Here is a 49093-nt window from a genome sequence, read left to right as displayed (position 1 = left end):
AGCTTTAGCGCATACTTGCTCCTAACGCCGTGAATCAGGCGGTCGGCAAACCATTCGGATCGGAGAATCCAATGATCACCACCCCACCTTCCACCTCGGCTCGCCCACCCAGATCGGCCCGCTCACGGTCTTCCCGGTCTGGACCGAAACCCCGGGCCGAAACGGCCGATCCGCACCTCGGTTCCACAGGGCGTCACCATCGTGTGTGAGGTCCCCGGCGGCCGCAGTGGTCGAACGGCTGACGATTGAACAACCCGACCGCAGACCTTCCTTCTCCCCGCCGGCGCCGTGTTCGAAGGGGGCCAACAGCACGGGCCCTGCTCCACAGCGTGGTGGTCGATGCCGAGAGCACCATCGCCATCGACGTCCCGCTGCGTCGAACAAGGGCCGGTGTGGTCGGGCGGGGTCGACAGCGCCTCCACCAGCGTCGAGCGCCCCTGGCCCGTTCGGGGGCGTTGAGCGGATCGTCGGCCCGCGAGACAACCCGCTCAATTACGACCTCCGCCACAGCGACCAGGGTCGGGTGTGGAGCCAGGTCAACCGCTACGAGCGGGTCGGCGGCAGTCGAGGACCAGTTCGCTGCTGGACTTCACCGACACCACGCGGGAGGAGATCCGCCGGGAGCTGGCCAACCTCAGGCCGTTGCTCACGTGGCGCGGCGTGCTGATCGGGATCGGTGGGCGCAGCCCTCCTTGGGTGTTCGGCCACCCAAGCTCTTCGCCGCCGAATGGGAACCGATCCTCACCGGGGTGGCCGACGCCGCCTTCACGGTGATCGACTCACCAGCGCCCGGCCCGCTTCTTCGCTCGCCACATCTCGGGGAGCGCGCCCTACAGCCATGGGCCCCGGCCGGGCCGGGGTGGCGGTCGGGGTCGTGACGGCCTGTCCGTGATCGACGGCGTGGTCGAGGGCGTGATCGACGGCCGCACCAGCGACCGGGAGGGCCAGCCATCCACATCACCGCCCTCAACGCCCGCCACGCACTGATGCGTCGTGAACTCGGAGTGACCGCCATCGAGAGTTGATATCGTTCATTCTCGTTCTTGATATCAAGGAGTGGACCATGACCGGACGGTCATCGACGTCGACGACGACAACCTGTCCACGCGGCGGCGGAGGTCTTGGGCACAACCGCAAAAGGTGGCCACGTTCAACCGAGCCCTTGCAGAAGTGGCAGCCCGTGCGGGTCGCCTGGCCTTCCTCGACCATCTCGACGACGTGGCCGGTGACCTGGCGGATCCGGCGGCTGATGGAGGATGCCTGGCGGTGACCGGGCTCCACCTCGAGCTGACAAGTCGGCTCCGAGCAGCGGCGACACAGCACGGCGGCGCGTGACCTGCTGGCCCTACTCCTTGTCGAGGGTGCCTTGGCTCCCTGCCACGTCACTGCCCTCGAAGTGCTCTATTCGGCACGAAACCGCCAGGACTATGAGACGTTGCGCTCCGGACATAGCCACGTTGCCGTGGCTACCCGCTGGCAGGGCAATGGATCGGCGTTGGAGGTTCAAGGACTTCTCGCCAGAAGGGGCCAGCATCGTGTTCCCTTACCAGACCTGATGATCGCCGCGACGGCCGAGGTCAACGACGCCGTGGTCCTCCACTACGACTGCGGCTTCGACGTGATCGCGGCGGTGACCGGCCAGCCGACCCGCTGGATCGTCAAGCGCGGAACGGGCGGCTGACGCTGGTCGCCGTCGGCCCCGGCTGGCAGTGGGAACGTGCCCGACGGCGTGGGTCACGGCTTCGGCGTACCATCCTCCGACGCCATCGAACGGGAGGGGTTGTGACGGCGGAAGCCCTGGATGATCGATCCTGAACTCGCCCTACGAGGCCCCCGGCCGTCACTTTGCTCCCTTGGCCCAACGGGCCTACGGCGGATCCTCGTAGGTCGCCGGCCGACGAGTCGTTCATTCCGATCCTCAACCCGCAAGGGCAAGGCCAAGACGTCCGGCAAGCCGGCGGCAAGGCAAACAGGTCGGGACCTCACTCGGCCCCGACCCCCCGACCTCGCTGGACTTCGACATCACCGGTGAGCGCCGGGAGCAGAACTCGCTGATCAACGACATCCGCCAGCGGGTGGGCTGTGGCGGGGTCGTAACTATCGGGCGTCACGCCAGTCTTGGAAGGCTAAGCGCTCTCGACGTGGGGCGTAGGGGTCGGGATTGTGGGCATCGACGATGCAACTCGAGACGGGCTGGTGGCTGCGCACTCCGACAGCCAATTGGTAGCCCGCCGAGCCAGATCGTGTGTGAATAGCAGCACACAACTTACGGAATCAGGGACGTGTGTTGATAACAACACACGGCTGGCGCTATCGGGCCCGCGGCCTCGATTCTGACTCCCAGGTCCGCCAGCTCGTCGAGGATCGGGGTGGCGCCCCAGACCTGGTTGCGTTTCCTGGTGGTCAGGGTCCTCAGTACGCCGGCCTCGGTCGGCCGATCGGCGCGGCGTAGATGCTCGATTCCGAGGCCGATGGCGTCGGCCCTTCCTCGGCTCCACAGCACCGGTTGTGACGCAAGCACTGCCAGCAATCTCGCGGTGGCGCTCCCCGCCGCGCCCCCACCCGACCATGGCCGCCATCTCCGCAGGCGCCTCGGCCGGACAGAGCGCCGTGCCCTGATGGTCGGCTGCGGCCCCGGCGGCGGCCGAGCAAATAAGTGACTATTGGACTGGCGTCACCAGCGATATGAGCCGAGCGCTTCCGAAATAGCGGTCCCGTCGTGCCACAAAGGCCGACGCCAGCGGGATCACCACGTGACGGGTGGCCTGGCGCCGACGCAGGATCGTGTTGACCCGCGCTCGGCCGATCCTGCCGTTGCCGTCGATGAAGGGGTGGATCCAGTTCGAACTGGGCGTGGGCGATCGCAGCCCTGGACGAGGGCCGGCATGTCGTCACGGTTGGCGTACTCAACCAGGTCGCCATGTATCCCTCCACCGTGTCGGCGGGCGGGGGGGCACGTAAAGGCACCACCTCAGGGTGAATGGTCGCTCCCCGATCCAGTTCTGCACGGAGGCCCGGAGGCGACCGGCCCCATCCGGCCCTCATTGGGGTCATCGACCATCAATGCTCGGTAAACGGATAAGCATCTCGAGGGTGACGGTTTCGGGTGCGACCCACGTCCTCGACCATCACTTCCAGCGCGTTGGTAGCCGCCACCATCGGCGCTGCCGACGTGTTCGCCTGCTTACCCGTGGAGAGCCTGTCGAAGTCGTCGATGTCTGCCTGTATCCGCTCGATCTTCGACGGCCACCGACTCCGTCCGCACGAGCATGGCACCAAGAGCACTGAGATCGCCGGCGTGCCGGTGGTCGAGCGAACTGATCTCCATCACGGCGCGCTCCACCTCCCGGCCAGACGTCCATCGATCTCAATGCGTCTCGCGGCACGATCATCGGGGGCAATGAGACGGTCACCGAGAAGTGATCGGTCCTCTTTCGTGCCGCCGCAGGATCGCCTGGGCCTGGTCTGACCTCGGACGCGTGCGGCGTCCAGGCCATCGGTGAAGCGCTTTCAAGTGAGTAATCGACCGGCAGTCGATCGACCTTGGGGGTTGCCATCACCTCCCTCCTTCCTCCGGACCAGCTCCGGCACTGTTCGAGTTATGACTCTATCTCGGACTACTGCCCAGTTGCTCCCGATCTCACGCGGATCGGCTGGGACCGTGGTTGGCGCATCCCGCACTGACCGAACCTCAGGGCCGTGCTCACCCAGAGCCCCAGGTTGAGACCGCCGTGAGCGCTGTATCACGCGTGATACGCTTTGGCCGTGTCGAGGTGTCGATTCGAGATCTCTCCAGAATCATCGGGCGAGGTCGTCGAGCGTGCCCAGCGTGGCGAGCGCTAACTATCACCGCGCTGGAACGCCCGCTGGCCCATTATTGCGTCCGGGCTCCCCGGGCCGCGACTCCGCTGGCTGAGCTGCGCCAGCGTTGGGCCCGCCTCCCAGGTTGACCCGGCGGCCCTTCGGCGCGATATCGACGACGTGTTCGATCAGGGGATCTGACGTGGCCAGGGGGTGTCCTCGATACCAGCGCGTCGATCCTTCTGGGCCGAATCCGAGAGCCGATGAGTTGCTCCCGACCGAGCCCCTCATCACCACCGTCACCCTCGCCGGGCTGTCTGTGGGTCCCTGGTCGCTGCCACCTTCCGATGGGCGCGCTGCCCGGCAGGCACACCTCCAACAAGCCGAGGACCGACTTCGACCCGCTGCCCTTCGATGCAATGGCGGCCCGAGCCTTCGACCGCGTCGCCGCATCACCTGTTTCGGCGAAAGGTCAGCCGCCCTTTGCACCGCACTTTAAGAGGTCAGCCCTTTGTGTGCCTACGGCGATGATCGCCGCCGTGTGCATGGCAAGCGCCTGCCGATCCACCTGCAACCCCGGCGACTTCTCAGGGTCGCCGGCCACGGAGCAATGGTGGCGGTACCTCACCCCGACCACTAACGCTGTTGATCGGCCGGTTCCTCCAGCGCCTCCGCCCGGCAGCCCCGCCCGGCCGGAGATCAGGCGAGGCCGAAGGTCTGCAGCCGAGAGGCGATCTCCTCCGGCGACAGATCGCTCGAGGCCACCTCGATCACAAGGTCGTAGACCTCGTCATTGCCGTGACGCCGACCGCCTTGCACGTTCAGTTTCAGAACGTGGCCGTTTGTAAGTCAGCCAAGCCGCTTGTTGCCGTCAACCAGCATGGTTGATGACGATGGACTGAACCAGAGCTGCGGCCTTCATCCAGATCGTCAGGAGAGCGTCCACCAAAGACCGTGGCCTGAGGCCGCCACCGCTGATGTCAGTAGTCCGGCGTCTCTGATCGGTGGGGGGTCGCCCAGGTGGCGCCTGTGGGGATATGGCACATCGTAGTCGTGAACTCGACGATGTGCTGTCACTCGTGCCCCAGGCGCTCAGAGCGGCGTCGGCATGAACGTCTGCAATCCGATCGCCGGCACCGCCACCCGGTCCCGATGACCCTGGCGTCTACATACTCACGGATCGCCCGACGGGCGGCATCTTACATCAAGGAAACACCCTCCGCCTCAGCCCGTAACCGAAGGACCGCTGCTCTTCTTCAGTCAACCGGAAACGTCATAGCCATCCGCCAACAGTACATCAGTCTGGTATCAGACTCCTGTTGTTCTGTTTGCGAACAACGGGATTCCCCGAGGATCGCCTGAGCCCACGGCCTGGTCTCGGCCGTGCGCCGCGGCTAGACCACCGATGAAGCGGGCCCAAGGGAGACATCGCCCGACTGTCGATCGGCTTGCGAGTCACCATCGCCTGCTCTCTCCCTGGAGCAGCCCGGTCACTATTTCCGAGGCAGAGTCCATCTCGGACTGCTAACACAGATACTCCGGATCTCCAGCGGACCGGCGGGGATCGTGGTTTGGCTCTTGGGTGACCGTAGCCGCTCATGTCCCGCAGGTGTCCCGATGACCGACGACAGATCCCCAGCTCCACCAGCCGGCCGCCGCCTACACTGACATCGCTCGCATCCTGCTCGGGGCGACGCTGACCTTCACCGGCGTCGGCCACCTGACGTTCCTCCGCCACGATTTCCAAGCGGAAGTGCGCGACTGGGTTCCGATCAACAAGGACCTCACCGTCGTGGGATCTGGCGTGGTCGAGATCGCTCTCGGTGCCGCCTTGATCGCACTTCCCCGACACCGCCAGACCACCGGCGCCCTGGCCCACGGCGTTCTTCGTGATCGTGTTTCCCAGCAGCATCGCCCGGTACCTCGAACACGCCGACGCGTTTCGGCACCGCCTCCGATCGGGCCCGCCTCGTACGCCTCTTCTTCCAGCCGCTGCTGGTGGCGTGAGCGCTGTGGGCCGGCGAGGTCTTCCGCCACGACCAGCGCCGAGACTGACCGAACCTCACGTACCTGGCCCCGAGCCGCCTACCACACGGGGTAGGTCTGGTTGGTGTCGCCCACGGCCACAGCCGGGGCCGGTTCAGAGGTTGAGAACCGTGCGCAGGAGTTCGTCGATCTGCGCCAGTCCGATCGCCCTGCGCGACCGATGCGATCTTGCAAGCGGTCGACCGAGACTGAGCGCACCTGCTCGGGCTGGAATGCCGTAAGTGCATCGAGACCGTTGTCTGCATCTGGCTCGAGAACCATGTGCAAGCTGATCCGTCGGATGGTGCTCGTGCCGGGAACCACGACGCATCCTCAGCCGCGGATCGTGGAGGCGATCGTCACTCACCGACCACGGGCCGCCAAACGCCTGCTCGGGGTCGGTTGGGTTGCTGCCGAGGTCCACCCGCCAGATGTCACCGCTTGATCTCGCTAGGCACTCAGGCCATCTCCGGCAGTTCCATCGAGCAGCGTCGTCTCCTCCGCCAGGGAGGCGGGTTGGGAATCGGTGAGCCCATCGAGTTCAGAGTGCAAGGTGCGCCACCACTCGTCCCGTCCGGTGGGCAGGGGCTCAGGGAGCAAGCCACCATCGACCTCGCGAATGCGGATCGTCCCGGGAACAGCGCCAAGTGTGTCTCGCATGGAGCGGGGCACGACAAGCCTGCCCTGCCGATCGATCGACAACTCCTCAGCGCGTGCCACGCGTGCCACGATATCCCCATTGACCAGGAAGTGGTCACCAGACGTATTGACTCACTCGAAACCTCCGCGTAGGGGGATTCGTTGCCTCATGTGGTTCCTCCGTTTGGGTGTGGCTCAGGTGTGGCCCGCAACGCCCGGCTGGTAAGCGTCTGGCGCCGATGCTCAAGACGCTGGTGCCGCTACTGCGCTGAGACGGCGAACTCGACCTAACCGACCTGGGGTCCGACCTGCGAAAAGCGGCATCGACGTCGACGATCGATCGGACCGAACATTCAACACCCAAAATTCCCCAACCAGCACTGGTCGAATAGCGTGTTAGGACTTAGCGAAGGATCGCAAGCCCTCAACTCCCAATTCAGAGACTATCTCGCCAGCTCTCTGAATCCATAGATTCTCATCATAAGCACTCCCAAAAGCCGCTAGTTGCGATACCCGTCCGCCTGGCGCCAAAAGATTAAGTCTGTAATCGGCCGAAACACTTCCGCCCCAGACAACCAGGTCAAGTATGCTGGAGATGAGTGTCGGCTCAACAACGTAGACCTGGTAGACATCTGTGGTTCCAGGGTCTTGCACCGTCAACGCCAGCTCGCCTCTCCTGGCCAGGCGGCTGGCCCTCACGTGAGCCCAACGAGCGACATGGCTCTATAGCGAACTGCAAGGGACGACTGCCTCAGATTTACCCAACGAAGCATGTGAACCTCGATCCCAGACTGCCGATCTTGGAGCTCCAACTATCACCCTTTAGAGCAATTGGCACTCCCTCTTCGCTGTACCGACAGAACCCTCCGAGGATCGAGCACGGAATTGGAGGAATGATTGGGGGTCGGCGGGTTCAAGGGGTGACGGCAACACCGTGAGGTGATGGGTCTCCACCGGTCAGAGCGTGATGGCGGCCATGATGGCCGCTGTCTACCAGGCACCCTGAACCGATGGAGAGTCCCAGCATGCCAGCTAACCCACTCACCGCGTCTGATCGTGAGCAAATCCGCGCTGGGATCGAACGCGGTGACTCCGACGCCTGTATCGCCCGCGGGCTGGGACGTCATCGCAGCACGATCGGACGCGAGATCGCCTGCAACGGTGGCCGAGCCGCGTCACCGCGACCAAAGCGCAGGTCCGAGCTGACAAGGCACGATTGCGACCAAAGCACCGATGCTGGTCGCTGAACCCGAACTGGCGTGGCAGGTGACCAAACGTCTCGTGGCCGGAGATTCGCCGATGACGATCTCGATCGAGTTGGCCCAAGGCCTCCACGGCTATACCGCCAACATCTCCCACGAAACGATCTACCAGGGCGTCTACGCCCCGAAACGTCACGGCCTGCCCACCAGGGTCTAAGATGTTGCACCGCCGTCGTCCACGACGCCGACACACCGGTCAACGCCATAGCCAGCAACGATCCAGCGTTCTCGGCCAGTTCAACATCATCCACAACCGCCCACCCGCCGCCGAGGCACGGGCAGAGGTCGGTCACCTCGAAGGCGACCAGATCATCGGCGCCCGCAACCAGTCCGCCATCACATCACCCTCGTCGACCGCAAAACCGGTACCTGTGGCTCGCCCGCCACGACACACCAACTGTGCCTACACCGCCTTGAGCACCCAACACGCCCTCACCGCCACCCCTCGAAACGATCCCACCCGAGCTGAGACGGACCCTCACCTGGGATCGCGGCAGCGAGATGGCCAACCACCCCGCCATCGCCCAAGCCACCGGAATCGACATCTACTTCTGCGACCCCCACAAACCATGGCAACGCCCAACCAACGAGAACACCAACGGCCTTATCCGACGCTGGCTCCCCAAAGGCACCGACCTCTCGATCTACACCCAAGCCGACCTCGACCGAATCGCCCACCGCATCAACACCATCCCCCGACGCTCACTCGGCTGGACCACCGCCGCCCACCACTACCATCACGCTGTCGCGATGACCGGTTGAACTCGCCGTCGAACCTTCAGGAAACCGCGAAAAGGAGATCTGACAATGTCCCGAATACCTCGAAGCCATTTGTAGAGCAGAGGAAGACGGTCAAGCAATTGGAGGGGTTCATTTCACGCTCATCTGTGTTCGTCGGCTGTGGCACGTCCTGGGGAGCTAGTGGATTACCGGTGATTAGACCCGAGCGGAGTTTCGCGATTGGGGCCATGCTTGCTGGAAGGTGGTCAGGGCCAAGCAGATTGGTAGCCAGCGTTCGAGTAGGTCGCGGCGTTGGTTTGGGACGGTGAGGCAGCGCCACTGCTTGAGGCGGCCGATGGAGTGTTCGACTCGCACTCGTTTCGACGCGAGGAGCGTGTTGAAGAAGCGGTCGACCATGGTGAGGGTCTTGGCCGTGCCGTGTCGACGTGTGGGCAGCCTGATCTCGGGCACGTCATTTTGAAGGCCTTGGAAGCCCGAGTCTGCGAGAACAGCGAGGTTCGACGCAGCGAGATGGTCGGGCAGGCTGGCATCACGCAACGCGGTCAGGTCGTGGGTGGCACCCGCGACGAGCGGCGTGACCCACATCAGGTTCGAGGAGGAATCGCACACGGCGATGGTCTTGGTGGTGTGAGTCTTGCGTTTGCCCGAGTAGAAGGGCCGCTGGAGGTCTTGATCGCCTGGTCTGGCAACGGTGAAGTCGGTTCCGTCGATGATCACCTTGCCCTCCTGGGCACACCATCGGATCACGTCGTCGAAGCTCTCGATCACGGTGCCGTCGGGCAGCACCGCTTCGAGCTGGTCGAACGCGGCCAGCACCGGGTTGATGTTGTCGCGCAGGGTCGTGTTGGGGATCGAGGTGATGCGGGCCAGGCCCCGAGTCGACACTCCTTCGCGCAGGTAGGCCAGCGCGAGCCGGACTCGTTCGGTGATCGCCATGCCCTTGGGACCACGTTTGGGTGGTGGCGGCAAGAACGGGTGATCGCTGCGATCAGATGCGCCAGCGCCTCCGCGGAGAAATGGGGCACTAGTAGAGGCCAGAGCCTCTGGAGTGGGCGGTACGTGGGAGGTCATAGACCCGATGTGCCCACCCAGAGGCTCGCCTACGCGGACCCCGCATCACCCCAACCCGAAACTTCGCGCAGGTTTATTCTCAACGGACTGTCGGAGGTGGGTTCGAGCATAAGATCATCGCGCATAGCATCCGGTGCGAACATGGCAATATCGTCGATGATTGAAATTGCAACTGGCATCATTCGCAAATGGGAATACCCAACTACGATTCCCGGGGGAATGGGCACCATTAGGTTTGCGTTTGAAACCACCCATACCCTCAGCGCATTTCGATCTTCCGCGACAACACACAATCCCCTAACTTCGGCCCAATCAAGACTAACTGCAACCCAGAGGTTGTACCGCACCCGAAGTCCATCAGTGTCCACCTCAGCTGACCTCGTGACACCAGTCATTATGAAGTGTGCCCCAACAATGACACTAGCACCCATTGCCCAAATGCCCGCGTCATATACCAGTGCCAACACCCCAAACAAGATGAGGGATGCGCCCCCGCCAATAGTCATGCACTGAAAACTGGACCGGACCACGAGGCGATCGGACCGCCGATTTTCGTGCGCCCACTTCACAACCTTTCACCGAACCGCTGATTGCGCCCATCAGGGTTCATTGACCAAAGCGCCTCCACGACTAATGGCCATTGCATGCCCACGGAAGTCAGGTTGAGGAAATAGCCACTCAAAGCAAACATCTCTACGCGTCTTGCGTTATACCCACTGCCAACGCCAAGGCTGGCCTCACAATGTCCACCAAGCTGCTCGGCGAACTTCAAATACGGACTAGTAGCGTGCGCCCATGGAATACTTCTATGGCGCAGCAGTCTATTGGTGATGATAAGACCATGCTCATCCGCTCCCACCAAATGGAGGCAAGGCAATAGACCGGAGGCAAGAATAACCACAAGACCAGTCGCAGTCTGCCAAATCGGCATCCCCAGGATGGCCATAGAGGTGATCGCGCCGGCAAGACATACTGTTCTAACCAGTATCCTACCGCGCGCTTTCCGTATTTTTACTCCCGCACACTGAAATTCGATCACGAAGGGCCGCATCAATTGCACCCACTGACCTGGTCGACTGGCGCCTCCACTTTCCGGGGTGGACCAAGGGCGTATTTACCAAAACCGTAGCTTGTAAGTGATACGGCCGCAGCTAGCGCACCATTTGCCGCCCAAAGTTGGCGAATTGCTCCAGCCGAGGGCTTTGAGTAATAAAACAGCGGGATAGAATACGCATTCACCATTGCATGAGGCTCCTTCGCCAAAGTTCCAACTCCCCGGATTGGGATCAGCGCAAGTACAACGTCAAACACCGTCCCAACAAAGAACTGCCAGGAGAATCCATAGTCATTGAACCGATTAAAAGCATTGAATGTTACAATCACCACATTGGCAGCGGCACAGGACCAGGCGGAAGCTGTGCAGGCAATTGCAACCACTGCCGCCTGAAACCAGGGATTTCGAAGAATCGACTGGTCTAACCGGAAGTCCGGAAAGGCTGAGCCAGGTACCCACGACCCTGAGAATCCCGTGCCCAAGTCGGATCCAATTGCCGATGGGTTTCCTCCTGCGAAGCTGTAGGGGTTGATTCCGATGCTTGCGAGTGGGTGGCTGGAGGTGTATTGGCCGCTTTGGGGGTCATAGTAGCGGGTTCCGGTGTGGATGTAGCCGGTTTCGGTGTCGTGTTGCATCGACGCAAACCCGACCAATGGCTGTTCGAGCCACCAGTTGCTGTTCGATCCGATCTGACCGTTGGTCTCATAACTGATGGTGTTACGGGTGGTGCCGTTGGCGTTCGTTGTGAGCCTGGTCGATCCTTGGTGGTCTTGGTGAAGGTATTGGACGTCGCCGGTGGTGTTGATCTGATAGATCGGCACTCCGCCGGGACCGTGGATCACAAGTGCTGTTTGGGACCCTTGGTGCTCGGCCAACAGCAAGGGCCGCCCTCCGACCATCATCCAACTGAACTCTTTGCGCGGAATCACCGCCACCTACCGGCTCCGCCGCTCCCACAGGGGGGGGGACGCGACAACGGCGAGGCCGCACACCAACAACGCCCACAAGATCCCAACACCAACGGACCGACGCACGTCACCACTATCCAAGGCACAAGGGCAAGAGCATGATCGTTCAGGATCGGCCAATCATCACCGGACTTGAGCAAAAGCTCCAGTTCTCCGGCATGAGCTGCGCAACAGAACGGCCTAGCGCCCCGGGCCCAACCCGGCAGGGACCCCAGCCACGCCCCGTTGACCGGATTCACCCTGCCTCCTCGGATGACGTCGGCCCTAGTCGCCTCTGCTCGGCGAGGTCGATCGGCGATCACGTGCTGGCTCTAAGACGTCGGCAACGACCCGTGGCCGTCCTGACGAGCGATCGGGTGGGGGTAGATGGAATCGGCCTTTGCTCGCTCGACCAAGCTCGCCATACGCCCTGGTGGATCTGTCGCCCAGGGGCTCGTTCCTCTAGCAGGGTTGGGCGGGGCGGGTATCGAAGGCTCTCAACGAGAGGGTTGTGGCCATGGCTGCATGCCACAGGGCGTGGGCCTGCACTCTGCTGTCGGGGCGACACAGCGGGCCGTCGGAACGGCCTAGGACGTGGCCCAAGGCTCCAGCTCCGGCCACGGCTGCCTCGGCTCGCCTTCGCCAGCGACCAACCCTCGAGGTGGGCGCCGACCCGGCCCGCAACGCTTCAGCGGTGGCCACCGCTACACCGGCCACCACCTGGGTGGGCATCGACCAACGAGGCAAGCCGCCCACGATCCCAGCCAGCGGCACCAACGCCAGGGTCACCGCCGGTGCAGACCGGCCCGACACCCGCGCCGCGTCGGCCAACACCACCGACGTCAACAGCGAGATGAGGCTGGCATCGTGCAGGTACCGGCCGGCGGCCGTTCCCGGGCCGTGGTAGGCGACGCTGCCCAGGCCGGCGGCCACCGCAGCCCAACCAACCGTCGACTCGGCCCGCCACGGCTCGAGCGGACCGCCCAGCCAGCGGCCGGCAGCGCCCCGGCCAGCACCAGCATCGACAGCACCAGCAACAGCACCATCGCGTGAGGTCACCGGAACCGGTCCGGTCGGGCGGGGCGTACCGGCCCCGGACCGCCGCGTGGATCGCGCCGAGCGTCTCGGCCGGTTCGAGCGCGAAGCCCGGGCCACCATCGCCACCCCAGCGACCACGAAGGCCAGGCTGGACACCGTGTTGACCGGTTGGGCCACCAGGCCCGGACGGCAGCGCTCGCAGTCGGCTTGGGCCACGTGGGTCGACGTCACCTCGGACCTTCCAGCAGTTCACGGGTGAGGGCCACCACCTCACTGCGGCGTTCACTGACCTCGTCCATCTGACCTCGACGGTCGAGCAAGGTCCGCCACCGCACGATGCTGGTGACCAGCGCCCGCGCCCGCTCCACGATCACCAGCGCGATCACCCCGAACACCGGGGCCGCCACCAGCACCACCACGTTGGCCAACGCCCCGGCCCGGTCGGCGGGGTTGGGTCCCACCACCGCCTCCACCGGGGCGGTCACGCTGCGGATCAGATCCGGCACCCAACCCGACCCGGCATCTCGCAGGGCCAGGTACAGCCACATGGCGGGAAAGGTCAGGGCCGCCACCAACACCCGGACCGTGCCCTTGGAAACCGGGGCCCGGGGAACCAGACCGGCGGCCAGCACCAACAGCGCCGGGATCAGGTTGGCGAACAGGCCGGCCAGAGCCAGCGGAGACAGGACCACCACCACCGCAGCCAGCACCGCGATGCGCCGAGCCAACCCGGCCAGGGTCACCCCGTGAACGACGTCCTCGTCGTCGACGGCCACGAACCCCAACAACATGCGGTAGCGGGCCACCAGGGCCACCAGTTCAGCCCGACGCGACGCCGGGGCCTGGGCCAGACGTCGAGCCCGGCCCGACACCGCCGCCAGTGGCACCACCAGGTTCTCCTCGTCGTCGTCGCGCAACGAGACGGTGGCCGCCGCCGAGAGGGCCAGGGACTCTTCGGTGGTGTCGAAGTGGGGGGTCAGCGACTCGATGTCGGCCTGGAGGCGAGCCGTCAGCTCCTGGACCCTGGCGTGGTCGGGGGCGCCGTCGGCTCCCAACAGCGCGGCATCGGCCTCCACCAAGATCGGCTTGCCGTAGCTGACCAGGGCCCGGCCCCGCACCGCCACCTTGTCCTCGTAGGTGACACCGACCGGCACGATCCTCACACCCTGCACCCCTTCGCCCGCAGCTTGGAGGGCGATGCGAGCCACGCCGGTGCGCAACGGTCGGATGGAAGGCTCGTCATGGGTGGTGCCCTCGGGGAACACCGCCACCATCGAGCCGCCCCGCAGAGCGCCGACCGCGTCGGCGAACATGGCGGAGTTGGACTCGGTGGAGCCGTCGGCTTGGCGGTGCACCGGGATGACCCGGGCGAAGTCGAGCAGCGGCCGCGCCGCCGCCGTCTTCCACAGGGTGGCCTTGGCCAGGTAACGGGGCAGGTGACCGAGCTCGGCCACCAACACCACCGGGTCTACGAACCCGTAGAGGTGGCTGGCGGCCAGGATCACCGGACCAGATGGCGGCTCGGGCCCCTCGGTCTCCACCGTGCGGAAGAAGGCCCACGTCAACATGCGGGCGATGGCGGTGATGATGCGGTCTCGCAGCAGGGGACGGCGTGCGGGATGAGGCGGGTTCGCCACCGACACCTCCTCTGGCGGGCGAAGCGGTCACCGTCGGGCTTGTCGGGCCAGAAGGCGGTGGCCGGAGCGTAACCCCGCCGGTAGAGAGGGCGGGGTCCTCCGATAATCATCGAGACCGCCAATCCCGAGGTTTGCTTGCCAGACTCGGGAACGTCCGCCTGACCCACGAGCACGTGTGCAGATATCTGTGTAGATTCGACGCATGGGTCGGTCGATAGCTCCAGACAACACCGTCTCGGTGACCGAGGCTTCGCAGCGGGGAGTAGCCGCACTGGTTCGTGAGGCTTCCAGCGGTCAGGATGTGATCGTGTCGCGGCGAGGTTCGCCCGTCGCCGCCGTCATCGGCGTGTCCCGACTCGCCGAGCTCGAAGAACTGGAGCGAGACCTGCGAAGTGCCGCGCTGGTTCTGAGCAGGTCCTTCGCAGATTCCGGAGGGCGCACGAGCCTCGACGAGGCCATCGCCTCGTTGGGGTTCGACCGGGCCACCCTCGAATCGGAACTCGCCGCAGACCTGGCTGCCGGACGCCTCTGACACCGGGTCCATCACATGACCGAGCCAGCGGGACCGAAGGCCTACGTCCGTCTCACCGACCCTGCCATCGATGACCTGAAGCGGCTCATGGCGGCAGACCCTCAACTTGTCCGCCTTTCTCTGAAGAAGATGATTCTCCTAGAACGGAACCCGCTGGCCGGCAAGCCGCTCCTCGGCGGCCTCATCGGCTGGCGGAAGCTCACCGTTGGCAACCGAGCCTGGCGAATCGTGTGGCGTGTCACCACAGACGAGGCGGGCAGCACGGTGATCGACATCGCCGAGATATGGGCTGTCGGGGCCCGGGCCGACGACGAGGTTTACCAGGAGATGCAGTCACGACTGGATGAGGCTGGCCCAAGCGCCCACACGACCGCGCTGGCCGAGGTTATCTCCCTCTTGGGGCGCGCCGCCGGAACGGTGTCGGCGAGCACTCAGCCCGCTCGCGTCGAACCAGTCCCGGAATGGCTGGCACGACGCCTGAGGACGAAACTCGGAATGGGCGAGGAGGAGATCGCCGCACTGACCGCCGAAGCAGCCATGGAGCGGTGGGAGACCTTCCTCACCGGCGGATAGAAGCGGGGCGTGATGCTCAGCTCCGACCCTGACCCCGCCGTTTTCTCCACCGGGCACCTGCCGCCGGCCGACGAGGTCGAGCGAGTCTTGTCCAAGGCCTTCGAGCTCGGCCGTGGCCACCGGGCTTGATCCCGGCCGTGCTGGGCAAGCGACGCCGGGCCCTCCACGACATCGCCGCTGGCTCCCGAGTCAGCGTGGACTGGGGGCCCCGGGATGTGTCCCTGCCCGAATCGTGGGCCCGCTGGACCGAGGTCGCCCCACAGTCTCGATGATGCCTAGCCGGCAACGATTCATGGCCTGGGAGTCATCGGTGACCCACGCTGCCGCATTCACGATCTGGGATGGATCAGATTGCGCGGACCACACCCCGTAACCCGAGCTTGGCTCGGGTGGGCCACCCCCGGTCGGTGGTGACGAGTAGATCTGCGTCGAGGTGAGCGGCGGTGGCGATCACCAGGGCATCGGGGAGTTTCACTGATCGGTGACGGGCCCGGAGAGCCGCAGCGGCAATGGCGATCTCCGAACCAACCGGCTCCACCTCGATGGGCAGACGATCCAGGAGCTCACGCACGGCACCAACCGCGGCCGTTCCTCGGCGAGATGGCCCTACGAGGATCTCGGCCAGAGCTGAGGCCGGAAGGACCAAACGGTCGTTGCCGGCATGGGCGTCGGTGAACACCTCGAGAGATGCAGGGTGGTGGGCATCATTGGAATCGAGGAAGCCGATCAACACACCGGAATCGAGGACCGTCAGTCCCATTCGTCACGTAGGTGAGCAAGTTCGTCTGGCTCGTAGACGCCGGTCAGAGCACCGGAGAACTGGCCCACGACGTCGATCTCCCGCTCGAACACGACCCGACCGGGACCGTCGGCACGAGCGACCAACCGATCTCCCGCCTCGATGCCCGAGGCCCGCAGCGCTTCGACCGGGATGGTGACCTGGTGCTTCGAACTGACCTGAGATGTGCCCCGTCGCCGGTTCTTTACATCAGCCACAGATGTAAAGAATACTGCGGTGAGGACAGAAGAGCAACGGCGTGGGGCCGGTAGGGTTTGCGGTCTTGTCTGATCTCACCTCCCCCACTCGGCCGATGTCGGCTTGGGTCGCCGACAGGGCGATCCCGTCGTCGACCATGATCGGCCGGGTGGATCGACGGTGAGCATCGACCTGGCCGCGGCGCGGCGGGCCTTCTCCACCTATCGAGGAGCATCGGCGGGGACCAGGGCCTTCGTTGCCGCCCGGTACGTGGTGGCACCGCTCGGGCCGATCGCCGAAGAGTTCCGGGGCCGATCGGGCCGGGTGCTGTCGTTGGGGAGCGGGCTGTGCATGTTGGAGCGCTACCTGGCCGAACTGGAGCCGGGCCTGCACTTCGATGGCCTCGACCTCGATCCCGCCAAGGTGGAGCTGATAGCCCGCACCCGTCACCTCAGTCCCCGGGTTGGACTGTCGATGGGCGACGCCACCCGCCTCGGCCGCGCCGCGCCACAGGTCGCGAACGCCACACTCCGCGAAACCGGGACTGGGAGCGATGGCGGAAGCCACGACTCCGGAGGCGCGGGCCCGGAAGATCCCGAGGACCGATACGACGTGGTGTTGATCTGTGACGCCATGCACCACTTCGCGGCCCGCGACCACGCCGAGGTGATCCGCTCGGTCACCGACCGGCTCCGCCCCGGCGGCACCCTGGTGATCAAGGACCTCGACTCCGGCCCGGCCTGGAAGTTCCACTGGAACCGGATACATGACCGCATCGTGGCGGGCCCCGACCCCATCTGGTGCCGCCCCCCTGCCGAGATGGCCGCCCTGGTCACCGATGCCGGCCTGACCGTGGAACGAGCCGACCGGATCGACCACACCCTCACCCCCTACGCCCACTACCTGGTCAGAGCCACCCGCCCAGCCAGCTAGTGTCGTGACCGGCAACCATTGCTGGGGTAGGGACTCACCTGCGCTGAACGCTGCCCGGTTCTCGTGGGCCGCCTTCGGCGGACGATTCCTGGTTCCGTCGAGCCTGGTCCTCACTTCGTTGCGGGGGCTCGACGGCGTTTGCTCAGTGGCTCGCAAGCTCGCAACAGCGCAAACGTTGTCTGTTGCAGCACTAGTTCGGCCCGACGGTCCTGGCCCCCATTTAGCGTCGGGCGAGTTGAGGGGCCTGGGCCGAGCTACGGGAGCACGACCGCCGAGGGTCGGAGACCTCAGCCTCCGATGGTGAAGGGCAGCTCTTCGGCGACCGGCGGCGGGTCCACCAGCGAGGTGACGGCGGTGCGGGCCGCGTCGGTGAGCGGGGCCGGAGCCAAGCCGAAGCCGATGGTGGCGGTGACGGCCAGCACCAGGGCGATCCGGGCACCGGCGGGCACCTTGTACGTGGCTGCACCCTCTTCGGGTTCCTCGCCGTACATGGCCAGGACGACCTTGAGGTAGGCGTAGGCCGAGATCACCGACGACAACATGGCGACCAACGCCAGCCAGAACGACCGGGCATCGACGGCGGATCCGATCACGTAGAACTTGGCCAGGAACCCCGAGGTGAAGGGCACGCCGGCCTGGGCCAGCAGGAACACCAAGAAGGCGAAGGCCAACAACGGAGCCCGCTTGCCCAGGCCCCGGTAGTGGGAGAGGTCGTGGGCGTTGTCTCCGCGGCGGCCGACCACCGTGGCCACGCCGAAGGAACCAGCCACGGTAAAGGTGTAGGTGGCCAGGTAGAAGGCCAGGGCCTGCACGCCCTTGGCGGTGCCAGCCTGGATGGCCAACAACATGAACCCGGCGTGGCTGATCGACGAGTAGGCGAGAAGACGCTTCACGTTGGTCTGTTGCACCGACAGGATCGATCCCACCAGCAAGGTGGCCACCGCCACCACGTAGACCACCGGCTGCCAGTCGGCCCGGTAGGAACCGAAGGCCACCACGAACACTCGGACCAGGGCTGCGAAGCCGGCCACCTTCACACCCGAGGCCATGTAGGCCACCACGGGGCTCGGAGACCCCTCATACACGTCGGGGGCCCAGGCGTGGAACGGGGCGGCACCAACCTTGAACCCGAGACCGACCAGGATCATCGCCATGCCGGCCAGCAGGAACAGGTTGTTGGTGAGCAGGTTGGTGGCCAGGAAGGCCTGGACCTCGGTGAGGTTGGTGGAGCCGGTGGCGCCGTAGACCAGGGCGATCCCGTACAACATCACCGCCGAGGCCATGGCTCCCAAGATCAGGTACTTGAAGGCGGCCTCGCCGGAACGGGCCCGGCGGACGTGGATGCCGGCCAAGACGTACACGGCGATGGAGAGGATCTCCAGGGCGATGAACAGCACCAGCAGGTCGTTGGCTCCCAGCATGAACTGGCCGCCGGCCGCCGACAACATGAGCAGCACGTAGGGCTCGGGACCCTCCAGCTTCTCCCGACGCAGGTAGCCGTGGGCCAACAGGGCGGTCAGCGCCACCCCGGCGCAAATGACGATGCCGAGGAAGACGGTGAGCCCGTCGACCCGGAAGGCATCGGCCACGATGCGCATGGCACCGTCGTCTCGGGCCCGGAACCACAACGGCCTCCACGCCGCAGCCGAAGCCAGAGCGGTAGCCACGGTGAAGGCGCTGTGCCACCACGTCCGGGCCCGGCGGGGAACCAGGGCGCCGATGACCATCAATAGGACGGCACCGCCCAACATGATCAGGATGGGAAGCAGAACTGAGTACTCGACAGCCGGGGTGTCGAGCTTGGTGACCTGGGCCAGCATCACTCGCCTCCCTCGTGACCGCTCGAGACGGTTTCTCCGGCCTCGGCGTGTTCGCCACTGCCACCTTCCTCACCGCGGCGCTCCGAAGCGGGGACGATCTCATCTCCCTTGGTGGCCACTGCCGGCTCGACGTAGTCGGAGTTGTCCTCGACGTGGCGAACCAGCTTGTCGACAGCCGGCTCGATGCGCTCGATGAACGGCTTGGGGTAGACGCCCATGATCACGATCAGGGCGATCAGGGGAGCCATGACCAAACCCTCGGAGAAGCGCAGGTCGGGGATCGACGCGTTCTCCTCGTCGGGTTCGCCGTGGAAGACCCGCTGGTAGGCCCACAACAGGTAGAGGGCAGCCAAGATGACGCCGGATACGGCCACCACCGTCCACCACCGGAAGGTGAGGAACGACCCCATGAGGATCAGGAACTCGCCTACGAAACCGTTGAGGCCGGGCAGGCCGATGCTGGAAAGCATGACCACCGTGAACACCGCGGCCAGGATCGGAGCCGGCTTCTGAAGACCCCGGAGCTTGGCGATCTCACGGGTGTGGCGCCGTTCGTAGATCATCCCGACCAAGAGGAACAGCGCCCCGGTGGAGATGCCGTGGTTGACCATCTGGAGCACCGAGCCCTGGAGGCCCTGGGTGGTGATGGAGAAGGTGCCCAGGGCGATGAAGCCCAGGTGGGCCACCGACGAGTAGGCCACCACCCGCTTGAGGTCCTTCTGCATGGTGGCGCAGATGGCGCCGTAGACGATGCCGATCACGCCGAGCGTGACCAGACCCGGAGCGGCCCACACCGCGGCCTCGGGGAAGAGGTAGAGACCGAAGCGCAAGAACCCGTAGGTACCCAGCTTCAACATGACGCCGGCGAGGATCACCGACCCGGCGGTGGGGGCCTGGGTGTGGGCGTCGGGCAGCCAGGTGTGCACGGGGAAGAGCGGCACCTTCACCGCGAAGGCGATGGCGAAGGACAAGAACAGCCAGCGCCCGGTGGTGAGGGCGATAACTCCCTGGTCTTCGGCCAGGGCCACCAGGTCGAAGGTGACCGGGCCGCCATCGGCGTGCAAGAAGGCGGTGGCCAGGATGCCCACCAGCATGAACGCCGAGCCGAACATGGTGTACAGGAAGAACTTGGTGGCGGCGTAGCGCCGGTCGTCGTAACCCCATCCGCTGATCAGGAAGTACATGGGGACGAGCACGATCTCGAACATCACGAAGAACAGGAACAGGTCCAGGGCCAAGAACGCCCCAGACAGCCGGCTTCGAGCACCAACAGCCAGGCGTAGAACGGCTTGCCGTCGTGGTGGGGAGGAGCCCCCAGCATGGCGATCGGGAACAAGATGCCGGTCAGCACCACCAGCCACAACGAGATGCCATCGACGCCCAGGGCCCAGGCGATGTCGGGATCTTTGATCCACTGGGTGCGGTCGACCAGCTGGAACCCGGCCTCAGCCGAGTCGAACACCACGGCCACCGCCACGGTCAGCGCTGCGGTGAACACCGCGAACAGCACTGCGGTCTGCTTGGCCAGCTCTGGGCGGCGACGAGACACCAGGGCGGTGATCACCGCCCCCAGCACCGGCGTGAGAACGACGGCGCTGAGCAGCGGGATCTCGGGAGCGTGGCTGGCGCCAGAGGCAGCCAGGACGGGGGCGAGCACTAGAAGACCGCCTTGGAGAGCAGGAGCCCGACCACGATCACCATTCCGAAGGTGAGGCCGAGGGCGTAGGTGCGGACGTAACCGGTCTGGAGGACCCGGGCCCGACTGGACCCTTCGGCCACCAGCGTGCCGACCCCGTTGACCGCTCCGTCGATGACGGCTTTGTCGAAGTCTGCGGTGGCCTGGAACGCCTTGCGCCCCGGTCCGCCCATGAAGGCGCTGATCGAGGAGTCGTAGTACCAGCCCTTGAGCATGGCGGGCAGTTCGATCTTGGGAGCCAACGCCCCCTTGCCCTTGAGATAGACGAGCACCGCGGCCAGCAGGCCGAGCAGGCTGGTGGTGGCCACACCGGCCAGCGCCACCTTCTCGATGGTGCTGGCATCGGGGTGGGCTTCACCGAAGTGGATGACCGGCTCGAGCCAGTGCTCCAAGAACTTGGTGGAGTCCAGCATCGGCAGGTTGAGGACGCCGCCGAAGATCGACAGCACGGCCAGAACCACCAGCGGCAAGGTCATCAACCACGGGGACTCATGGGGATGGATGACCCCGACCGGCCCGGCACCGTGACCTTCGTGGATGCCTTCGGCTTCACGTTCAGCGGCCAGCTCCGGTACCGCCTCGGCCAGGGGCCGATCCCAGCGGGCCTCACCGAAGAACACCATGAACACCTGGCGGCTCATGTAGAAGGCGGTGAGCACCGCGGTGACGAAGCCGACCGCCCACAGCACCGGGCTCTTCTCCCAGGCGAACAACAAGATCTCGTCCTTGGACCAGAAACCGGCGAAGGGCGGAACCCCGGCGATGGCCAACCAGCCGATGATGAACGTGACGGCGGTGACCGGCATGGCCTTGCGCAACGCCCCCATGCGACGCATGTCCTGTTCGCCGTGCATCCCGTGGATCACCGAGCCCGAACCGAGGAACAACAGCGCCTTGAAGAAGGCGTGGGTGACCATGTGGAAGATGGCGGCCACATAGGCCCCCGACCCGACGGCCAAGAACATGTAGCCGAGCTGGCTGACCGTGGAGAAGGCCAGCACCTTCTTGATGTCTCGCTGAGCGATGGCAACGGTGGCCGCGAACAGCGCAGTGGCGGCACCGACGGCGGCGACCATGGTGGGTACCCACGAGGCGGCCTCGAGGATCAGCGGGTTCATGCGGGTCATCACGTAGACGCCGGCGGTGACCATGGTGGCGGCGTGGATCAGGGCCGACACCGGGGTGGGGCCGGCCATGGCGTCGGGCAACCACACGAACAAGGGAAGCTGAGCCGACTTGCCGCACGCCCCCACGAACAGGGCCACGGCGATGGCGGTGGCGGTGGTGGTGGCCAGGCTGGGAGCGGCCGAGACGATCCCGGCGTAGTCGAGGGTTCCGAGGGCCTGGAAGGTGAACAGCATCGCCACGATGAAGCCGAAGTCGCCGATGCGGTTGGTGACGAAGGCTTTCTTGCCCGCCGAGGCGTTGGCTTCGCTCTCGTGCCAGAACGAGATGAGGAAGTACGAGCACGCCCCCACTCCTTCCCAGCCCAAGAACGTGACCAGCAGGTTGTCGCCCAGAACCAACATGAGCATCGAGAACACGAACAGGTTCAGGTAGACGAAGAACTTGGTGAACCGCTCGTCTCCGTGCATGTAGCCGATCGCGTACAGGTGGATGAGGGTGGCGATGCCGGTGACGAACAAGCACATGGTGATCGACAACGGGTCGGCCAGGAATCCCATGTTCACCGTCAACCCGCCGACAGGGAGCCACTCGAACAGCGTCTGGTGGAAGACGCGCTCCTCGTGGCCCTTGCCGAGAAGTGAGGCGAACACGGCGACGGTGGCCAGGAACGAACCGCCCACCGCGGCGGTGGCGATCCACCCGGCCCCAGGTTCGCCGATGCGGCGACCGGCGAACACGAGCAGGGCGAAGCCGGCTAGCGGCAGCGCAGGGATTAGCCAGATCAGGTCGGACATGGCGCCCTCAGCCCTTCATCAGCGAGAGGTCGTCGGCCGTGGCGCCCTGGCGACGGCGGAAGATCGAAACGATGATGCCCAGGCCGACCACGACCTCGGCCGCGGCCACCACCAGCACGAAGAACACGGCAACCTGACCACGCAGGTCGTCCATCTCTCGGGCCAGGGCCACGAACGAGAGGTTGACGGCGTTGAGCATGAGCTCCAGGCACATGAACATGACCAGCGGGTTGCGTCGGGTGAGCAGGCCCACCACACCGGCACTGAACAAGATGGCGCTGAGCACCATGTAGGGCATGGCCCCAAGGGCGGCGGTGATCATCAGGCCACCTCACCGGGTGATACGTCGCTGGCCAACGCGGCCGGGATCTCGTCGCCAGGGTTGTCGTCATCGACGAGGGCGGCGTGACGGTGCCGGGCCAGAGCCACCGCACCCACCACCGCTATCACCAGCAGGACCGAGGTGATCTCGAAGGCCAGCAGGTGGTCGGTGAACAGAACCCGGGCGATGGCCTCGGTGTTGGGCTCCGCCCCCGACACCGGGTCCGACGAGGCGGGATCGCCGGTGACGGCCCCGATGGACACCACACCGATCAGGCCGACGGCCAGGATCAGCCCGCCGATGGTGGCAGCCAGGCGCTGACCAGACAGGGGCTCGACGGTGATGTCCTCGGAGCTGTCCACGCCGATCAGCATGATCACGAACAAGAACAACACGACGATGGCGCCGGCGTAGACGATGACCTGCACCGCGGCCAGGAACTCTGCGTCCTGGGCGATGAACAGCACCGCCACGCCGATGAGCGTTCCCACCAGGCTGAGGGCGGAGTGCACCGGGTTCTCGGAGGTGATGACACCGATGGCGCCGAGGAGACAGATGATGGCCCCGGCGATGAAGACGGCGGTTTCCATCATCAGTGGTGACCTCCGTGAGAACCGTGAGAGTCGTGGGGGTCGTGGCCACCACCGCGCGCCGGCGTGGGAGCCGGGGCGGTCTGGCCCTGCTCGGGGGCCTTGACCCCGAAGCCGAGCTCACCGCTCCAGCCGACCCGGCCCACGAAATCGCGGTCACCGCCAGGAGCGGTAGCTCGTACCCACGCGGAGGAGTTGCCGGCGACCTTGTCTATGTCGGACCAGTCTTCCCACGGCAGTTGCTGGGGTAGACCCTGGTCGTCCACCACCAGTTCGGCCTTGGTGTAGATGGCGTCGGCCCGGTTGGTGAAGGAGAACTCGAACAGCTTGGACTCGGTGATGGCCTCGGTGGGGCACGCCTCTACGCATAGGTCGCAGTGGATGCAACGCAGGTAGTTGATCTCATAAACGAAGCCGTATCGCTCGCCGGGGGACACCGGGGCCGTCGGGGAGTTGTCGGCGCCGCGCACGTAGATGCACTTGGCCGGGCACACGCCAGCGCACAGCTCACAGCCGATGCACTTCTCCATGCCGTCCTCGTAGCGGTTGAGGACGTGGCGGCCATGCAGGCGCACCGGCTTCTCCCGCTTGCCACCCTCGTCCTTGGCGTACTCGAGGGTGTTGCGGTTCTTGCGGCCACGCTGCTTGAGCGTGACCAGGAAACCTCCGAGGTAACCCATCAGTCGATCACCCCTTCCAGCACGTCCAGTTCACGGTTGCGGCGAGAAGCGGCGAAGGCCAGCGACAACATGGCGTAGGCCAAGAGCAGGGCCAGTGCCCCGAGTGCGACCACGATGGCGGGGTTCCAGCCGGCGTCGTCGCCGACCCTGATGGCCACCAACAACAACAACCACCCCAACGACAGCGGGATCAGCGCCTTCCAGCCCAGATCCATGAGCTGGTCGTAGCGGACCCGAGGCACCGAGGCCCGTGTCCACACGAACACGTACAACACGGCCACCAACTTGAGCACGAACCACACCACACCCCAGACCCAGCCGGGTCCGATGGGCACCGGGCCGGTCGGACCGCCCAGGAACAAGGTGACGATGATGGCACCCATGGTGACGGCGTTGAGGAACTCGGCCAGGTAGAAGATGGCGAACCGGAAGCCCGAGTACTCGGTCTGGAACGAGCCGACCAGCTCCTGCTCGGCCTCGACCAGATCGAAGGGCGGACGGTTGAGCTCAGCGGTGGCGGCCAGGCAGAACACCACGAACGGGACCAGGCCGGTGACCCACAGGTTCCAACCAAAAGGTTCCTGGGACGAGACGATGCCGTTGGTGGTGAGGGTGCCGGCGGTGAGGACCACGGCCAGGACAGCCAAGCCGAGGGCGGCTTCGTAGGACACCATCTGGGCACTGGCCCGCACCGAACCCAACAGCGGGTACTTGGATCCCGACGACCAGCCCGCCAACATCACGCCGTAGACGGCGATGGAGGACATGGCCAAGATCACCAGCACGCCAGCGCCGGGGTTGGCGAGCTGCATCAGCGTCTTGTGACCGAAGATCTCGATGACGCCGCCGTTGCCGTCTCGGAAATCTCCACCCAACGGGATCAGCCCGAAGGTGATGAAGGCCGGGACCATGGTGAGCACTGGGGCCAGCCGGAAGACGATCCGGTCGGAACGATCCGGAACCAGGTCCTCCTTGAGGATGACCTTGAGCCCGTCGGCCAAGGTCTGGAGGATGCCGAAGGGGCCGGCCCGGTTGGGACCGATGCGGTTCTGGAGACCGGAGATGGCCTTGCGTTCGAACCAGATCATCAACATGGTGGCGAGCAGCACCACCCCGAGAGTGATGGCGGCCTTGACCAGGACGATGACGACCACGGCAAGGTCGACATCTCCGGCCAGGAGCGGGTCGTTGGCCAGCATCATGACGTGGTCTCCACGCGAACCTCGGTAACCGCGGCGGTGGCGTCTATCAGCCCCCGCGGTGACGGGTCGCCCAGGTTCCAGTGCAGGACCACCGTGCCGGCGGGAACGGTGGCGTCGAAGGTGGCTGGGGCCACCAGCGAACCTCTCGATGAGGTGACCTTGACCCGAGTTCCATCCGAAATCCCGATACGGGTCAGATCATCGGGGTTGACCGACAAGGTCGAACCGCCGGCCAGGCCCGCCAGCGCCGGGGCATGTCCGATCTGGGTTCCCCGATCGAACAGCTTGCGCCGGGTGACCAGGCGCAGCGAGTAGGCGTCGAGGGACGGGGCTTCGTGATCGGCACCCAGGAACTGGACCATGGCAGGCCGACGCTGGGACCGGGCCCGATCCGGGCGGCCGACCAGTACGCCATCGGCCTCGGAGGCCAGCTCGGCCAGGGTGATGCCGGCATGAGCGGTGCTGAGTTGTTGGACCTCGGCGAAGATCTCATCTACCGAGGTGAAGCCGAGGTCGCCACCCAACAGGTGGGTCAGCTCGGCGGCGATCATCCAGTCCGGTCGGGCCGAACCCGGCGGGGTCACCTTCTGGTTCAGCACCGTGAGGCGACCCTCGAGGTTGGTGGTGGTGCCGTCGACCTCGGTGAAGGCGGCGGCGGGCAGAACCACATCGGCCACGGCGGTGGTGTCGTTGGCGAAGGTGTCCACGGCGATGACGGTGCGAGCCCCGGCCAGGCCTCGGCGGGCCAGCATGGCGTCGGGGAAGTCACCCAGGGGGTCCGCACCCAACATGATCAGGGTGTCGATCCGCCCGGACGCAGCGGCCTCGAGGATGCCGGCGGTGTCGAGCCCGGTGGCTTCGGGCACACGACCCCAAGCCTCCCTGAACCAATCAGCCCCTTCGGCCAGCGACACCTGGCCCGGGAGCATGCCCGGTGCCATCCCGGCGTCCATGGCACCGTGGACGTTGCCTCGCCGCACCGCGCTGAGGAAGCGGACGTCGGGGAACGCGGACAGCAAGGCGCTGGCCGCAGCCACGGTGGCGTCTTCGGATTCGGCTACTGAACCCCGACCCAAGATGACGGTGAGCGGCCCGGCAGCCAAGGCCCGGCCGGCCGCGGCCAGATCGCCATCGCCGTCGGTGGCGGCGGCCAGGATCTCGGCCACCTTCTCGTGCACCGCTCCCGGGGTGTGACGGATGGAGTGGGCGGCGAGGTCCTGGAGCGAGGTCTGACGGGGAGCCAGTTCGACAAGCGTGGTCCTGCGGCGGGTGACGGCGTCACGGACCCGCAAGAACAGCACCGGCAGCTCGTCCTTCAGGTCCGAGCCGATGACCAGCACCGTTCCCCCGGGGGTGCAGGCATCTTCGATGGTGGCCCGGGGCAGCCCAGCGATCACCTCGGCCGGGAGCCCGTCTCCGAGCTGGGCATCGACAGAGTCGGTTCCGATGACGCCCTTGGCCAGCTTGGTCCAGGCGTAGGCGGCCTCGTTGGTGAGCCGGCTTCCGCCGATGACGGCCACGCCTTCGGCACCACGGGTGTCGAGACCCGATCGCAGGGCTTTGGCCGCGGCACCGAGAGCTTCAGTCCAACGGACCTCGCGGTGACCTTCTTGGCCGTCGACCTTCATCAACGGTGCGGTCAGGCGATCTTCGGAGCCCAGGGCCTCGAAGCCGAAACGGCCCTTGTCGCACAGCCAGCTCCAGTTGACCGGCTCGGAGTCCACGCCCATGAACCGCAGGACCCGGTCCCGCGAGGCGTCGACGGCGATACGGCACCCAACCGAACAACCGGTACAGGTGGACTCGGCCACGTCGAGGTCCCAGGGGCGGGCCTTGAAGCGGTACGGCTTGGCGGTGAGGGCACCCACCGGGCAGATCTGCACGGTGTTGCCCGAGAAGTAGGAGGCGAAGGGATGGTCGGGGAAGGTGTTGACCTGGGTGCCGTTGCCGCGGTCCTGGAAGTGGATCAGCGTGTCGCCGGCCACCTCCTTGGCGAAGCGGGTGCAGCGGTCGCAGAGGATGCAGCGCTCACGGTCGAGGTAGACGTTGTCGGAGATGGAGATCGGCTTCTCGTAGTGCCGCTTCTCCTCCACGAACCGGCTCTCGCCCGGGCCGTAGCTCATGGCGTGGTCCTGGAGGGGGCACTCGCCGCCCTTGTCGCAGACCGGGCAGTCGAGCGGGTGGTTGATGAGCAGGAACTCGAGGATCCCGTCCTGGGCCTTCTTCACCCGGGGGGTCTCGGTCTCGACGGTCATGTCCGGGGTGACGGACACCATGCACGACGGCTGGAGGGCCGGGCCTCGGCCCGAGTCGATGTCGACCAGGCACATCCGGCACATGCCGACCGGGTCCATGCGGTGGTGGTAGCAGAACCGGGGGATGTAGGTGCCGGTGCGCTCGGCGGCGTCGATGACCAGCTCGCCGGGGCGGGCCTCTATCTGGCGGCCGTCGATGGTGATGGAGACCGCGGTCTCCGCAGTGGTGTCAGACACCGGTGCTCACCTCCGTGGTTGCCGCCTCGAAGGGGCCGACGAAAGCGGCACCCTTGATCTCGACCTCGAGTTCGACCGGTCCGCCGAGGTAGGCCTCGAACTCGTCCTTGAAGCGCATGACCGCCGACGCGATCGGCGACGTGGCCGACTGCCCGAGCGGGCAGATCGTGGTCTGGGTGGGGGGCCAGGCCATGCCCACCGAGATGTTGTCGCACACGTCGAGCAGCAGGTTCAGATCCTCGGGACGGCCGTGGCCGTCGAGGATGCGCTGGAGGATCTTCTCCAGCCAGCTCGTGCCCTCCCGGCACGGGGTGCACTTGCCGCAGGACTCCCGCGCGAAGAACCGGACCAGGCGGAGACAGGCCTTGACCATGTCGGTGTCCTCGTCGAAGACGACCACCGCACCCGAGCCCAACATGGTGCCGAGCTTGCCGACCGTGGCCGCTTCGAGCGGGACGTCGAGGTGTTCGGGGTACAGCCACGGGGCCGACGCTCCGCCGGGGATGAATGCCTTGAGCTGCTTGCCGTCGCGGATGCCGCCGCCGTACTCGGGGGCGTAGAGCAGGTCCCGGAAGGTGGTGACCCCGAACTCGACCTCGTACACGCCGGGCTGGTTGACGTGGCCCGACACGGCGAAGATCCGGGTGCCCTTGGAGTTCTCGGCGCCGAGGGCGGCAAAACCGGCACCTCCGTTGCGCATGATCCACGGCAGGTTGGACAGCGTCTCCACGTTGTTGACGATGGTGGGCTGGAGGTACAGGCCCTTGGCCGCCGGGAAGAACGGAGGCTTGAGCCGGGGCATGCCCCGGTTGCCTTCGAGGCTCTCGATGAGGGCCGTCTCCTCGCCCACGATGTAGGCGCCGGCGCCCCAGTGCAGCACCACGTCGACGGAGAAGTCGGTGCCGCAGATGTTCTTGCCGACGTAGCCGGCGGCGTAGGCATCGTTCAGAGCCTGGGCGATCCGCTCCTGGGCCAGCGCCATCTCGCCCCGGACGTAGAGGAACGCCTGCGAGCAGCCCACGGCGTAGCAGGCGATCAGGACGCCCTCGATGAGCTGGTGGGGATCGCGCTCCATGAGGAGCCGGTCCTTGTAGGTGCCGGGCTCGGACTCGTCGCCGTTGACCACCAGGTAGCGGGGGAACACGCCGGGAGGGCAGAAGCCCCACTTGACCCCGGCCGGGAACCCGGCGCCACCACGCCCGAGAAGGGAGGCGCTCTTGACCTCTTCGATCACGTCGTTGGGCTTCTTGGCGAGTGCGTCGCGCAGGCCCTGGTACCCGCCGGTGGCGAGGTAGCGCTCGAGGGTGTGGCCCTCGGGGTCGTCCAAGCGGCTGGTGACGATCTTGGGGGCGTTGGTCACCGTCACGATCCCTGCTCCTCTCCGGTGGCGTTGCGAGCCAGCCACGTCGGCTCGGGAACTCCGGTCGGATCTGCTGGGCCGGCGCCGCGATCGGCGGGGATGTGCTGGCGGGTGCGGGCGAGGGTGCCGTGGGGCGGGATCTCGTCCTTGCGCTTCCCGGCCCGGAGGTCGGTGATCAGATCGTCGAACTCGGTGGTGGTGATCTTGTGGAAGTAGCGGTAGTTCACCTGGAGGCAGGGTGCCTCGGTGCACGCCGCGATGCACTCGACGTCTTCGATGGTGAACATGCCGTCGGAGGTGGTGCTTCCGGCCTTGATGCCCAGGGAGTGCTCGGCGTGGTGCAGCAGTTCCTCGCCGCCCATGATCTGGCAGGAGATGTTCGTGCAAATGTTCACGAGGTAGGTCCCGACGGGTTCCCGCTTGAACATCTCATAGAAGGAGCACGTGCCGAGGACCTGGGCGGGCGTGGTGCCCACCAGTTCGGCGATGTGCTCCATGGCGTCGTCGGTGACGTGGCCGTCCTGCTCCTGGGCCAGGTGCAGCAGCGGGATCGTGGCCGACTTGGCCACCGGGTACCGCGACACGATCTCCAGTGCGGTGGCGAGGTTCTGCTCGTTGAATCGGGCCATCTTCGTTACCGGTCCACTTCGCCCATGATGGGGTCGACGCTCGAGATGATGGCGACGGCGTCGGCGATGAGGCCGCCATGCATCAGGTGGGGCAGGGTCTGGAGGTTCACGAAGCTCGGCCCCCGGATGTGCATGCGATACGGGGTGGCCGAACCATCCGACACCAGGTAGCAGCCCAACTCGCCCCGGGGGGACTCGACGGCCACGTAGGCCTCGCCCTCGGGCACCTTGAACCCCTCGGTGAAGAGCTTGAAGTGGTGGATCAGGGCTTCCATCGACTCGTCGATGCGGGCCCGCGGCGGCGGCGTGACCTTCTTGTCCTGGACCCGGTAGTCGCCTTCGGGCATGCGCTCGATGCACTGGCGCAGGATGCGCATGGACTCGCGCACCTCGTTGAGGCGGATGGCGTAGCGGTCGAAGGAGTCGCCGTAGGTGCCCACCACCACGTCGAAGTCGACCTCGTCGTAGGCCAGGTAGGGCATGGAGCGGCGCAGGTCCCAGGCGTAGCCGGTGGAGCGCAGGATGGGACCGGTGGCGCCGAGGGCCAACGCCTCCTCGGTGCTGATGGTGCCCACGCCCTGGAGGCGCTCGCGCCAGATCGGCTGGTTGGTCATGAGGACCTCGTAGTCCTCGAGGCGCTGGGGGATCTTGTCCAGGTAGGAAGTCAGCCGTTCCTGCCACCCGTCGGGAAGATCCGCAGCGGTGCCCCCCACCCGGATGAAGTTGTGGTTCATCCGCAGACCGGTGATGGACTCCAGGATCCGCAGGCCTTCCTCCCGCTCGCGCCAGCCGTAGATCATCATCGACGAGGACCCGAGGTCCATGCCGTTGGTGGCCAGGAACAAGAAGTGCGACGTGAGCCGATTCAGCTCACACATCAACATGCGGATCCAGGTGGCCCGCGGCGGTAGCTCGACGCCCAGGAGCTGCTCGGCGGCCAGGCAGAAGACCAGCTCGTTGAAGATCGGCGAGGCGTAGTCCATGCGGGTGACGTTGGTGCCGCCCTGGAGGTAGGTGAGTTGCTCGGCCGTCTTCTCCATGCCGGTGTGCAGGTAGCCGATCACCGGCTTGGTGCGCAGGACGGTCTCGCCGTCGAGCTCCAACATGAGCCGCAGAACACCGTGGGTGCTGGGGTGCTGGGGCCCCATGTTGATGATGGTGGTCTCGGCCTCGTCGGGCCCGCTGGTGTAGTTCTCGGCTTCAGCCTCGGACATGCGCAGCACCGAGCCGACCTCTCGGAGGACCTCTACCCCGCCAGCCAGGGCGCGGGGATCCATCTCCTGGGCTCCCTCGTCGGTGAGGGCAGGATCAGCATTACCAGCGGCGGCGGCGGTGGGATCGGTGACGGTCATCGGATCTCTGTGCGGACAGGGGTGCTCACCGCGGGGCGGGAGCGTCCTTGAACTGAACGGGGATGCGCCCGAGGGCGTAATCCTTGCGAAGGGGATGGCCCTGCCAATCCTCGGGCATGAGGATGCGGGTCAGGTCGGGGTGGCCGGTGAAGGAGATGCCGAACATGTCGAACACCTCTCGCTCCATGGCTTCGGTTCCGGGGTGAAGCTCGAACAGGGACGGGACCACGGGGTCTGCCTCTGGCACCTGGACCCGCAGGCGGACCCGGTCACGGTTCCGGTGGGAGATCAAGGTGACGACGAGCTCGAAGCGCTCGGACTGCACACCGGCGGGAAGCTGACGGGGCGGGTGGGCCAGGTAGTCCACCGCGGTGACGTCGACGCACTGGAGCCAGCCGTCGTCTCGCATGGTGCGCACCAAGCCCACCAACTGCGAGCCGGTGGGGTGAAGCGTCCACTGACCGAAGGCGCGGCCTATCGGCACTCCGTGGAGCATCTCGGGTTCGGGCTCGGCCGGGACCGCCTCGGCCGCGCCGTTGTCAGCGCTGGGCTCGGACATGTCAGGACCTACCCAGCGTGATGAGCTGAGGGGCGCCCTGGCCGTCGAGCTGGCTGACGGTGATCCCCGCGCCGGCACCGGTCTCGGTGCGGCGGCGGAAGATGTCCCCGTCGGAGATCTTCTCGTGAAGCGTGCCGATGGCGTGGATCAGGGTCTCGGGCCCGGGCGGGCACCCGGGGGCGTACACGTCGACCGGCACGATCTGGTCGACGCCCTGCACGATGGCGTAGTTGTTGAACATGCCGCCCGAGCTGGCGCACACGCCCATCGAGATGACCCACTTGGGTTCCATCATCTGGTCGTAGATCTGACGTAGCACTGGTGCCATCTTCTGGCTCACCCGGCCGGCCACGATCATCAGGTCTGCTTGGCGGGGCGAGGCGCGGAACACCTCCATGCCGAAACGGGCCAGGTCGTAGTGCGAGCCGCCCGCACCCATCATCTCGATGGCGCAACAAGCCAAGCCGAAGGTGGCCGGCCACATGCTCCGCGTCCGCGCCCACTTGACGACGTCTTCCACCTTGGCGGTGATGACGTTGTGGTCGAGGGTTTCGAGCCCGTTGCTGAAGTCGAGGCCCATCAGGCCGCCGCCCCGTGGTCAGAGGCGGGTGCCTCACGGCCTTCGGTGCCTACCCGGCGAACGGTGGTGGTGGCGGTACGGGCCGCGTTGACCATGCCGGTGCTGGCGAGTCGGCGGACCGACTGCACCGGACCCCAATCCAGGGCGCCGTTGGCGATCAGGTAGATGAACGAGGCGAACACCGCGATGGCGAACACGATCATCTCGACCAGGCCGAACAGGCCCAGCTCGCGATGGATCACGGCGTAGGGATACAAGAAGATGATTTCGATGTCGAAGACGATGAAGATCATGGCCACCAGGTAGAAGCGAACCGGGAACCGTTCGGGCGGTTGCTGGCCTGGCACGATTCCGCACTCGTAGGGCGCGGCCTTGGCCGCCGAGGGCCGCTTGGGGCTGACCAGCTTGGACATGACGAGGCTGGCCCCGGCGAAGCCGGCGCCCAGCACCAGCATCACCAGCACCGGCAGGTACTGGCCCATGGATCAGGCTCCCCCGGTGGGAGCGGCCCGCTGCTTGTCGACCAGCTTGTCGCGACGGTGAAGGCTGTTGGCCAAGACCACGAACACCAGGCCCGAAGCGATGGTGAAGCCGATGCTGGGCTGACGCTGGGCGCCGCGGTCGCGGTGCAGGACCACGGTGATCACCGGGGCATCCTCATCGATGACGGGCCGGGGCGGGGCCTGGCCGGGCTTGGTCTCCTGGGGGATCACGGCCTGGAGCTGCACTGCGGCGTAGAAGGGATCGTGGCGGCCGAGCTTGGCCGTGTTGACCACCTCGTACACCGCCCGGCCGAGCGTGGAGTCATCGGTGCGGGGGGTCTCGCCACCCGTCAGGTAGCCGGTCAGGAAGGAGAAGTCAGAGGCACTCTCGAACATTCCGTGCTCGACCAGGTACTCCGAGGCCGCGGTCTGGGTTTCACCGGTGAACTTGTTCGAGGTCTCGAGGATCTTCCAACCACCGTTGAGCTGGTCGTTGATCTGGTCTCGGATCTCTTCGGAGGCACCGGCCAGGTCGCCGAGCAGCGGGTCCTTGGCATCCACGGGGAACTCGGCCAGCAGGTCCTCGTCGGCGTTGCGCAGTTCCACCGGATTAGGGAGGTCGCTGGGCAAGGGCAAGGTCCGGCCTTGGCCCAACCGAGCACCATCGGGTGCTCCCGGTGGTCCCTCGATGGTGTCGACCACCTTCCAGTGAGCGGCCGGACCGAGGTAGCCGATCCCGTAGATGGCCCAGATGAAGCCCATCACGAAGAACCATCCGGCCAAGCCGGTCAGCGCCAGTTGGAAGCCGAGACGGGCACCGCTGTTGGTTCCGAGGATGAGGGCGACCGAGCCGTACAGCACGACCACACCGACCAGGACCGAGAGCAGGCCACGGAACCCGGGGGTCCATGACAGTCCGGCGAGCAGTTCGAAGTTCATCGGCTAAGGCTCCGTACGTACTCGACGATGGCCAGCACCTGATCCTGGGTGAACATGCCCCCGTCCTCGGCTGATCCGGCGTCTCTTGGCGTGACGCTCACTTCCATGGCATCGGTGTGGGCCTCGATGGCCGGCACGATGCAGAACCCCGGCATTCGACCGGTGCCCATGCCGGTTCGGCCGTAGCGGGCACCCTGGTCGGTACCGGTACAGACGAAGTTGACCATCTGGGTGGTGCCCATCGAGCCACCTTCGAACTGGCGGTTGACGTTGGTGAGCGGCGGCCCGAAAGCGCCCGCCCCGTCGGCTTCCTTCTCTCCGTAGGACCAACCCTTGGTGTGGCACCGGCCGCAGGAGTAGGCCCCGCCGGCGAAACCGTCGTCGTAGCCCATGTTGAACAGGGCTTCTCCCTCGGTCTCATACATGGGGGGACAGCTGGCTGTGTCCACCGACGAAGGATCGAAGGCGGCCAGGTCTTCGGCCGACAGCCCGATGCGGGCCTGCTCGGTCTTGGCGTCCACGCAGCTCTGATCCTTGCGGGTCATCATCTCGGTGAGCTGTTCGGCGGCCGCCTTCTGCGCTTCGGCCGGCGTGATCTGGAACGTCTCCATGTAGTCGATGAGGTTCTGGAGGTTCTGGGTGGTGAGGGGACCGCCACCCTTGGCGCCCCACGCCGGCATCGGAGAGAAGGGACGGCCGTACTCGAGGATGTAGCGGACCTCATCGCGATCGAAGCGCAGGAGAACGGTGTTGAGGGCCGGACCCTTCCACACCACTTCCTTCACGAAGCGGCCGTCGGCGTCGGTGATTGTGTAGGGCGTTGCCGCACCCACACCTTCGGCACCGTGGCAGAAGGCGCAGTTGAAGCCGCCCTCTTCGGTGGTGGCGTACATCTTGGCCCCCCGGTTCACGAACTTCCGCTTGGCGTCGGCGATCGCGTTCTCTTGGCGGCCCGGCTCCTGGAGCCAGTAGAGCGGCAGACCCACCCCGATGATGACCAGGCCCATGAGGCCGAGGCTCAAGGTGCGATCGAGCTTGCGGCCCTCCAGCTCCTCGTCGGACAGGTAAGCCCGACGGTTGGGGGCGAGCTCGATCTCCGAGCCGACCTCGGGTCGGGCTCGACGGATGTTGATGAAGGCGTAGACCAGACCGATGAGGAACGCCAACAGGAGCAGGACGAGCCCGACGTTGGTCTGGGTGCTGGCAGCTAGAAGCATCAGTGGGAACCACCTGAGACGCAGTGGGGGCCTTCGGCTTCTTGGCCCGTGGTGTTGGTACCGATGGGCGGGCCCTGGATGATGGCGCCCGTGTCCACAGTGAGAGAACCGCCGCTCACCGACATGGCGAAGCGGTCGAGACCGCGAGGGGCCGGGCCGGCCTTCTTCTCACCGGCGGCGTTGTAGTACGAGCCGTGGCAACCGCACTCGAACCACTTGGAGGTGGCACACGACGGCACGCGGCAGCCCAGGTGCACGCACTTCTGGTACAGGGCGATGACGCCCTCTTCCATACCGGCCAGCTCAGCCGCGCTGTAGACGGCGCGGGCCTTCTCCAAGGCGTTGGCCGGATACGCGGTGATCCACATGCGACCCTCGGGGTAGTAGGCGAACCCACCACCGGCCTGGATTGCCGCCTCGATGTCGACGATCTTGCCGACGCTGATCTTTGAGCCGAAACCGCCGCCCCCGGTGGGCCACAGGTAGGCGATGACCGCGGCACCGAAGCCGCTGAGGCCGAGGATGAACCCGCCGATCATGGACCGGTTCAGGAACTGGCGACGGCTGACACCGACCTCGTCGGCGTCGGGGGCCACGAACGGGGCCGGCGGCGCCGGCTCGGTGACGGGAACCAGGTCTCCACCCTTGCGGGCCAGGACCGAGGCCCGCTCCACCTCACGTCCGGTGGTTCCCTCTTGGAGGGCGTTGGGCTTGCGGCTCTTGCGGTCGCGCTGGCGGGTCTCCCGGGAGAGATGACCCGACCCGGCGGCCGAACCAGCCTCCCGGCGGCGCAGCGACGTGAAGATCACGAAGCCAGCAGCCAGCAGGAGCACCGGGATGACTATGACGAGGACGTTCATGTCTACTTCCTCCTACAGCTCGAAGTAGAGGCCCGTGGCCCACGGGAAGATGAACAACTGACCCGGCCCTCGGAAGAACGAGCCGATGATGGTGAGCGTGGCGCACGCCATCATGAAGACCGTGAACAGCGAGATCGCGAACTTGCGATCCTCGGGCTTCTGGGATGGGTTGCGGTCGATGTAGGGGGCGAACATGAGGCCCCCCATGCCGATGCCGGGCAGGAGCACACCGGCCACCATCGGGTGGAACATGGTGAGCATCTCCTGGAGACCCAGGAAGTACCACGGCGCCTTGGACGGGTTCGGCGTCTTGTTGTAGTCGGCCAGCTCCAACAGTGGGGCGTTCACGAAGATCGAGAAGATCAGAAGGAAGCCCAAGCAGAACAGGGCGGCCACGAACTCGATGGACAACAGGTGGGGCCAGACGTGGACCTTGTCTTGTGGGCTGGCCTTCACGTCCTGGATGGAGCCGGACTTGACGACGGTCAGGAGTCGCTGGGTGTGACCACCAGGACCGGCCGCCACCGGGGGACCGGTCTGGGCCGGAGCGGCCGCGGCTGCCGCTGTGGCCACCGCGGCGCCCCCACCGGCGCCTGCTTCTTCGCCGCCACCGGCAGCCTTGGCCCGCGCCGCCTTGGCTCGTTCGAGCAGGTGGGCGGGGATCTTGCTGTCGGCGTCAGAAGCAGGAGCGGCGGCTGGAGCCGGAGCAGCGTCGGCGCTGACCTCGGCGGCCTTGGCGGCTGCCTTGGCCTTGGCCTCTTCGGCCCGCTTGCGTAGGTGTTCTGGGATCTCGGTCATGACAAGTTCCTCCTCGGCCTACAGCGGACCGCTGATGCCGCCGTCCTTGCGGACACGCCAGAAGTGGATGGCCATGAAGATCACGATCACGAACGGGAGCATGAGCACGTGCAGCACGTACCAGCGCAACAACGTGTCGGTGCCGATCTCCGAGCCACCGAGGAGCACGAAGCGCACCTGGTTACCGAAGACCGGGGTGTAGCCCATCATGTTGGTACCCACGGTCACGGCCCACAGGGCGAGCTGATCCCATGGCAACAGGTAGCCGGTGAAGGACAACAGCAGGGTCAGCAGCAACAGCACCACGCCGATCACCCAGTTGAACTCCCGCGGCGGCTTGTAGGCCCCGTGGTAGAAGACCCGGGCCATGTGCAAGAACACCGACAGCACCATGAGGTGGGCACCCCATCGGTGCATGTTGCGCACCAGCAGGCCGAAGGTAACCGAGGTCTGGAGGGCGTAGATGTCGTTCCAGGCCTGCGCCGCGGTGGGCCGGTAGAAGAACATCAAGAAGATGCCCGTCACCGTGAGCAGGATGAACAGGAAGAAGCTGAGGCCGCCGAGGCACAGCGTGTAGCTGACCTTGACGGCGTGACGCTTCACCTTGACCGGGTGCAGGTGGTAGAGCACCGAGTTCATGATCACGTAGGACCGGTTACGGGGGCTGTCGGTGTAGCCCTTCCGGAAGATCGACCCAGGCCGGAAGATCGAGTTCCAGGCCTGGGAGCTCTGCACCGTGTCGGTGAGCTCGCCCATCTTCTCGTTCATCCGGTCGGCAGGGCCGCCCTTTTTCTGCATGGTCTTGGCCATCGGTGACTACATCTCCCGATCGTTCGGGCCGGTGGGACGGATGGTGGTGGTTGCGGTGGAGGCGCTCATCCGAGTCGCATCCCGTAGCCGTAACCGTGGGTGTTGGTGCGCTGATGGCCGTCGCCGTTGGCGGCGGGATCACCGACCTTGCCCAGGATGATCACCCCGGTGGGGCAGCGGTCGACGCAGAGTGCGCAGCGGGTGCACACGTCGTCGTCGATGAGGAAGATCACGTTGTCGCTGGGGTCAACGCCGGGGCGTTCGGTGCCGTCGGCCTCGGCCACCGAGTGGGGCGAGACCATGTGGATGCACTTCCACGGGCAGATGTCGACGCACCCCTCGCACATGATGCATTCGGACTGGTCGATGTGGATGAACTGCTTGGGCTTGACTGCCTTGGCCAGGTAGTCGGCATCCACTTCGACCAGCGCATAGTCGGAGCGGAACTCCGGCATGGGCGGGTTGGCGTCGGTCTTGGGCATCGGTTCAGACCCTCACCAGGGGGCGACCGAAAGCGGACTTCTCGACCTCTTCGGTCTGCTTGGATCCTCGGCCTTGCCACACAGCCCACAGGGCGATGGCCCCGGCGAAGGCGATGCCATAGAGGTTGACAGCGATGAGGTCCGAGAGGGTTGCCTTGGTGATCACCACCGGGATCTCGATGAATCCCTCCGGGCCCAGCCACCCGGTGGAACCGGGACCGGCGAGGATGGCATCGGAGCGCATGGCCAGGGGGCCCTGGGAGTAGGCCAGCCACTGGTGGGGCACGACACCAAAGGCCCAGACCAGCCCGAAGGTGCAATACACCGAGGCCGCCATCGCCTCGCCCCAACTCAGGGAGGCTCCAGCGGGACGACGCTTGGAGTAGATCACCACACCGGCTGCGAACAGCGCGGTGACGATGAGCGATCCGGTGAAGGCGACGTCGGCAAATCCCTTGCCGATCGAAGTGAGAATGATCTCTGGTCCTGCGGCGATGATCATCCCGGTCGACACCTCCTCGTGACTCGGTTCACAATCATTGCGCTCGGCGCGGAGAAGGGTCGCCGGCGGGCGGTGCTCGGTCTACGCGCCGCCCCACCGCCGCTCACATTGGACGATGCCCACGGTCGGCCGCCCACCGACCGCCCGGCGCCCACCACGCCGCCCGGTGACGCCGCCAGGGCCCCAGGGCCCGCGTTATGCCCCGTCCGATCGGGGCGCTGTGAACTCCCCCCAGCGGAGGACGTCGTGACCGAGATCCCCGAGCACCTGCTGAAGCGGGCCGCACAACGCCGAGCCGCGCTCGGTGACGGCGAGGCCGCCGCCGACGCCCCAGCGCAAGCCGCGCCGGCCGCTTATGCCACCGCGGGCGAGACCAAGGCCGCCGCCCCGGCCAAGAAGGCCCCGGCCCCGCTCCCGACCCTCGAGGACCAACCGGCCAAGGCCACCCCCGACATTCCGGTGGTCGCCGCGGCCAAGGCCCGCAAGCGCGCCCCGTACTGGGCCACCGCCCTCTTGGCATCACTTCCCCTCTGGGCCTTCCTGTACGTGTTCTCGATCGACCAGCCTCCGGCCGGTGCCCACGACCCGATCGCCATCGGCCACGAGGTGTTCACCCCCTGCGCCGGTTGCCACGGCGCCTCCGGTGCCGGCACCGCCACCGGCCAGCAACTCAGCGATGGCCACGTGAACGACACCTTCGCCGATCCCCTCACCATGGTCCACTGGATCCGCTTCGGCGCCGCCGAAGGCACCGCACCCGCGACCCACCTACGGCCCGAAACCGTCAGCCCCTCACCGGTGGCATGGCCGGATGGCGCGACCGCCTCACCCCCGAGGAGATCGCGGCAGTCACTATCTACATCCGCCAGGAGCTCTCCGGTGGAGACCCCACCGAGGACCCCAACTTCAACGCCGACGTGTTCATGGAAAACCTCCCTGAGCTCGAGCGCATGGTCGAAGAGGTGATCGACCTCGGCCCCGGTGCCCCCGACGTGTCAGAGATCGAAGGCGCCGAGACCCCGGAAGGCTGAGCCCCAGGCCGCCGCCGCCCGGACCTCCAGCATCCTTCCCTCCACCCCCGGCCCTGGGCCTGACCGCTCCGCAGGACGACCCATGACCAACAGCGAGGACGACAACCACACCGACACCGACGACGGGCCGGGTACTACACCCGAACGCACCGACGTGTTGGTGGTCGGGGGCGGACCGGCCGGGGCCGCCACCTCCTACTGGCTGGCCAAGGCCGGCCACCACGTCACCTGCGTGGAGCGCAAGACGTTCCCTCGGGACAAGACCTGCGGCGACGGCCTGACCCCCCGAGCCGTCAAGCAACTCACCGACATGGGGCTGTACGACGCCCTGACGCCCTACCACCGCTACACCGGGCTACGGGCCGTGGCCCACGGGGTGACCCTCGAGCTCCAGTGGCCGAAGCACCCGATCTACCCCGACCACGGGTTCGTGGTGAGGCGCCGGGACCTGGATCAACTGGTGTTCGCCCACGCCGCCGACGCCGGCGCCCACTGCCACCAGGGCACCGAGGCGGTCACCCCGCTCCTCACCAACGGCCTGGTCACCGGTGCGGTGGTGAAGCAGAAGTCCACCGGCACGACCCGCGAGATCCGAGCCCGCTACGTGGTGGTGGCCGACGGTGCCAACTCCCGCTTCGGTCGGGCCCTGGGCACGGCCCGCAACCGGGACTACCCCCAGGGCATGGCCATCCGCACCTACTACGAGAGCCCCCTCCACGACGACCCGTGGATCGAGAGCGCCCTCGACGTCCGGGACCGCAACGGCAACTCGCTGCCCGGCTACGGCTGGATCTTCCCGGTCGGCAACGGCACCATCAACGTCGGGATCGGGCTGCTGTCCACCTTCCGGGACTGGCGCAGCGTGAACACGTCCCACCTGATGGCCGAATGGGCGGCCACCGCTCCCGCCTACTGGGGCATCGATCCCGACAACCCGGTGGCCCCTCCAACCGGTGGACGCATCCCCATGGCCGGGTCGGTCAACCCGAAGGTCGGGCCCACCTGGGCGGTGGTGGGCGATGCCGCCGGGTCGGTGAACCCGTTCAACGGCGAAGGGATCGACTACGCCTACGAGACCGGCCGACTGGTGGCCGACCTGCTCGACGAGTCACTGCGCAGTGGCGACGGGATGGCCCTCCAGCGCTACCCGCACCTCCTGGAGGAGGAGTACGGCCTCTACTTCAAGGTGGCTCGACTGTTCGCCAAGGTGATCGGCCAACCGGCCCTGATGCGGGAGCTGACCCGGGTAGGTATCCGGTCCCGCAGCCTCATGGACTGGGTTCTGCGGATCATGGCCAACCTGCTCCAGCCCGATGAGATCGGCCCCGCCGAGGCGGCCTACAAGGCGGCTGCCGCCATCGTGAAGAGGGTTCCCGACCCGCTCCCCTAAGCCTGGATCCACCGAAAGGCGGAGCCTTCCGGTGGAGTTCGGTCGCCGGCCTGACGGCCACGTCTTCGCTGCTGCTCCCGTGGTCAGGCGGCTTTGCCAGGACTTGCGGCTCGCTCCACGACCAGGTCCACGCAGCGTTGGATCTCGGGGTGTACCAGTCCGACCAGTTCTTCGGGATCGGTGGTGGCCACCTCGATGGGGTGGGCCACGTGCACCAGGGGGCGGTGCCGGTCGGGCAGGACGGGGCGGGCGTAGTCCTCGGGTTCTTGGCCGTAGTAGAAGCCGACGGGCAGGACCACGACGGGAACCTCCTCGGCGGCGGCGATGGCGGTGTGGGCGATGCCCTTGCGCAGCGGTTGGACCACTCGGTAGTCGCTGCGGTTGCGCGTGCCCTCCCAGAAGCCGGCCATGCTGTGACCGGCGATGAGCTTGGCCACCTGGGTCTCACTGGCCTTGACCACGGCCCGCTGGTAGCGGTCCTTGACCTCCTCGGTGACCTCGATCCCCTGCCTCCGCAGATCCTCGAGGCGGAAGGTCGGCAGGGCCCCGAGCCCGTCTACGGAGCGGCGCAGCATTCGGCCCTGCCATCCGCTCCTGGTGAAAAGGGATGGCTCGGCGGGGATGAAGGCCTTCCCCCGGAGCGGACGCAGCGACTTCATGGTCTCGGCGGTGGAGACGATCACGTACTGATCGTCTGCGGTGATGTGATTGGGAGAGATGATGACCCGCTTCCCAGCCGTGATCGCCTCGTCGATGGCGGCCTCGGCCCCGTCGTCGGCGGTGATCGAGACCTTGTAGGTGCGGGCCAGGGCCCGGTGGGCGAACCAGGCGAAGGCTCGGCTCTGTCCTCGTGGCGTGGTAGAAGTCGACCAGGGTGGAGAAGTTGTCGAGGCCGACGTGGGGACGCTGCATGAAAGACGACTCTAGTCGTCCCTACCTACCGGTAGGTAGGGACGGACGGACCATTGCGCCCATTACCTGTGTCACTCACAAGTCGGAGGCTGGTCCAAGCCGCTGGAAACAAGCCGAGCTCGTTCGCTCACACCCTCCACGACACCAGATCGGCTACCGAGTACCGGCCAACCCGCAGACCGTGGGCGTTGAGGGCGATCAGGTCACCGTCAGCCTGAGCCCGTTTGAGCTGACCGAAGCTGAAGTCCCGGCCCGGGATGGCGGCGTCGAGGTGGTCCTCCCCGACCACCTGGAGGAATACTCCGGTGGTCGGACCGCCCTTGTGGAGCTGACCGGCCGAATGCAGGAAGCGAGGACCGGGGCTCAGCGTGACAGCCACCCCCAGCCCGTCGCGCAGTTCCAGTCGCAGCTCCTCGAGCGCCTCGTACTCCTCACCTTCGGGATCGACGTAGGCATGGATGGACAGGTAGTCACCCGGAGCCACCGTGGCCAACAGGTCGACCAACGGCGGCGACGAGGGCAGCTCGGCCCCCTCCGACAGCACACGGTTGGTGGCCTCTTTGGCTTCGGCCACGTTGGGTTGGTCGAAGGGGTTGACCCCCAACACGGCGCATGCCACCGCCGTCGCCACCTCCCACACCAGGGTCTGAGCGCCGAGGTCGAGCGGATCGTTCAGGCCGAGGCCGACCACGGGCTGGCCCGATTCGGCCAGCACCTCGAGCCCGACCGGATGGTCGACCTCGCCGACAGCCACGAAGAACCGGTCGCTTCCATACACATCGGCGGGTCCGATCGGCTCATCTACGACCGGAACCAGTCCGGTACCGGCCTTGCCCGTGGACTCGGCCACCAACTGCTCGACCCACAGGGCCAGCACCTCGATGGCCGGGTCGACGACCAAGGTGAGCTTGTCTCGGCCGTCTCGAACCGCAGCCCCCATGAGCGCCCCCAACCACAGCCCGGGGTTCACCGACGGATCAGGGCTGCGCAACGCGGGCAGAAGCTCTCGTGCCCGTTCCACCAGCACATACCAGTCGACCCCAGCCAGCGCGGCCGGGACCAGCCCGAAGAAGCTGAGGGCCGAGTAGCGACCGCCGATGTCGGCACGGTTCTCGAACACCTCCCGGAACCCGCGGCGGCGAGCCAGGTCACCCAGTTCGGACCCCGGATCGGTGACCACCCCGAACGCTTCGGGCCGACCCACCCGTTCCCAGAAGAACTCGAGATGGCTGCGGGTCTCGATGGTCCCACCCGACTTGGACGACGCCAGGTGAAAGGTGCGCCCTTCGGGCAGGGCGGCCACGGTGCGGGCCACCGCCGCGGGATCGGTGCTGTCCAAGACGTGGAGCTCCAGCCCGCTGGGCCCGGTGGGAAAGGACCGGGCGATCACCTCAGGGAACAGGCTTGAACCGCCCATGCCCATCACCAGGCAGTGGGTGAACCCGTCCCGGTGCAGTCGGGCCACGAAGTCATCGATACGCCCCCGTTCGGCCTCCATGTCGTCGAGGACGCTGAGCCATCCCATCCGGTCCACGATCTCGGTGGGCTCCGGGGACCACAGGGTGTGATCTCGGTTCCACAGCCGAGACACCACGTCCATCTCGGCCAGGTCAGCCAACGTGCGGGCCAACGGCTCGGCCAGCGACCCCAGGGAGCTTTCGGAATCGGTGTGAGCGCTCATCGCTGGGCCTCACCAGTAGACGGTGCCAGCGTGGATGCCACCCGGTAGGCCAGCTCCACGACATGGGCCACCACCGCGGGGCTGTGGGCCAGGCCTGGGAACATCACCTCATAGGCCCCCGGGGCCAGAGCCACACCGGCGTCGAGCATGCCGTGGAAGAACCGACCGTAGGAGGCTTCATCGGTGGTGCGGGCCTGGTCGTAGTCCCGTGGCGCCGGCACCGGCCGGCCCTGATCAGCACCGGCCAAGAACAAGCCCACCAACGGACCCACCCTCGACACGTAGGCCGCCACCCCGGCGCTGTCGAACGCATCCTGGAGGCCCACGGTCAGAGCCGCAGCCGTAGCCTCCAACTGCTCGTAGGCACCGTGGTCCAAGAGGCTCAACACCGCCAGCCCGGCCGCGGTGGCGAGCGGGTTCCCCGACAACGTGCCGGCCTGGTACACCGGCCCCGAGCGGAGCCATCTGGTCCATCAGGTCGGCCCGACCGCCGAACGCTCCCACGTTCAACCCGCCGCCGATCACCTTGCCCAGACAGGTCAGGTCCGGGGTGACGCCGTACACCTGTTGAGCGCCACCCACGTCGAGGCGGAAACCGGTGATCACCTCATCGAAGATCAAGATCGCACCCACCCGGCTGCACTCGGCTCGCAGGCCATCCAAGAACCCTGGTTCGGGAGCGATCAGGCCCATGTTGGCCGCCACCGGTTCCACGATCACACCGGCGACGGTGTCGTCCAGCACCGGGACCTGGTTGTAGGGCAACACCCAGGTGTCGGCCACCGCACCGGGCGGCACCCCGGCCGAGCCCGGCACCGTGGCCCCCTCGCTGTGGTCGAGGTGGGCCACCGCCGAGCCCGACGCCGCCAGCAGGGCGTCGCTGTGACCGTGGTAGTTGCCGGCGAACTTCACGATCCGACTCCGACCGGTGACCCCGCGGGCCAGACGGATGGCAGTCATGGTGGCCTCGGTACCGCTGGACACCAACCGCACCTTCTCCACCGACGGGACCCGGGAGCAGATGGCCTCGGCCAGCAGCACCTCCCGGTAGGTCGGGGCCCCGTACGAGGTGCCCTCCCCCGCTGCCCTACGCACGGCGTCCACCACGTGAGGGTGGGCGTGACCGGCGATCACCGCGCCGTAGGACTGCACCATGTCGACGTAGCCACGGCCCTCGACGTCCCACACGTGAGCACCGGCGGCGCGCTCCACGAAGTAGGGCGTACCCCCCACCGCGTCGAAGGCCCGAACCGGCGAGTTGACACCACCGGGGATCACGGCCCGGGCCCGGTCGAACAGGGACTGGTTGGTGAGCAGGGGTGGGGACTGATCGGTCATGCCAGGACCTCGGCGATCTCGCGGGCGAAGTAGGTGAGGATCAGGTCTGCGCCCGCCCGCTTGACCGCGGTGAGCTGTTCGAGGGCCACCATGTCACCATCGATCCAGCCGTTGGCGGCGGCCGCCTTCACCATGGCGTACTCGCCCGACACGTGATAGGCGGCAAGGGGCAGGTCGTGCTCGGCTCGTACCCGGGCGATGATGTCCAGGTAGGTGACCGCCGGCTTCACCATCAAGATGTCTGCCCCCTCGACCACGTCGGCCCGCACCTCCTCCAGCGCCTCCCGGGCGTTGCGGAAGTCCTGTTGGTAGGCCTTGCGATCCCCGCCCCCGGCGATCTCCACGTCGACGGCGTCTCGGAACGGCCCGTACAGGCCCGAGGCGTATTTGGCGGCGTAGGCCAAGATGGCGACCTCGCCGAACTCCTCCTCGTCGAGGGCGTCCCTGATGGCCGCGACCTGACCGTCCATCATCCCCGACGGGGCCACGATGTCGACGCCGGCCTCGGCCTGGGCGACTGCCACCTCGGCGTAGCGGTCGAGGGTGGCGTCGTTGTCGACCTGGCCCGCAGGGGTCAGCAGGCCGCAGTGACCGTGGTCGGTGTACTCATCGAGGCAGAGGTCGGCGATCAGCACCACCTCGTCGCCGTACGTGTCGCGCAGGTCCCGCAACGCCACCTGCACGATGCCGTCGGGGTCGCTGGCTCCGGTGCCCTCGGCGTCCTTGTGCTCGGGCACCCCGAACAGGATCACCGCCGGCACGCCGAGGGTCATCAGCTCGCCACCTCGGTTCGCAGCGACTCCAGCGTGTGCTGCGGACCCCGGGCAGCGAGCCGATGGGCTGGGGTTCGGTCATCCCCTCCCGCACGAACAGCGGAGCGATCAGGTCGTTCGGCGTGAGGACGGTCTCGGCCACCATGCGGCGCAGGGCCGGGGTGCGACGGAGCCGGCGGAGGCGGCGCTGGGGGAACACGCCAACAGCCTGGGGGCCGGCCCGGGCCACGGCCGCGGTGCCCGGGGATCCGCCGACGAAGTCGGTCAGGGCCGCCAGCCAGGCGGTCGAGCGGTCAGGGCGGTGACCTCGCCCAGCCCTGACGCGATGTGGTGGGCGGCAGACAGGTCGGTGTGGATGGTGATGGCGCTGGGCACCGCCACCGCGGTGAGCCCGGCCCGCAACGCCGCGGTCAGACCGTGGGCCGAGTCCTCTAAGGCCACCGCCCCGGTTGGCTCCACCCCCAGGTCCCGACAGGCCAGGAGGTAGGCGTCGGGGGCAGGCTTGGTCCGCCCGTCGAGACGGTCCGAGGTGGCGAACGCCCCGAAGTGGTGGGCCAAGCCCAACCGTTCGAGGTGGCCCACCACCCAGTTGGCCGACGAGCTCGATGCCACCGCCAACTCCACGCCGGCCCCGGTCAGGGCATCGAGCAGCTCGACCACCCCAGGCAGGGGCTCGATGGTGTCCTTCCAGGACCGGTCCTGGCGTTGGTAACGGGCATCGAACTCGTCTCGGTCCACGTCTGCTCCCACCGCCGCGCACAGCGCAGCGTGGCTGTCGGTGTCACCCAGACCCACCACCGACGACCAAGCCTGAACGGTGATCGTGTGCCCCATCTCAGCCAGGGCCGCCCGGCTCATCTCGAAGATCGGCATCTCCGAGTCGATGATCAACCCGTCGAAATCGAAAACCACCGCTCGCAGCTCACCCATGGCGCTGCTGTCTGGTCCGGCCGCCAACCGGTGGCAGCACGGGTTCGACCCGGGCGGACCTGCGTTCAGGTCGGGGGGAGGAACCCGAACGCCCGGAGGACGGCCTGGCCGTCGTCGCCCAGCACGAAGGCCACGAACGCGTCGGACGCCGCGGGGGCGCCCGCGTCGGCGAGCACACCGATCGGGTAGGCGGCCAGCACGTTCTCCTCGGCGGGGATCTCCACCGCGTCCACCGCCGCACCCGCCCGCTGGGCATCGGTGACGTAGACGATGGCCGCCACCGCGTCGCCCTCGGTCACCGCGGGTCAGGGTGGCGCCCACGTTGTCGCCCCGGGTCACGTTCGACTCGTCGACGACCACACCGGCCTTGGTGAGGGCCTGGGCCGCGTAGCGCCCGCACGGAACCTCGGCCCCGCACAGGGCGATCACCCCGGCATCAGCCAGGTCGGCGAGCGAAGCGATCCCGAGCGGGTTGCCGGGCCTGGTCACGATGACCAGCTCGTTGCGGGCGAACACCTGTGGTGCGCCCGCGACCAGCCCCTCACCGGTGAGCGAGGCCATGTTCTCCTCGTCGGCCGACGCATACACGTCGGCGGGTGCGCCCTCCAGGATCTGGGTGGCGAGGGTGGACGACGAGTCGAAGGCGAACGTCACCTCGACGTCGGGGTGCAGCTCGGTGAAGTCATCGGCCAGGGCCGTGAACGCCGGTTCCAGCGATGCGGCGGCCGCCACGGTGACCGAACCCGAGAGCTCGGAGCCCGACCCCTCGGTGCCGGTGGCCCGCGGGTCATCGCCACCACACGCGGCCACGACGCAGGCGCCCAGGATCGCCACCGCGACCAGGACGGCACGCGGCCCGACGACCCTCACGGCACGGCGGGGGGCAGCGCTTCGACGAGGGCGGCCAAGAGGGCCTCGGTGGTGTGGGGCGTGGCCTCGACCGTCACCTCGAGCCCGAGCTTGCGGGCCGTGGCCGTGGTGACCGGGCCGATGCTGGCCACCACCGGGGGCACCCGGTCCGCCCCCACCGCCGCCACCAGGTTGGTGACGGTGGACGACGACGTGAACGTGACGGCGTCGGCCGCCGCGATCCGCTCGGCCACGTCGTCGGCCACGGCCGCGGGTGCGGTGCGGTAGGCGGCGACGTCGTGCACCTCCCAGCCCATGGCGCGCAGGGCGTCGGGCAGTTCGGTGCGGGCCACCTCGGCCCGGGCCAACAGCACCCGGCCCCCTTCCGGCGGCGGGGCGGGGAACGCCTCGATCAGGCCCTCGGCCACGAACCGCTCGGGCACCAGGTCGGCCACGATCCGCCGGGCCGCCAGGGCCTCGGCCGTGGCCGTGCCCACCGCCGCCACCCGGACGCCGGCCAGCACCCGGGCGTCGGGCAGGTGGTCGAAGGTGCGCTCCACCCCGTTGACCGACGTGACCACCAGCCAGTCGTAGGCGCCGGTGCCCGAGGACAGCTCGTCCACTGCAGCCCGCAACGCGGCACCGCCGTCGGACGGGTCGACCACCTCGATGGTCGGTGCCTCGATCACCGACGCCCCCAGGGACCGCAGCTCGTGGGCGAACGCCGACGCCTGGGCCCGGGCCCGGGTGACGACCACGGTGCGACCGAACAGCGGCCGGCCCTCGAACCAGTTCAGGTCCTCGGCCGCCACCTGCCCCACCACGATGACCGACGGGGCCTCCAACGGGTGATCGGCCAGGGTGGCGAGGGTGGCGCGCACGGTGTGCTGGTTGGGCCGGGAACCCCACCGCACGGCCGCCGCGGGGTCTCGGGCGACCGGCCCGCGGCCAGCAGGCGCTCGGCGATCTGCGGCCAGCGGCCCACCCCGTGAGGATCACGAGCGTGCCACCGGTGTTGGCCACCACGCCCCAGTCGACGGTGCCGCTCGCCGCTGGACGGATCCTCGTGACCGGTGACCACCGTGAACGACGTCGACGAGAACCGCTGGGTGACGGGGATGCCGCCGTAGGCCGGCACCGCCAGCGCCGAGGTGATGCCCGGCACCACCTCGTACGGCACGCCGGCGGCGGCCAGGGCGTGGGCCTCCTCGCTCCCGCGGGCGAACACGAACGGGTCACCACCTTTGAGGCGCACCACGGTCTGGCCGGTCAGACCCCGCGCCACCAGCAGCGCGTTGATGTCGTCCTGGGTCATGCGGTGGTGGCGGGGCGCCTTGCCCACGTCGATCCGCTCCGCCGTGTCGGGCGCCAGCTCGAGCAGCTCCACGGCTGAAAGCCGGTCGTGCACCACCACGTAGGCGAGCCGAAGCACCTCGGCCCCGCGAAGGGTGAGCAACCCGGGATCGCCGGGCCCGGCACCGACGAGGTAGACGGTCACGACGCGACCCTACGAGGTGGGAGCCCTGGCGGCCGGAGCCGTCACCACCGTGGCCGATTGCCGGTCCGGGTACCGACCGGTGCATCGGTCGTGCCCTGGCGGCGGTCCACCGACGCGAACACGAGAGCACTGGCGACGCCGGCCACCACCACCACGCCCATCAAGGCA

The 49093-nt window shown here is 66.9% G+C and carries 45 protein-coding genes and 5 pseudogenes; 9 read left to right on the top strand and 41 right to left on the bottom strand.

Annotated elements, in window-relative coordinates:
• Window positions 1-1056 precede the first annotated feature (1056 nt).
• Window positions 1057-1335 carry a hypothetical protein gene (locus tag IPG97_17170; GenBank protein MBK6858227.1) on the top strand — a complete coding sequence of 93 codons (279 nt, stop codon included), beginning with the start codon at window positions 1057-1059 and terminating at the stop codon, window positions 1333-1335.
• Between the two features lie 10 nt (window positions 1336-1345).
• Here IPG97_17170 and IPG97_17165 read toward each other — a convergent pair whose 3' ends face one another.
• From IPG97_17165 to IPG97_17150, 4 genes are all read right to left on the bottom strand, one after another.
• On the bottom strand, window positions 1346-1534 hold the full coding sequence (locus IPG97_17165) for a hypothetical protein (GenBank protein MBK6858226.1): 189 nt from the start codon (window positions 1532-1534) through the stop codon (window positions 1346-1348).
• 1126 nt (window positions 1535-2660) lie between these two features.
• Complete coding sequence (locus tag IPG97_17160; protein MBK6858225.1) at window positions 2661-2867, bottom strand: Fic family protein; 207 nt, start codon at window positions 2865-2867, stop codon at window positions 2661-2663.
• A gap of 3019 nt (window positions 2868-5886) precedes the next feature.
• On the bottom strand, window positions 5887-6150 hold the full coding sequence (locus IPG97_17155) for a hypothetical protein (GenBank protein ID MBK6858224.1): 264 nt from the start codon (window positions 6148-6150) through the stop codon (window positions 5887-5889).
• A gap of 126 nt (window positions 6151-6276) precedes the next feature.
• Window positions 6277-6546 (bottom strand): hypothetical protein, encoded by a 270-nt coding sequence (locus IPG97_17150; protein ID MBK6858223.1) that lies wholly within the window; start codon window positions 6544-6546, stop codon window positions 6277-6279.
• 944 nt (window positions 6547-7490) lie between these two features.
• Between IPG97_17150 and IPG97_17145 the strand changes: the two genes are divergently transcribed.
• The 3 genes from IPG97_17145 to IPG97_17135 all read left to right on the top strand — a co-directional run bounded on the left by IPG97_17145 (window position 7491) and on the right by IPG97_17135 (window position 8489).
• A complete protein-coding gene (locus IPG97_17145; protein ID MBK6858222.1) occupies window positions 7491-7712 on the top strand; it encodes a helix-turn-helix domain-containing protein in 222 nt (73 codons plus the stop codon).
• Window positions 7699-7884 (top strand): hypothetical protein, encoded by a 186-nt coding sequence (locus IPG97_17140; protein ID MBK6858221.1) that lies wholly within the window; start codon window positions 7699-7701, stop codon window positions 7882-7884. The genes IPG97_17145 and IPG97_17140 overlap by 14 nt, the downstream gene beginning before the upstream one ends.
• Before the next feature lie 296 nt (window positions 7885-8180).
• Complete coding sequence (locus tag IPG97_17135) at window positions 8181-8489, top strand: IS30 family transposase (protein ID MBK6858220.1); 309 nt, start codon at window positions 8181-8183, stop codon at window positions 8487-8489.
• Between the two features lie 174 nt (window positions 8490-8663).
• Here IPG97_17135 and IPG97_17130 read toward each other — a convergent pair whose 3' ends face one another.
• The 5 genes from IPG97_17130 to IPG97_17110 form a co-directional block, all read right to left on the bottom strand.
• Window positions 8664-9404 carry a transposase gene (locus IPG97_17130; protein MBK6858219.1) on the bottom strand — a complete coding sequence of 247 codons (741 nt, stop codon included), beginning with the start codon at window positions 9402-9404 and terminating at the stop codon, window positions 8664-8666.
• A 700-nt stretch (window positions 9405-10104) separates the two neighbouring features.
• Window positions 10105-10590 carry a hypothetical protein gene (locus tag IPG97_17125; protein MBK6858218.1) on the bottom strand — a complete coding sequence of 162 codons (486 nt, stop codon included), beginning with the start codon at window positions 10588-10590 and terminating at the stop codon, window positions 10105-10107.
• Window positions 10590-11528, bottom strand: coding sequence for a hypothetical protein (locus tag IPG97_17120; protein ID MBK6858217.1), 939 nt, complete (start codon window positions 11526-11528; stop codon window positions 10590-10592). Before IPG97_17120 ends, IPG97_17125 begins: the two co-directional genes overlap by 1 nt.
• A 474-nt stretch (window positions 11529-12002) precedes the next feature.
• Entirely contained in the window at window positions 12003-12809 is an 807-nt protein-coding gene (locus tag IPG97_17115) for a hypothetical protein (protein MBK6858216.1), read from the bottom strand.
• Window positions 12806-14215, bottom strand: coding sequence for a 1-acyl-sn-glycerol-3-phosphate acyltransferase (locus IPG97_17110; GenBank protein MBK6858215.1), 1410 nt, complete (start codon window positions 14213-14215; stop codon window positions 12806-12808). Before IPG97_17110 ends, IPG97_17115 begins: the two co-directional genes overlap by 4 nt.
• Window positions 14216-14417: 202 nt before the next feature.
• On the opposite strand from IPG97_17110, the gene IPG97_17105 reads away from it, so the two are divergent.
• Window positions 14418-14747, top strand: coding sequence for a type II toxin-antitoxin system prevent-host-death family antitoxin (locus tag IPG97_17105; protein ID MBK6858214.1), 330 nt, complete (start codon window positions 14418-14420; stop codon window positions 14745-14747).
• 15 nt (window positions 14748-14762) lie between these two features.
• Window positions 14763-15320, top strand: coding sequence for a type II toxin-antitoxin system RelE/ParE family toxin (locus IPG97_17100; protein ID MBK6858213.1), 558 nt, complete (start codon window positions 14763-14765; stop codon window positions 15318-15320).
• Window positions 15321-15666: 346 nt separating this feature from the next.
• On the opposite strand, the gene IPG97_17095 is transcribed toward IPG97_17100, so the two are convergent.
• Both IPG97_17095 and IPG97_17090 read right to left on the bottom strand, forming a co-directional pair.
• On the bottom strand, window positions 15667-16080 hold the full coding sequence (locus IPG97_17095) for a PIN domain-containing protein (GenBank protein ID MBK6858212.1): 414 nt from the start codon (window positions 16078-16080) through the stop codon (window positions 15667-15669).
• Window positions 16071-16316 (bottom strand): AbrB/MazE/SpoVT family DNA-binding domain-containing protein, encoded by a 246-nt coding sequence (locus IPG97_17090; protein ID MBK6858211.1) that lies wholly within the window; start codon window positions 16314-16316, stop codon window positions 16071-16073. Before IPG97_17090 ends, IPG97_17095 begins: the two co-directional genes overlap by 10 nt.
• A 160-nt stretch (window positions 16317-16476) precedes the next feature.
• Between IPG97_17090 and IPG97_17085 the strand changes: the two genes are divergently transcribed.
• Window positions 16477-17229 carry a class I SAM-dependent methyltransferase gene (locus IPG97_17085; protein ID MBK6858210.1) on the top strand — a complete coding sequence of 251 codons (753 nt, stop codon included), beginning with the start codon at window positions 16477-16479 and terminating at the stop codon, window positions 17227-17229.
• A gap of 287 nt (window positions 17230-17516) precedes the next feature.
• On the opposite strand, the gene IPG97_17080 is transcribed toward IPG97_17085, so the two are convergent.
• The 23 genes and pseudogenes from IPG97_17080 to IPG97_16970 all read right to left on the bottom strand — a co-directional run bounded on the left by IPG97_17080 (window position 17517) and on the right by IPG97_16970 (window position 39207).
• The gene (locus IPG97_17080; protein ID MBK6858209.1) at window positions 17517-19049 is read right to left on the bottom strand and encodes an NADH-quinone oxidoreductase subunit N; all 1533 of its coding nucleotides are present in this window, start codon (window positions 19047-19049) and stop codon (window positions 17517-17519) included.
• Window positions 19049-20706 (bottom strand): annotated as a pseudogene (locus IPG97_17075) (NADH-quinone oxidoreductase subunit M). Before IPG97_17075 ends, IPG97_17080 begins: the two are co-directional and overlap by 1 nt.
• Window positions 20706-22667 (bottom strand): NADH-quinone oxidoreductase subunit L, encoded by a 1962-nt coding sequence (gene nuoL, locus IPG97_17070; GenBank protein MBK6858208.1) that lies wholly within the window; start codon window positions 22665-22667, stop codon window positions 20706-20708. Before nuoL ends, IPG97_17075 begins: the two are co-directional and overlap by 1 nt.
• Before the next feature lie 7 nt (window positions 22668-22674).
• Entirely contained in the window at window positions 22675-22989 is a 315-nt protein-coding gene (nuoK, locus tag IPG97_17065) for an NADH-quinone oxidoreductase subunit NuoK (GenBank protein MBK6858207.1), read from the bottom strand.
• The gene (locus tag IPG97_17060) at window positions 22989-23582 is read right to left on the bottom strand and encodes an NADH-quinone oxidoreductase subunit J (GenBank protein MBK6858206.1); all 594 of its coding nucleotides are present in this window, start codon (window positions 23580-23582) and stop codon (window positions 22989-22991) included. The genes nuoK and IPG97_17060 overlap by 1 nt, the downstream gene beginning before the upstream one ends.
• Window positions 23582-24259, bottom strand: a complete 678-nt coding sequence (locus IPG97_17055) for an NADH-quinone oxidoreductase subunit I (GenBank protein ID MBK6858205.1) — start codon at window positions 24257-24259, stop codon at window positions 23582-23584. The genes IPG97_17060 and IPG97_17055 overlap by 1 nt, the downstream gene beginning before the upstream one ends.
• The gene (gene nuoH / locus IPG97_17050; GenBank protein ID MBK6858204.1) at window positions 24259-25458 is read right to left on the bottom strand and encodes an NADH-quinone oxidoreductase subunit NuoH; all 1200 of its coding nucleotides are present in this window, start codon (window positions 25456-25458) and stop codon (window positions 24259-24261) included. Before nuoH ends, IPG97_17055 begins: the two co-directional genes overlap by 1 nt.
• Window positions 25458-27953, bottom strand: coding sequence for an NADH-quinone oxidoreductase subunit NuoG (gene nuoG, locus IPG97_17045; GenBank protein ID MBK6858203.1), 2496 nt, complete (start codon window positions 27951-27953; stop codon window positions 25458-25460). The genes nuoH and nuoG overlap by 1 nt, the downstream gene beginning before the upstream one ends.
• Entirely contained in the window at window positions 27946-29322 is a 1377-nt protein-coding gene (gene nuoF, locus IPG97_17040; protein MBK6858202.1) for an NADH-quinone oxidoreductase subunit NuoF, read from the bottom strand. The genes nuoG and nuoF overlap by 8 nt, the downstream gene beginning before the upstream one ends.
• A complete protein-coding gene (locus IPG97_17035; GenBank protein MBK6858201.1) occupies window positions 29316-29942 on the bottom strand; it encodes an NAD(P)H-dependent oxidoreductase subunit E in 627 nt (208 codons plus the stop codon). The genes nuoF and IPG97_17035 overlap by 7 nt, the downstream gene beginning before the upstream one ends.
• A 5-nt stretch (window positions 29943-29947) precedes the next feature.
• Window positions 29948-31294, bottom strand: coding sequence for an NADH-quinone oxidoreductase subunit D (locus tag IPG97_17030; GenBank protein ID MBK6858200.1), 1347 nt, complete (start codon window positions 31292-31294; stop codon window positions 29948-29950).
• A 25-nt stretch (window positions 31295-31319) separates the two neighbouring features.
• A complete protein-coding gene (locus tag IPG97_17025) occupies window positions 31320-31853 on the bottom strand; it encodes an NADH-quinone oxidoreductase subunit C (protein ID MBK6858199.1) in 534 nt (177 codons plus the stop codon).
• 1 nt (window position 31854) lies between these two features.
• Entirely contained in the window at window positions 31855-32433 is a 579-nt protein-coding gene (locus tag IPG97_17020; protein MBK6858198.1) for an NADH-quinone oxidoreductase subunit B, read from the bottom strand.
• On the bottom strand, window positions 32433-32915 hold the full coding sequence (ndhC, locus tag IPG97_17015) for an NADH-quinone oxidoreductase subunit A (protein ID MBK6858197.1): 483 nt from the start codon (window positions 32913-32915) through the stop codon (window positions 32433-32435). The genes IPG97_17020 and ndhC overlap by 1 nt, the downstream gene beginning before the upstream one ends.
• A gap of 3 nt (window positions 32916-32918) precedes the next feature.
• On the bottom strand, window positions 32919-33854 hold the full coding sequence (locus IPG97_17010) for a hypothetical protein (protein MBK6858196.1): 936 nt from the start codon (window positions 33852-33854) through the stop codon (window positions 32919-32921).
• Window positions 33851-35071 (bottom strand): c-type cytochrome, encoded by a 1221-nt coding sequence (locus IPG97_17005; protein ID MBK6858195.1) that lies wholly within the window; start codon window positions 35069-35071, stop codon window positions 33851-33853. The genes IPG97_17010 and IPG97_17005 overlap by 4 nt, the downstream gene beginning before the upstream one ends.
• Window positions 35071-35931, bottom strand: coding sequence for a Rieske 2Fe-2S domain-containing protein (locus IPG97_17000; protein MBK6858194.1), 861 nt, complete (start codon window positions 35929-35931; stop codon window positions 35071-35073). Before IPG97_17000 ends, IPG97_17005 begins: the two co-directional genes overlap by 1 nt.
• Window positions 35932-35943: 12 nt before the next feature.
• Window positions 35944-36729, bottom strand: coding sequence for a menaquinol-cytochrome c reductase cytochrome b subunit (locus IPG97_16995; GenBank protein ID MBK6858193.1), 786 nt, complete (start codon window positions 36727-36729; stop codon window positions 35944-35946).
• 18 nt (window positions 36730-36747) lie between these two features.
• The gene (locus IPG97_16990; protein ID MBK6858192.1) at window positions 36748-37497 is read right to left on the bottom strand and encodes a cytochrome b N-terminal domain-containing protein; all 750 of its coding nucleotides are present in this window, start codon (window positions 37495-37497) and stop codon (window positions 36748-36750) included.
• 107 nt (window positions 37498-37604) lie between these two features.
• Window positions 37605-38021, bottom strand: a complete 417-nt coding sequence (locus IPG97_16985) for a 4Fe-4S dicluster domain-containing protein (protein MBK6858191.1) — start codon at window positions 38019-38021, stop codon at window positions 37605-37607.
• Between the two features lie 4 nt (window positions 38022-38025).
• Window positions 38026-38535, bottom strand: a complete 510-nt coding sequence (locus tag IPG97_16980) for a hypothetical protein (GenBank protein ID MBK6858190.1) — start codon at window positions 38533-38535, stop codon at window positions 38026-38028.
• Window positions 38536-38876: 341 nt separating this feature from the next.
• Window positions 38877-39029, bottom strand: coding sequence for a hypothetical protein (locus IPG97_16975; GenBank protein MBK6858189.1), 153 nt, complete (start codon window positions 39027-39029; stop codon window positions 38877-38879).
• Window positions 39030-39042: 13 nt separating this feature from the next.
• Window positions 39043-39207, bottom strand: a complete 165-nt coding sequence (locus tag IPG97_16970) for a hypothetical protein (protein ID MBK6858188.1) — start codon at window positions 39205-39207, stop codon at window positions 39043-39045.
• 119 nt (window positions 39208-39326) lie between these two features.
• Between IPG97_16970 and IPG97_16965 the strand changes: the two genes are divergently transcribed.
• Together IPG97_16965 and IPG97_16960 are read left to right on the top strand one after the other, a co-directional pair.
• Window positions 39327-39554 (top strand): hypothetical protein, encoded by a 228-nt coding sequence (locus tag IPG97_16965; GenBank protein ID MBK6858187.1) that lies wholly within the window; start codon window positions 39327-39329, stop codon window positions 39552-39554.
• Between the two features lie 82 nt (window positions 39555-39636).
• A complete protein-coding gene (locus tag IPG97_16960) occupies window positions 39637-40944 on the top strand; it encodes a geranylgeranyl reductase family protein (GenBank protein ID MBK6858186.1) in 1308 nt (435 codons plus the stop codon).
• An 83-nt stretch (window positions 40945-41027) separates the two neighbouring features.
• On the opposite strand, the gene IPG97_16955 is transcribed toward IPG97_16960, so the two are convergent.
• The 7 genes and pseudogenes from IPG97_16955 to cobA form a co-directional block, all read right to left on the bottom strand.
• Complete coding sequence (locus IPG97_16955; GenBank protein ID MBK6858185.1) at window positions 41028-41753, bottom strand: 1-acyl-sn-glycerol-3-phosphate acyltransferase; 726 nt, start codon at window positions 41751-41753, stop codon at window positions 41028-41030.
• A gap of 230 nt (window positions 41754-41983) precedes the next feature.
• A complete protein-coding gene (locus IPG97_16950) occupies window positions 41984-43537 on the bottom strand; it encodes a glucose-6-phosphate isomerase (GenBank protein ID MBK6858184.1) in 1554 nt (517 codons plus the stop codon).
• Window positions 43534-44875: pseudogene (locus IPG97_16945) on the bottom strand (glutamate-1-semialdehyde 2,1-aminomutase). Before IPG97_16945 ends, IPG97_16950 begins: the two are co-directional and overlap by 4 nt.
• Window positions 44872-45793 (bottom strand): annotated as a pseudogene (gene hemB, locus IPG97_16940) (porphobilinogen synthase). The pseudogenes IPG97_16945 and hemB overlap by 4 nt, the downstream one beginning before the upstream one ends.
• Before the next feature lie 119 nt (window positions 45794-45912).
• On the bottom strand, window positions 45913-46578 hold the full coding sequence (locus IPG97_16935) for an HAD-IA family hydrolase (protein ID MBK6858183.1): 666 nt from the start codon (window positions 46576-46578) through the stop codon (window positions 45913-45915).
• A 65-nt stretch (window positions 46579-46643) separates the two neighbouring features.
• Window positions 46644-47388 (bottom strand): annotated as a pseudogene (gene modA, locus IPG97_16930) (molybdate ABC transporter substrate-binding protein).
• Window positions 47389-47444: 56 nt separating this feature from the next.
• Window positions 47445-48925: pseudogene (cobA, locus tag IPG97_16925) on the bottom strand (uroporphyrinogen-III C-methyltransferase).
• Window positions 48926-49093: the final 168 nt, after the last annotated feature.

This window comes from Microthrixaceae bacterium, assembly GCA_016702505.1.
In the GTDB taxonomy this organism is placed as follows: domain Bacteria; phylum Actinomycetota; class Acidimicrobiia; order Acidimicrobiales; family Iamiaceae; genus Aquihabitans.
This window is presented reverse-complemented; position numbering and strand designations above follow the sequence as displayed.

What these genes read in the sequence shown, in the direction of transcription:
- IPG97_17020 (MBK6858198.1), bottom strand. Translation starts at nt 32,433, where the DNA reads ATGGGCCTCGACTTCAGCAACGGGCTCGAAACCCTCGACCACAACGTC.
- IPG97_17130 (MBK6858219.1), bottom strand. Translation starts at nt 9,404, where the DNA reads ATGGCGATCACCGAACGAGTCCGGCTCGCGCTGGCCTACCTGCGCGAA.
- IPG97_17010 (MBK6858196.1), bottom strand. Translation starts at nt 33,854, where the DNA reads ATGAACTTCGAACTGCTCGCCGGACTGTCATGGACCCCCGGGTTCCGT.
- IPG97_17055 (MBK6858205.1), bottom strand. Translation starts at nt 24,259, where the DNA reads ATGGGTTACCTCGGAGGTTTCCTGGTCACGCTCAAGCAGCGTGGCCGC.
- IPG97_17025 (MBK6858199.1), bottom strand. Translation starts at nt 31,853, where the DNA reads ATGTCCGAGCCCAGCGCTGACAACGGCGCGGCCGAGGCGGTCCCGGCC.
- IPG97_16985 (MBK6858191.1), bottom strand. Translation starts at nt 38,021, where the DNA reads ATGCCCAAGACCGACGCCAACCCGCCCATGCCGGAGTTCCGCTCCGAC.
- IPG97_17005 (MBK6858195.1), bottom strand. Translation starts at nt 35,071, where the DNA reads ATGCTTCTAGCTGCCAGCACCCAGACCAACGTCGGGCTCGTCCTGCTC.
- nuoL (MBK6858208.1), bottom strand. Translation starts at nt 22,667, where the DNA reads ATGTCCGACCTGATCTGGCTAATCCCTGCGCTGCCGCTAGCCGGCTTC.
- ndhC (MBK6858197.1), bottom strand. Translation starts at nt 32,915, where the DNA reads ATGGGCCAGTACCTGCCGGTGCTGGTGATGCTGGTGCTGGGCGCCGGC.
- IPG97_17125 (MBK6858218.1), bottom strand. Translation starts at nt 10,590, where the DNA reads ATGCGGCCCTTCGTGATCGAATTTCAGTGTGCGGGAGTAAAAATACGG.
- IPG97_16950 (MBK6858184.1), bottom strand. Translation starts at nt 43,537, where the DNA reads ATGAGCGCTCACACCGATTCCGAAAGCTCCCTGGGGTCGCTGGCCGAG.
- IPG97_17095 (MBK6858212.1), bottom strand. Translation starts at nt 16,080, where the DNA reads ATGGGACTGACGGTCCTCGATTCCGGTGTGTTGATCGGCTTCCTCGAT.
- IPG97_17035 (MBK6858201.1), bottom strand. Translation starts at nt 29,942, where the DNA reads ATGGCCCGATTCAACGAGCAGAACCTCGCCACCGCACTGGAGATCGTG.
- IPG97_17080 (MBK6858209.1), bottom strand. Translation starts at nt 19,049, where the DNA reads ATGCTGGCCCAGGTCACCAAGCTCGACACCCCGGCTGTCGAGTACTCA.
- IPG97_17140 (MBK6858221.1), top strand. Translation starts at nt 7,699, where the DNA reads ATGCTGGTCGCTGAACCCGAACTGGCGTGGCAGGTGACCAAACGTCTC.
- IPG97_16995 (MBK6858193.1), bottom strand. Translation starts at nt 36,729, where the DNA reads ATGACCGAGATCCCAGAACACCTACGCAAGCGGGCCGAAGAGGCCAAG.
- IPG97_17145 (MBK6858222.1), top strand. Translation starts at nt 7,491, where the DNA reads ATGCCAGCTAACCCACTCACCGCGTCTGATCGTGAGCAAATCCGCGCT.
- IPG97_17105 (MBK6858214.1), top strand. Translation starts at nt 14,418, where the DNA reads ATGGGTCGGTCGATAGCTCCAGACAACACCGTCTCGGTGACCGAGGCT.
- IPG97_17060 (MBK6858206.1), bottom strand. Translation starts at nt 23,582, where the DNA reads ATGATGGAAACCGCCGTCTTCATCGCCGGGGCCATCATCTGTCTCCTC.
- nuoH (MBK6858204.1), bottom strand. Translation starts at nt 25,458, where the DNA reads ATGCTGGCCAACGACCCGCTCCTGGCCGGAGATGTCGACCTTGCCGTG.
- IPG97_16990 (MBK6858192.1), bottom strand. Translation starts at nt 37,497, where the DNA reads ATGAACGAGAAGATGGGCGAGCTCACCGACACGGTGCAGAGCTCCCAG.
- IPG97_17030 (MBK6858200.1), bottom strand. Translation starts at nt 31,294, where the DNA reads ATGACCGTCACCGATCCCACCGCCGCCGCCGCTGGTAATGCTGATCCT.
- IPG97_16960 (MBK6858186.1), top strand. Translation starts at nt 39,637, where the DNA reads ATGACCAACAGCGAGGACGACAACCACACCGACACCGACGACGGGCCG.
- IPG97_17000 (MBK6858194.1), bottom strand. Translation starts at nt 35,931, where the DNA reads ATGAACGTCCTCGTCATAGTCATCCCGGTGCTCCTGCTGGCTGCTGGC.
- IPG97_17165 (MBK6858226.1), bottom strand. Translation starts at nt 1,534, where the DNA reads ATGCTGGCCCCTTCTGGCGAGAAGTCCTTGAACCTCCAACGCCGATCC.
- IPG97_16965 (MBK6858187.1), top strand. Translation starts at nt 39,327, where the DNA reads ATGGCCGGATGGCGCGACCGCCTCACCCCCGAGGAGATCGCGGCAGTC.
- nuoK (MBK6858207.1), bottom strand. Translation starts at nt 22,989, where the DNA reads ATGATCACCGCCGCCCTTGGGGCCATGCCCTACATGGTGCTCAGCGCC.
- IPG97_16935 (MBK6858183.1), bottom strand. Translation starts at nt 46,578, where the DNA reads ATGGGTGAGCTGCGAGCGGTGGTTTTCGATTTCGACGGGTTGATCATC.
- IPG97_17100 (MBK6858213.1), top strand. Translation starts at nt 14,763, where the DNA reads ATGACCGAGCCAGCGGGACCGAAGGCCTACGTCCGTCTCACCGACCCT.